Source organism: Paractinoplanes globisporus DSM 43857 (assembly GCF_000379645.1).
In the GTDB taxonomy this organism is placed as follows: Bacteria; Actinomycetota; Actinomycetes; order Mycobacteriales; family Micromonosporaceae; genus Actinoplanes; species Actinoplanes globisporus.
Genome location: NZ_KB903299.1, coordinates 170909 through 224643 on the forward strand (window position 1 = coordinate 170909; position 53735 = coordinate 224643).

Below are 53735 nucleotides of genomic sequence, written 5' to 3' on the forward strand. Positions count from 1 at the left end.
AGCCGGAGCGGCACCCGCGCTCGGTGCTGATGGCGCCGTCGCTCGTCGTGCGCGCCTCGACCGCGCGGCCCGCGCGCTAGGCGGCCGGCAGGCGCACCTCGAAACGGCATCCGCCACCGGTGTTGCGGACCCCGACCTGGCCGCCGTGCGCCTCGACCAGCCCGCGCACGATCGCCAGGCCGAGCCCGCCGCCGGCGCCGGACTCGGGAGTCCGGGCCCGCTCGCCGCGGAAGGCGATGTCGAAGACCCGGTCGAGGTCGTCGACGGGGATGCCGCCGCAGGTGTCGGAGACCGCGAGCCACACGCCGTCCCGCTCCCGCCCGGCGTCGATGTGCACGGTCCCGTCGGCCGGGGTGTAGCGCACCGAGTTGATCAGCAGGTTGGTCACGACCCGCGCGAGCTCGCGCTCACTCCCCCGCACCGCCGGCCAGCCGGACTCCGCCGCCACCAGCGTGATCTTCTTGCCGGCGGCGAGCGGCGCGACACCGGCGATCGCGTCGGAGACCACCTCGCGCAGCGGCACGGTGGTCGGGACCAGCCGCAGCGCGCCGGCGTTGATGCGGGACAGCTCGAACAGGTCGTCGACGAGGCGGGTCATCCGGCCGGTCTCGACGCGCAGCCGCCGGTGGTACTCGGCGACCGTCTCCGGGTCGGCGACCACACCGTCCTCGAGCGCCTCCGCCATCGCCCGCATCCCGGCCAGCGGGGTGCGCAGATCGTGCGACACCCAGGCGACCAGCTCCCGCCGGCCGGCCTCGAGCCGCCGCTCCCGGTCCCGGGCCTGTTGCGCCCAGACCGCCGAGGCGGCCAGCCGGCGGCCGAACACCACCCCCACACCCAGGCTGACCAGCGCGGCCGCGGCGACGGTGAGCAGCACGACCCGCATGTCGTGGGCGGAGAGGAACATCGCCCAGGCGACGGTCGACACGCCTGCGACCACGGCCAGCACGGTCACGGCCAGCAACACGACGATGTGGGTGAGGATCGAGCGGCCACGCAGCAGGCGCAACACGGTCGCGCCCGCGGCACCGACCACCGTGCCGGCGGCCAGCGCGTAGAGGGCGATCAGCAGCGGGTCCTTCACGGCACGCTCGGCTCGTAGCGGTAGCCGATGCCCCACACCGTGAGGATGCGGCGGGGCTCGGCCGGGTCCGGCTCGATCTTCTCCCGCAGCCGCCGGACATGAACGGTGACGGTGGACTGATCGCCGAACTGCCAGCCCCACACCTTGTCCAGCAGCTCGGCGCGGGACCAGGCCCGGCCGGGATGGCGCAGTAAGAACATCAGAAGGTCGAACTCGCGCGCGGTCAGCGACAGCGGTTGGCCGCTCCGCGCGGCGAGGCGGCGGGCGGTGTCGAGGGTCAGGTCGGCGTCGGTGATGGTGGCCGGCGGCGGCGGATCGGCGGTGGGGGCGGCGCGGCGCAGCACCGAGCGGATCCGCAGCACGAGCTCGCGCGGCGAGAACGGCTTGGTCACATAGTCGTCGGCGCCGACCTCGAGGCCGAGCACCCGGTCGGCCTCCTCGCCGAGCGCGGTCAGCATGATCACCGGCAGGTCGGGCAGCTGCCTGCGCAGCCGGCGGCACACCTCGAGCCCGTCGATACCGGGCATCATGAGGTCGAGCACGACCAGGTCGGGGCGCTGGGCGGCGATCGCGGCCAGCCCGTCGGCGCCGTCGGCCGCCAGCCGCACCTCGCAGCCGTCCTGTTCCAGGTAGCGCCGGACGACGTCGCTCACGGTCGGGTCGTCGTCGACCACCAGCACCCGATGTCCCATCCCGGTCACGCTACTCATCCCGCGGCCGCTTCGGCCTTGCGAACTTCTTACGGACCACCGCCGCCGCCGTGATCACCAGCAGGATCAGCAGGAGATTCCGCCCGTAGTGCAGCGGCAGCACCGACGGGTTGTCGGCCGGTTGCCCGTGCCCCAGCACTAGCGGCAGCGCCACCACGCCGATCGAGGCCGCGATCACCGCCGCGACCCGCGCCACCATGCCACACCGGGCGATCAGCAGGCCGGCCGCGAGCGCGACCGGCATCCACACCAGGTCGTGACCGACCAGGACGGCCAGGAGAAAAACAGCTATGCCAATCGGTTGCGCTGAGTGTCCGACCAAAAGACCAATGCTTGCGTACGCCATGAGCGCCGCGCCCGCCGCCACCAGTGCCGCTCGGGTCTTCATCGCGGCATCCGCACGGTGATCCGGCCGACCCATTTGGTCTGCAGCACGCCGGGCCGGTTCGGTGCGATCAGGCGCGCCGGGTACCCGTGGTCGAGGTGCAGCACCTCGCCGCCGATCCGCAGCGCGATCAGCGTGAGCGGGTCGCGTACGTGCTCCGGCGGCAGGGTCGAGGCCCGGTATCGGCCAGTCCGTTGCAACGATTCGACCAGCACGGTGGCCCGCTCGGGATCGCCGCCGGCCAGCGTCACCAGGTCGCGCAGCCGCACTCCGCCCCAGGTGGCGCCCGCGCTCCACCCCTCGACGCAGGCGATCGGCAGGCTCGCGGTGTACTGCGGCATCGCGTTCAGCGCGGCCAGGCCGAGGCTGGTCTCCCCCGCCGGCCCCGTGAGCACCAGCCGGTACCCCGCGTCGACGGCGATCCCCGCGGCCACCGCGGTCTTGTTCACCGGCAGTCCCTGGGGTCCGATGCCCGGCCGGCGCGGGGCGAGCAGGCCCAGGCCGGACAGGGGCCGTACCGTCTGCCCGACCGTCGTGAGCGTGATCAGCCCGGCGGCGGCCGCCACCCCGGTCAGCAGCGCCCGCCGGCCGGGCTCGGGCGGCCGGTCCTTCCGCCTGCGCAGCGCCTCCCGCACGACCGGCAGTTGAACACCCACGTGAACGAGGAGCGCGCCGACGGCGAGCCAGGCGACCCAGTAGTGCCCGGTGGTGAAGAAGAACGGCATCGGCGCGTACCAGTGCGCGATGTTCAGAACCCCGCTGACCACCTGGAACAACGCCGCCGCCACCAGCGCGGCGACACTGGCCCGCTCGGCCGCGTGCGCGATCGACCGGATCGGCGGCCAGGCGAACAGCCTCGGGAAGACCGACCAGAGCTTGACTCCGAGCAGGGGTACGCAGGCCAGCCCGGTCGCCACGTGCACGCCCTGGGTGACCCGGTAGAGCCAGACCGGCCGCGACGGCCACCAGAACCAGCCCGGCGGGTGCTGGATGAGGTGGCTGAGCAGCCCGGTGACGAAGCAGACGCCGAAGGCCACCCCGAGCGCCACACCGAGCACGCTGGTCAACCGCTCCGACCGCAGCCGCGACCGGAACGCCCCCTCGCGCAACGGCCCTCGCCGCAGCGCCGAGGGCGGCATCGGCAGCGGCGCGTTCACCCGCTCAAGCACCCGCCGAGCCACCGCCTGCGTGGCGTGGCCCTTCATCGCACGCTCGCCGCCGCCGTCGCCATCGCCGCCCACCGCGCGGCCGGCGTCGCTCGGCACCGTGCGCTCGGCGTCGCTCGGCATCGCGCGGTCGGCCTCGGCGGGCACCTTGCGCTCGGCGTTGCTTTTCAGTGCGCGGCGAGGGTTGCGAACCATCGGCCCGCCTCCGTCCAGGTGGCGAGCAGGCGCATCGACGTGGCGGCGGCGAGTGCGGAGAGGTCGTCGATCGGCACGCACGCCCACGGCAACTCGGTGCCGCCGCCCTGCACCACGGCGGCGCCGGACCAGGCCGCGGTGCCGGGTGCGGCCGCCTCGACGTGCACCCGGCCTTCGGGACGCACCAGCCGGCGGCACCGGCGCAGCAGCCGGGCCGGGTCGCCGCCGATGCCGATGTTGCCGTCCGCGAGCAGCACGTGCTGCCAGCGGCCGGTGCCGGGCAACGGGTCGAAGACGTCGCGGCGCAGTGCGGTCGCGCCTCGGCGGCGGGCCAGGCGCACGGCGGTCTCGCTGATGTCGATGCCGAGCGCCGGCAGGCCACGGCCGGCCAGCGCCACGGTCAGCCGTCCGGGGCCGCACCCGACGTCCAGGGTCGGCCCGGTGCACCGCGCGAGAAGGGTTCCGTCGCCGGGCAGGTCGTCCCGGCACCACGCCACCGGGTCGAACCGGTGCTCCGCGCCGGTCGCGTGCCGGACGGTGAACGGCGCGGGCCGGCGGAACACGGCGTCGAAGAGCACGGCCGCGCTCACCGGGCCCCCACGGCCGGCACCTCGGCAACGCTCGCGCGGGTCGCCGCCTGCACCTCGGTGACGCTCGCGCGGGCGACCACGGCCGGCGACTCGACGACGGTCGCGCGGGTCGCCGGCACCGGCACCTCGGCGGCGACCACGGCCGGGAATCGGCGGCCGGGCGGGCAGAGTGCGGCCACGGCGAGGGCGTCGGCGGCCGTGTCCACGTCGCGCAGCCGGGGCAGCTCGGCCACACGCAGGCCGCGCTGCCGCAGCGCCTCGTAGGTGCGCCGGCCGGTCGTACCCGTGGATGTGGGAACGTCGCGCAGCACCTCGGCGTGGGTGGCGTCGCGCAGCCCGAGTGCCCACCAGCCGCCATCGTCGGCCCGTCCGAGCACGGCGTCCGGTCCGCCCGGCTCGCCGAGCAAGCGGCGGGCGGCGTCCAGGTGCTCGACGGTCAGCTGCGGGGTGTCCATGCCGATCAGCAGCGTGGCCGTGCCGGGTGTTCTCGTGTCGGCGAAGGCGTTGGCCAGCCGCTCGGGCAGCGGGCCGCCGTGCTGCAGGGCGGTCGCCCAGCCCGGGGGCGCGGGGCAGGGCCGGTCGGTCACCAGGATCCCCGCATCTCCCACCGCGTCGATGGTGTCGGCCAGGGCCGCGGCGGCGACCCTGGCCGCCTGCTCGGGCGTGCACGGCGGGCAGAGGCGGGTCTTGACCCGGCCCGGGACGGGCACCTTGGCCAGCACGATGATGCGGGCGCTCATCGGGCCAGCACCCGGCTCATGTCGCGGACGGCCCGGGCGGTGCCGAGCACCGAGCCGGTCACCTTCGAACGGGTGCCGGCGGCCCGGGGCAGATAGTCCACGTCGATCTCGGCGACCCGCCAGCCGGCACGGCCGGCCGCGACCAGCAGCTCCAGTGGATACCCGAACCGGCGGTCGCGCAGGCCGAGCGCGAGCAGGTCGGCGCGGCGCACCGCGCGCATCGGGCCGATGTCGTGCACGTCCAGCCCGGTCGTGCGGCGTACCCGCCTAGCCAGGAGGGCGTTGCCGGCCCGGGCGTGCAGCGGCCACACCCCGCGCGCGACCGGCCGGCGGCGGCCGGCGGCGAGGTCGGCCTCGCCATCGCGCACGGGGCGGGCCACGGCGGGAAGCTGCGCCGGGTCGAACGACCCGTCGGCGTCCATCACACACACCACGCCGTCGTCCGGATCGGCGGCCAGAACTCCGGCGTGCACCGCGGCGCCGTACCCCGGCTCGGCCACGCTGATCACCTCGGCGCCGCAGGCGCGGGCGACCGCGGCCGAGGCGTCGGTCGAGCCGTTGTCGACGACGATCGCCCGATAGCCGGCCGGCATCCGGGCCAGCAGATCGGGCAGGGCCGGGGCCTCGTTCCGGCAGGGCAGCACCACGTCGGTCATGCGGCCGACGCTAGTCACGAGGGCCGCCACCAGGTCTTACGCGGCGGTGACGAACCATTACCACCGTCTTACGGACGTCCCGCGGAGGTCCCGCCGAGCGCGGAACCGCCCTAGCGTCGGCGCCGTGACCCGCGTACTCGTGACCGGCGGAGCCGGCTTCATCGGAACCCATGTCGTCACCGCGCTGAGCGCCTCCGGCTGCCAGGTGACCGTCCTCGACTCGGGCCATCCCGCGGCCCACCGCGCGCCGCTGCCGGCCGACGTCGCCGGCGCTCCCGTGCGCCGGGCCGATCTGCGCGATCCCCAGGAGGTCGACCGGGCGCTGTCCGGTGTGGACGTCGTCGTCCACCAGGCGGCGATGGTCGGGCTCGGCCTCGACCTGGACGACCTGCCCGACTACGTCGGCTGCAACGACCTCGGTACGGCCGTCCTGCTCGCCCGGATGGCCCGGGCCGGCGTGCATCGGCTGGTGCTGGCCAGCTCCATGGTGGTCTACGGCGAGGGTGGTTACGCCTGTGCCGAGCACGGCCCGGTCCGGCCGGGCCCGCGGGTCGTCGCCGACCTGGCCGCCGGCCGCTTCGAGCCGCCCTGTCCGCGCTGCGGTGAACCGCTTGTCCCGTCGCTGGTGGAGGAGGACGCCCGGCTCGACCCCCGCAGCGTCTACGCGGCCACGAAGGTCGCCCAGGAACATCTGACCGCCGCATGGGCACGAGAGACCGGAGGGACGGTCGCGGCGCTGCGCTACCACAACGTGTACGGCCCGGGGATGCCCCGCGAAACGCCGTACAGCGGGGTCGCGGCCATCTTCCGCTCGGCCGTCGAGGCGGGGCGCCCGCCGCGCGTCTTCGAGGACGGTGGCCAGCGCCGAGACTTCGTCCACGTGCGCGACGTGGCCGCCGCCAACCTCGCCGCGGTGGCCGCCACCGAGACGCTCGGCGGGTGGCGTGCCTACAACGTCGCCTCCGGCCGCCCGGCGACCGTGGGCGAGCTGGCGGCGCAACTCTCCCGCGCCACCGGCGGACCTGCTCCGGTGACCACCGGCCAGTTCCGCCTCGGCGACGTGCGGCACATCGTCGCCCGTCCCGACCGCGCGGCCACCGAGCTCGGCTTCCGCGCCGCGATCGGCCTTGCCGAGGGGGTCACCGAGTTCGCCTCCGCCCCACTCCGCGGATGACCATCCCCCGCCCCCAGTCGGCCGCGCGGACCGCGGGCACCCGCCGTCGCCTCGCCGCGTGGATCGGCGGCCGCGGCGCGCGGGACGGCTCTCGCTCCGATTTGGTTGTCGCGCTGGCGGGAGCGGGCCTTTTCCTTGCGGCCGTGGTGGGTGCGGGGGTGTTCGAGCTGGCCGGGCGGCCGGTTCACGCCGCGGCGGCGCCGCTGTTCGCGCACTGGCTGCCGCACGCCGGGCCGGGGACGCCGGTCGCCGTGGCGGTCGCGGTTCTCGTTTGTCGGTACGGTTTTGGCGTTGCGGCGCGGCTGCGGTGGCGGGCGCTGCTGGCCGCCTCTTACGGGACGGCGCTCGTGTGGACGCTGTCTCTGGCGCTTGTGGACGGGTGGCAGCGCGGGGTCGCGGGGCGCCTGGCCACGCCGCCGGAATACCTCAGTGAGGTGCCGGGGGTAACCAGCGTTCCGGCGATGCTGCGGGGGTTCACCGGGCGGATCCTCGACCACCAGCCGGACTCGTGGACCACTCACGTCGCGGGTCATCCGCCGGGTGCGCTGCTGGTCTTCGTCGGGCTGGATCGGCTCGGGCTGTCCGGTGGCGCCTGGGCCGGGCTGGTGTGCGTCGCGATCGGGTCACTCACGGCCGTGGCGGTGCCGGTTACCGTGCGGGTGCTCGGATCCGAGTCGGCGGCACGCGCCGCGGTGCCGTTTCTCGCGCTGTTCCCGGGCGCGATCTGGATCGGCGTATCGGCGGACGGCCTGTTCGCCGGGGTGACGGCGACCGGAGTGGCGCTTCTCGCCTGCGGCCTGGTGCGCCGGCGCGCGCCCGCTGCTTACGCGGGAGGCGTGGTGCTCGGCTGCGCCGCGTACCTCTCCTATGGTCTTGTCTTGATGGGTGCGATCGCCGGTGCTGTTCTGCTGGCCGCACCTGCGCGCCGGACGATCTGGTGGGCGGTCGCGGGTGCGGTCACGGTGGTGGCGGCGTTCGGCGGGGCCGGATTCGACTGGTTGACGGGCTATCACCTGGTCACACAGCGCTACTACGAGGGAATCGCCGCTCACCGTCCGTACGCATATTGGGTTTGGTCTGATCTTGCGATTGTGGTGGTGGCGGCGGGACCGGTCGCGCTTGCCGTCGTGCGGCGGGCGATGCTCGGCATTTCCCGGGGCGGTGTCTGGCTGCTGCCGCTGGCCGCCGTGGGCGCGATGGTGGCGGCCGACCTCTCCGGCTACAGCAAGGCCGAGGTGGAGCGGATCTGGCTGCCGTTCACGGTGTGGCTCATGGCGGGCGCCGCGCTGCTGCCGGAACACGCCCGGCGGCATTGGCTGATCGCTCAGGCGGTGGTGGCCCTCGCCGTCAACCATCTGCTGCTCACGGTCTGGTAGGCACGACCTGGACTCCGCGGGCGAACACCGCGCGGACGTTGTGCAGGGCGGTGAGATCGGCCAGGGGGTTGCCGTCGACGGCGAGGATGTCGGCGTCGAAGCCGGGCGCGAGGCGGCCCTTGCTCGCGGCCAGCCCGCAGGCCTCGGCGGCCGTGGAGGTGGCCAGGCGCAGCGCGGTCGCCGGTTCCATGCCGATCGACGCGGTCTGGACGAGGGCGTGGCGCAGGACGTCGTGGGGCTTGGGCGGGCCGATGCCCGCGTCGGTGCCGAGGATCAGGTAGGCGCCGGCCTCGTACAGGCTCCGGAGGTTGGCGATGATGCGCGGCATGCGCATCGCCACCGGGGGCGGAGGGGCAAGACCCGGCACGGGCACGACGCCGGCGGTGACGCCGACCGCCACCCGGCTGTCCACGATTCGCCTGGCCAGCTCGCCGGGCTCGTCGACGCCGTCGGCGCTCCAGAACGAGACATGCTCCATGCCGTCGACCCTGGCGTCCAGCGCGTCGCGGATCGCGCCGGTGCCGTGGGCGTGCGCGGTGACCGGCAGGCCGAGCCGATGCGCCTCCTCGACTACGACCCGCAGCTGAGCGGGCGTGAACTGGGCCTCCTCCTGACGGGTGCCGGGGGTCATCGTGCCGCCGCTGGCCATCACCTTGACGACGTCGACGCCGCGGTCGGCCCGCTCGCGCACGGCCGCCCGCAGCGCGTCGTCGGCCGGCTCGGCGCTGCCACCGAGGAAGTGGCAGTGCCCCGCCGGCGTGGTGATCGGCGGCCCGGCGGCGACGATCGTGGGCAGGTCGTCGCTGCCTCGCAGGCTCAGCGACAGATAGTCACGGTCGCCGAGGTCACGCACGGTCGTGATGCCGCCCCGGAGGGCGGCTTGGCCGGCCGCCGCCATGGCCGCGAGGGCCGCGGTGTCGTCGCGGGCGGCGAGCCGGCCGACCGGGTCGGTGCTGCCGTCGAAGACAAGGTGGACGTGGGTGTCGATGAGGCCGGGCAGGAGGGTGGCTCCGTCGAGGTCGACGACCTCGGCCCCGGCGGGCGGAGTGATCCCGGACCCGGCGGCGACAATGGTTTGACCATCTATCACCAGTACGGGGTCGGGCATCAGCGTCGCGGACACGCCGTCGAACAGCGCACCGGCCCGGATCGCCACGAGGTGCGGGCGCTCGGTCACTCGCGCGCCATCCATGCATGGACCTTATGCCCGTGTGGCCGCCGTTCCCGACGACCACACGGGTGAAATCCGCGCCCTCAACGGGCGGGTGTCCGGGCGCGAAGTTGTCTGGGCGCCGCGCGCTTGCCGGCCGGCATCCCGCGGACACCGGCCGGCCCGCGCTTGCCGGCTTGCTCGCGCCCTGCCCGGCCAACGGCTGGCACGGCGACGGCTCAGCGGCGCCGGTTGTGGTGCTTGCGACCGCCGCCGGCGGCCTTGCTGCCGGTCGCGGCGGGGCTGCCGGACGCGGCGGGACTGCCCGACGCGGCGGGACTGCCCGACGCGGCGGGACTGCCCGACGCGGCGGGGCTGCCCGACGCGGCGGGACTGCCCGACGCCGCCGGGTTGTCCGACGCGGCCGGGGCGGTGGTGGCGTTGCCCGCGGCCGTCGGGGTCATCGTGGCGATGAAGGCGCCGACGTTGTTGCCGTCGACGACGTTGCCGAGCGTGTTGAAGGCGTTCTTGGAGAGCTTCACGCAGACCGAGTTCGCGTCGACGCCGTTGTTGGCCGCGGCCTTGACGGCTACCCGGGGCACGGAGGCGGCGGGGTCGGTGGACACGGTGGCGCTGGGCTTGGCCTTGCTCTGGCCCGCGCTGGGCTTGCGCGTGTGGGTGCGATGTTTGCCGCCGCGCCCGCCGGTCGAGGCGGAAGCGGAAGCCGTCGCCGCCCCGGACGCCGGAGCGCTGGTGGCCGGATCGCCGGCCGCGGGCGCGCTGGTCGCCGGATCACCGGGCGCGGGTGCGCTGGCCGCCGGATCACCGGGCGCGGGTGCGCTGGCCGCCGGATCGGTGGTTGCCGGCGGGGTGGTCGCCGCCGCTGCGGTGATCGGGCCGCTCACGGTCACGTCGACCGCGCGGCCGGCGCTGGTCAGGTGCAGCGGGGTGCCGACGGCGAAGACATCGGACAGCGCCGAGTTCGCGTCGGCCGCCGCGGCGGCGTCCGCGACCACGATGCAGGTCACCGACGAGCTGCCGCCGCCCTGCGTGGCGGCCAGGCTGATGCCGGTGCCGGCCGCGAGCACGCCGACGGTCACCGACACCAGCACGGCCTTGCCGGGCAGTCGCCGGCCCGTGCCCGTTGCGCCGGGACGGCGGTACTTCCTTCTCATGGCCTCGAACCCCTCCCTCGGGGAAATCCTTTGCGCCCCGAATTACGGGCCGAGTTCGCACCTCAGTTCAATTTCCCTTTGAATTGACAAATACCTAAATGGTCGTACCACCGATGAGCATTTAGTTTCGACCATTGTCTTCTTTATCAAGATCCTTCCTGGGTACGCGCCACCGCCGCTGATCAGCCGAAACGGCCGCGCCCGGCGGGCGGTCGTGAGAACGTCGGACGACAGCCGTCTTTCGCCGGGAGAGCCCGGGAGAGCCCGGGAGGATTCGATGATCGCGGTACCGGCCGGCAGCACTCTCACGTTGCGCTGCCCGGGCGAACCAGACCTGGCCCTGATCGCGCTGGCCGAGGTACGGGCCGATTTCGTGGCCGAGCTTCCGCCGATCCCGGTGCTCGGCCTGGACGAACCGGGCACCCGGCGCACCGGCATCCTCGAGCTGGTCACCAGCGCCGGCGTGACGTGGATCGAGGCCGAGCTGCGCGGCGGCCGCCTCACCGTCGCCGGCGACCTGACCACCGACGTGGTGCAGCGCCGCGGTGCCGCGCGCAGGCCCGGCACGTACGCGGCGACCGGCACCGCCCAGGTCGACTCGGAGCCGGGCCGCCGCCTCGTGCGGGTGACCGGGCATGTCGAGGACGTCTCCACCGGGGGCCTGCTGCTGCGCGCCACCGCCGACAACGGCCCGCACCTGCCCGCCGGCATCGTGCGCACCCTGCTGCACGTCGGCATGCCCTGGGGCGACATGACCGCGGCCGTCACCACCGTCGAGCAGATCGCCGACCAGCTGCGCGGCACCTACGAGTGGCTCGACCCGGTCGACTCGGCCGCCCTGCGCGACTTCTGCGTTCCCCGCTGACGGCGGCCTCAGCAGGCCGCCGGCTTGCCTCGGCCGCGGAGGATGCGCAGTCCGTCGGCCGTACGGGAAAGGGTGTAGTCGATGGTCCAGCGGGTGCAGGTCTGGTTCGGGTTGCTCTTGGGGCCGTAGCCACGCTGCTGGTGGCTGCGGAAACTCACCCTGGCGGCGACGCTGTCGCCCCGATCGGAGACCGTTCCCAGGACGATGTCGTCGTCGCGGGTCGTGGCGATGTCGTGGCTGAACTGGGCGGCCTGGGCGGGATCGGCGGGATTCAGCTGGCCGGCGGGGTCGAAGACGGACAATGCGTCCTCCGCGCGCCCGTCGTTGATGCCGGAGAAGTACGTCTCGAACATGGTGGCGGCCTCGTCGGCGACCGGGCCGGGCTCCGAGATCGTGACCAGTCCGGTGAGGGCCGCCGTCGTGGGGTCGGTCGTCGCGGGGTCGGTCGCCGCAGGGTCGGTCGTCACAGGGTCGGTCGCCGCAGGGTCGGTCGTCACGGGGTCGGTCGCCGTGGGGACGGCCGCGGCCGTGGTCGCGGCGGTCAGCGGCCCGGTGGCCCGGCCCTGGTTCCCGTCTCCGCCGGACCGGAACGCGTAGGCCGCGACGCCGCCGCCGGCCAGCACCAGAGCCACGACGCCGGGGACAAGCAGACGGCGCACGGCGGACGGCACGGCGGACGGCAGGGCGGACGGCAGGGCGGACGGCAGGGCGGACGGCAGGGCGGTCGGGACCGAGGCCGCGGCCGGTGGGGCCATCGGCGGCGGAACGGTGAGCGGCGGCGGCGCAAAGGCCGGGCCCGCGCCGCCCGACGTCGCGGGACGAGTCGACATCCACCGAGGCTCATCGAGCGGAGCGGCCTCAGGTGGCGACGGATCGCGCCTCCTCTTGCAGGCCACGCAGACCTGCTCCGAAGGCTCGTTCATCGTGCCGCAAGGGGCGCACATCCAGCCGTTCATCGGTCCGGCGACTCCTGCGGGACGCCGTAGTCGATACCATCCAAAATCACCTCACACCCCCTTTCCCTGGCGTCAGCCTGACATCGGCGGCAGAGCCCGGCCACCGTTCAAATGGACAACCGATTCCGGCTGTTCTTGATCGATTGAATTGCTTCAGGCCCGAGTGCCACTGATACCGTCGAAGATCAGTAATGGCACGGTCGGATCGGACTCGGATGGTGGCTAAGCCCGCAACTCGTGACGTGGTCGTGCCGGTCGCGGCGGCCCGCCGCATCTGGCTGCACGCGCAGCGGCTTGACGTCGCCGAGCCGTTCGGCGGCGGCCCGGGCGCGGCCCTCGTCGCGATCGAGCACCTCGGCTACGTGCAGATCGACTCGATAAACGTGATCGAGCGGGCGCACCATCACATCCTGTGGACGCGGATCCCGGCGTACCGGCGATCGGATCTGCACCGGGCGCAGACCGTCGACAAGGCCGTCTTCGAGACCTGGACGCATGCGCTTTCCTACGTGCCGACCGGCGACTACAAGTACTTCACCCCCGCGATGCGCGACCGGCGCACCGGGCCCTGGCTGTCGTGGAACAAGGGCATCACGGCCGAGGACGTGCGCGCCGCGGTCAAGCGCATCCGCGACCACGGCCCGCTGAAGATCAGCGAGATCAAGGACGACGTGCTCGTGGCGAAGGACTGGGCCTGGGCGAGCCGTAAGCCCTCGAAACGCGCCCTGGACATCGCCTGCACCTGGGGCCTGGTCACGGTCAGCGAGCGCACCGGCATCATCAAGACGTACGAGCTGACCGAGCGCCATTTCGGGTGGGGCAAACCGCCGCGGGCGGCCACCGAGAAGCAGGTCACCGCGTACCGTCTCGATCGCGCCCTGCGCTCGCAGGGCCTGGTCAGCCTCGCCTCGGCCTGCCACAACGAGCCGAGGGCGAAGCCCGCCGTCCGCGAGCTCATCGAGGAGCGGGTACGCCGCGGCGAGCTCGTGCCGGTGACCATCGGCGACGCCACCCGGGCCGAGCACTGGGCCACCCCGGAGACGCTCGAGACGATTCCGGAGCCGGTCGGCGGCATCGTGCACCTGCTGTCCCCGTTCGACCCGCTGGTCATCCTGCGCAAGCGACTCGAGTTCTTCTTCGGCTACGCCCACGTCTTCGAGGCGTACGTACCGAAGGAAAAGCGCGTCTTCGGCTACTTCGCCCTGCCGGTGCTCGTGGACGACGAGATCGTCGCGGTCGTCGACCTGAAGGCCGACCGCGCCGCCGGCACCCTGCTGATCCGGCAATGGACCTGGGTCGGCACCGGCAACGACCGCACCCACCGGCACCGGATCGAGGACGCCCTCACCCGGTTCGAGCAGTTCCAGCTGAACGGAGCGTTCCATAGATGATCGTCGACCTCGCACTCGATGAGCTGGCCGAGTACCGCAGCACGCAGACCGCACCCGCCGACTTCGACGAGTTCTGGGCCGGGACCCTCGGCGAGGCGGCCTCGCACGACCTCGATGTGCGCCTGAACGAGGTGAAAACCGGTCTGGCCACGATCACGACCTACGACGTCACCTTCCGGGGCTTCGCCGGCCAGGACGTACGGGGATGGCTGCGGTTGCCGGTCGGCGCGGCCGGGCCGCTGCCCGCCGTCGTGCAGTACGTCGGGTACGGCGGCGGCCGCGGACATGCCCTGGAGAACCTGCTCTGGGCCTCGGCCGGCTTCGCCCACTTTCAGATGGACACGCGCGGACAAGGCTCCGGCTGGAGTCTCGGCGACACCCCGGACGACGCGGTGGCCTCCCCGCAGGTGCCGGGCGTCATGACGCGGGGCATCCTCGACCCGGCCGGCTACTACTACCGGCGGCTGTTCACCGACGCGGTCCGGGCCGTCGACGCCGCCCGCGCCCTCGACGTGGTCGACCCGGGCCGGGTCGCGGTGCTCGGCGGCAGTCAGGGCGGTGGCACCGCGCTCGCGGTCGCCGGCCTGCGCTCCGACCTGGCGGCGGCGGTCGCGTTCGTGCCGTTCCTGTGCGACTTCCCGCGCGCCCTGCGGGTCACCGAGTCGTTCCCGTACCGCGAGATCGTCGACTACCTGGCCGTGCACCGCTCCTCGGCCGATCGGGTGCGGCAGACGCTGGCGTACTTCGACGGCGTCAACTTCGCGGCCCGCGCGACGGCGCCCGCGCTCTTCTCGGCCGCGCTGCGCGACCTCGTCTGCCCGCCCTCGACCGTCTTCGGGGCCTTCCACGCGTACGGGGGACCGAAGGAGATCGAGGTCTGGGAGTTCAACGGCCACGAGGGCGGCGGGGTCCAGGACGAGGAACGGGCGCTCGGCTTTCTGCGCGGGCGGCTCGGCGTCGCGTGACGCCACACCTCATGCGGACCGGGTGCTGGTCTGCAGGCGGTACAGGCTGGTGGTGGCGGCGATGAACAGGGTGTCGCCGTCCGGGCCGCCGAAGCAGACGTTGGCGACCACCTCGGGGACCGGGATCTTGCCGAGGTGGCGGCCGTCGGGGGCGTACACCTGGACGGAGTCGGCGCTCGAGGTCCAGACGTTGCCGTGCTCGTCGACCCGGAAGCCGTCCGGCACGCCCGGGCTGACCTCGGCGAACAGCCGGCCGTTGGCGCATCCGCGGCCGTCGACGACGTCGTAGACCCGGATCCAGTGCTTGCCGTCCTCGTGGAGGGCGGCCGAGGTGTCCGCGACGTACAGCAGCGACTCGTCCGGGGAGAAGGCCAGCCCGTTCGGCTCCTCCATGTCGAGCACGACGGGGGTGAGGTCGCCGGTCGCGGGATCGAAGCGGAAGACGTAGCAGGCGCCGTACTCGAGCTCGCCGGGATAGCCTTCGGCCGGCTGCACGATCCCGTACGGCGGGTCGGTGAACCAGATCGCGCCGTCCGAGGCGACCACCACGTCGTTGGGCGAATTGAGGAGCGACGGGCCGTAGTGATCGACCAGCACCCGGCCGTCGCGCTCGATGGCCCGGCGGCCGTGTGAGCAGGTCACGATGCGGCCCTCCCGGTCGAACGTGCGCCCGTTGGTGAACTCCACGCCGGTGCGGTCGACGGTCACCCCGCCGGTGGCCGCGCTCCACCGCAGGATCCGGTTCCCGGGGATGTCCGACCAGATCACGGCGTCCTCCCCGGGCAGCCAGAGCGGGCCCTCGCTCCAGGTCGCACCCCCGCCCAGCCGTTCCACCGTCGCGCCGGGGCTCACCAAGTCAGCGATCTCCATGTTGTTGCCTCCCTCGAAGCTCAAGCGGCCCGCCACGCGTCGCGCAGGCGTACGCGGGCGCCGCTGCGCAGGACCGCGTTGCTGTAGATGCGCGACGCGAACCAGAGCAGCAGCGGGATGACCACGATCATGCCGGCCAGCGAGACGGCGGCCTGCCAGGCCGGGACGACGCCGAGCGCCAGCCGGACGGGCATCAGGGTCGGTGCGAAGACCGGTATCAGGGAGAGCAGGGCGACGAACCCGGAGTCGGGGTTGGACGGCAGGATCGAGATGCCGATGACGTAGCCCACGATCAGCAGCATCATCACCGGCGTGACGACCGCGGCGACCTCCTCCTGCCGGGAGACCAGCGAGGCGACCCCGGCGAAGGCGAGCGAGTACGCGGCGTACCCCAGCAGGAACCAGACGATCAGCCATGCGATGGTGCTGAACGCGGCGGTGATGTGCAGGTCGATCGCGTCGGTGGCGACGCCGGCGGCGACCCCGGACAGCGCGATCACCGCCACCTGTATCAGGCCGACCGCGCCGAGGCCGAGGACCTTGCCGACCATCAGCTGCCACGGGCGCACGGTGGCCAGGATGATCTCGACGACCCGGCTGGTCTTCTCCTCCACCACGCCCTGGGCGACGGCCTGCCCGTTGAGCAGCAGGGACATGTAGATCAGGACGCTGGTGAGGATGCCGAGGATCAGCTGCTGGCTGTTGCTGTTCTTCGGCGGCGTCAGCGGGGTGACGGTCACCGCGGCGGTGGCGATCGAGGCGGCGACCTTGGCCGGGTCGCCACCGAGCTCGGTGACCTGCTGGTCGAGCACGGTGCGCTGGGCCACGAGCTGCAGCACCGACTGGAGGCCGTCGTCGAGGTCGGTCTTGACGACGACCTGGATCGGCGAGGTGCCCGTGACCAGCAGGGCGTCGAGCTTGCCGTCCTCCACCTGCGCGCGCCCGGTGGCCTCGTCGACGGCGTGGGTGTGGAGGTCGACTTTGATCGCCGTGGCCGTCGACGTGACCGAGCCGGTCAGCGCCGCCGCGGCCGGGGTGATGCCGACCTCCTGGTAGGACGGGCCGCTGCCGACGAGCTTCGCGATCAGCGCGAGGCCGACGAGGATGAGGACGCTGACCACGGTCGCGACCCGGAAGGCCTTGGAGCGCAGGCGGGTGCCGATCTCACGGCCGGCGATCAGCCAGATCATGCTGGTTCTCCTTCGGCGGGGGCGCTGACGATGTGCCGGAACAGGTCGGTCAGGGAGGGGCGGCTGCGGGCGAACTCGTGCACCGGCCCGGTGGCGAGGGCGGCCCGCAGGACCGCCTGGTCGTCGGCGCCGTCGACCAGGGAGAGGCGGGTGCTCCCGTTCGACTGGCCGACCACGGTGACGCCGGGCAGGCCGGCCGCCCAGCCCGGCGGGGCGTCGGGCGCGGTGACGATCAGCTCCTCCGGTCCGCCGGCGCGCAGCTCGTCGACGGTCCCGGCGGCGACCATGCGGCCCTGCCGGACGATGCCGACCCGGTCGCAGAGGCGCTCGACCAGGTCGAGCTGGTGGCTGGAGAACATCACCGGCACGCCGGAACCGGCCTTGTTGCGCAGCACGCCGCTCATCACGTCGACGGCCACCGGGTCGAGGCCGGAGAACGGCTCGTCGAGGACCAGGATCTCGGGGTCGTGGACGAGGGCGGCGGCGAGCTGGACGCGCTGCTGGTTGCCGAGCGAAAGCTTGATCACGTCGTCGTCGCGGCGGCCTGCGACGGCCAGCCGCTCCAGCCAGACGTCGACCGAGGCGCGCGCGGCCGCCGCCGACATGCCGTGCAGGCGGGACAGGTAGACCAGCTGCTCGGCGACCTTCATCCGGGGGTAGAGCCCGCGCTCCTCGGGCATGTAGCCGATCTTCCGCCGGGTGTCGGGGCCGAGCGCGCGCCCGTCCCACCGGACGGCGCCGGCGTCGGCCGCGAGCACGCCGAGGACGATGCGCATCGCGGTGGTCTTGCCGGCTCCGTTGCTGCCGACGAGGCCGAAGATCTCGCCGGCGCGCACCTCGAAGGTGATGCCCTCCAGGGCGACGATCTCCCCGTAGCGCTTGCTGACTCCGTCTATCTCCAACTGGCGTGTCACAGAAAATGTGATATCACTTTGATAGGAGCCGGGCAACCCCGTGCCGGACGAGAGGGGACGACGATGGTCACCGAAACCACGCAGGAGCGCCGCGCCGACGGGGCTCCGGGCATACCGATCCTGCTCGGCGGAATCGTGGCGATCGTCCTGAGCGGCGTGCTGCTGAGCCGGGGCACCGACACCTCCGTCCTGATCGGCATCCTGCTCCTCGTCGTCACCGCCATCGTGCTCGTCGGGCTGACCCCGGTCGCGCCCGGCCAGGCCCGGGTCGTCCAGCTGCTCGGGCGGTACACCGGCAGCGTCCGCACGGCCGGCCTGCGCTGGGTCAACCCGTTCACGACCCGGCGCCGCGTCTCCACCCGGATCCGCAACCACCAGACCGAGGTCACCAAGGTCAACGACGCCGACGGCAACCCCATCGAGATCGCCGCCGTGGTCGTCTGGCAGGTCAGCGACACGGCGAAGGCGGTCTTCGAGGTCGACCAGTTCGAGCAGTTCGTCGCCATCCAGGCCGAGACGGCGGTGCGGCACATCGCCAACTCCTACCCGTACGACGCCCACGAGGCCGGCCAGACGTCGCTGCGCGACAGTGCCGACGAGATCACCCAGAAACTTGCCGAGGAGATCGGCGCCCGGGTTTCGCCGGCCGGTGTGACCATCGTCGAGGCCAGGCTTTCCCATCTGGCGTACGCGCCGGAGATCGCCCAGGCCATGCTGCGCCGCCAGCAGGCCAACGCCGTGGTCGCGGCCCGCCAGCGGATCGTCGAGGGCGCCGTCGGCATGGTCGACATGGCCCTCACCAAAATCTCCGAGCAGGCGATCGTCGAGCTCGACGAGGAGCGGAAGGCGGCCATGGTCTCCAACCTGCTCGTCGTGCTGTGCGCCGATCGCGACACTCAGCCCGTCGTCAACACCGGCACGCTGTACCACTGATCCGGCCGGCTATGGCAGAGCGCAAGAGCATCCTGCTGCGGCTGGACCCGGCCGTTCACGATGCGCTGGCCCGGTGGGCCGCCGCCGAGCTGCGCAGCACCAACGCGCAGATCGAGTACCTCCTCCGGCAGGCGCTGAAGGAGGAGGGCCGCCTTCCCGGCGACGCCAAGGGGATGCGCCGGCCCGGACGCCCCCGCCAGGACGAGACCCCGGAGTGACCCGGGTCACACGAGATTGAGCATCTCGGCCGGTCCCGCCGTCGTCTTGCTGGGTGTGGAGTCAGGTCTGGACGAGGGCGAGCTCGTGCGCCGCACGGCGGCCGGCGACCGGCGCGCGTTCGACGAGCTGTACCGGCGTACGTCGCCGTGGCTGCTCGCCCGCCTGCGCCGCCGCTGCGCCGACGACGACGTGGTGGCCGACGTGATGCAGGAGACCTACCTGGCCGTCTGGCGCGCCGCAGGCAGCTTCGCGTCGAGCACGTCGGGCGGCGCGGTCGGCTGGCTGTGGACCATCGCCGCCCACCGCCTCGTCGACGCCTTCCGCCGGCGGGCCCGGCAGAACGACGTGCCGGCCGTGCCGCTGACCGAGTCGGTCGCCCCCGCCGCCGAGGACGAGGTCATGTCCGGCCGGGTGGGCCAGGAACTCGAGCAGGCCCTGCTCGTGCTCCCGCCGGAGGCACGGCAGGTGCTGCGGGCGATGGTTCTCGACGGATTGTCGGTGCGGGAGACCTCGCTGCTGCTCGGCGTGCCGGAAAGCACCGTGAAGTCGCGGGCCCGGCGGGCCCGGATCGCATTGCGGGAGGCGCTGTCATGACCACCCATCCGAGCCCCGCGGTGATCGCCCGGTACGCCGACCCGGCGGCGGACCTCGACGAGGTCACGATGTGGTCGGTCGAGACGCATCTCGAGGACTGCGCGGACTGCCGGGCCCGGGTGGCCGGCGGTGCGCCCGGCGACAGCCGGGACCTGCTCGCCCGGATCGCGGCCGGCGTCGACCGCGGGATCGCGGCCGGACCGGCTCCGGCCCGCCGGCGCCGGCCGGTGACGCGCAACCGCCGGCTGGTCTGGCATCTCGTGCCGTGGCTGACGATGACGGTGACGGTTCTCGGGTGCGCGGTGCTGCTGCAGGGGCTGGAGCCACGCGTGCCGCTGGTGTCCCTGCTGGCCCCGGTGGCGCCGCTGCCCGGGGTGGCGATCGCGTGGAGCCGGCGGCACGATCCGGCCTGGGAGCTGATCGCCGGCACACCGGCGGCCGGGCTGGCGATGCTGTTGCGGCGCACGGCCGGGGTGCTGGTCGTGGTCGTGCCGGCGCTCGCGCTGGCCGGGTCCCGCACCGGGGTCTCCCTGGCCCTGACGCTGCTGCCCTGTCTGGCTTTCACGGCCGCGACCATCGCGCTGGGCGCCTTCGTCGGCGTGCGGCTCGCCGCCACCGTGCTCGGCACCGCGTGGGCGCTGGCGGTGGTGCTGCCGGCCGTCGTCACCACCCACCCGCCGGCGGTGCTTCAACCGGGCAGCTCCGGCGGGTGGGCGCTGCTCACGCTGGCGCTGGCCGGCCTCGCTGCGACGCGGGCCGGCAACTTCCGCCGGCTGTCCAGCCATAACTGAGGAGGATCTGTCATGCGTACGGTCAGCGCGGCCGAGACCGCACCCACCACCCATCCGTGGGCGGTCCACGCCGAACAGCTGCGGGTACGCGCCGGCCGGCACCTGGCCGTCGACGGGCTCGACCTCACCCTCGGCACCGGCGTGCACGGCCTTCTCGGGCCGAACGGCGCCGGCAAGACCACGCTGATGCGCGCGCTGGCGACGGTGGTGAAACCGGCCGGCGGCCGGCTGACCCTGCTCGGTGAGCGGGCCGGCGGGGGCGACCTGCGGCGGGTGCGCCGCGGGATCGGCTATCTCCCGCAGCAGTTCGGGTTCTATCCGCGGTTTACGGTGCGCGAGTTCGTCGAGTACATGGCCTGGCTGAAGGAGATGCCGAAGGCCGAGGTGGCGGAGGCGACGCAGCGCGCGATCGACCGGGTCGGCCTCACCGCCAAGGCCGGCGCGCGCATGCGGACGCTGTCCGGCGGCATGCTGCGCCGGGCCGGCATCGCCCAGGCGATCGTGAACGACCCGCCGGTGCTGCTGCTCGACGAGCCGACCGTCGGTCTCGACCCGGAGCAGCGCCTCGACTTCCGCGAGCTGCTGCGCGACCTCGGCGTCGACAGCTGCGTCCTGGTCTCCACCCACCTGGTCGAGGACGTGGTGGCCGCGTGCACCGACGTGGTCCTGATCAACGAGGGCCGGCTCGTGTACCAGGGCACCCCGGACGGTCTGGCCGCGCAGGGCGAGCCGGGCGACGCCGGCGACAGCCCGGCCGAGCGGGGCTATTCCGCGCTGCTGCGCCGGCACCGGGCGGAGGCCGGCCGATGAGGGCGCCGCGACCCCGCCGCCGGGCGGAGGCCGGCCGGTGAACCGCGTGCTCGGCATCGAGCTGCGCCGCTCGGCCGCGATCGGGTCGGCGCTGATCCTGCTGGTGACCGGCGTGGCGGTGCTGTTCTTCGCCAACCAGTCCGCGTTCACCACCGGCTGGATGCAGCTGGCCATGACCCAGCGGCTCTACCTGGCCGTGCTGTGGCCGCTGGCGCTGGCCGCCGGCGCCTGGCAGGCCCGCCGCGAGCACCGGTCGAACGTGGCCGAGCTGTTCGCGAGCACCCCACGCCCGCGGGCCCACCGGACGGTGCCCACGCTCGGCGCGATGGCCGTCGCGGTGGTCGCCGGATACCTGGCGATGGCCCTGGTCGGCGGCGCGTGGATCGCCGGTACGGCGCGCTACCTCCCGGCCGCCGTGTTCGTCGTCGCGGCCGTCGGCTGCCTGGCGCTGGTGGCGGCGGTCTGGCTCGGGCTGGCCCTCGGCCGCCTGCTGCCGTCGCCGGTGACCGCGCCGGCGCTCGGCATCGCCGGCCTCGGGCTGTTGCTGATCATTCCCGGTGCGACCCGTCCGCGCGGCTGGCTGGCCCTGGTCTTCTCGCCGATCTACGAGATGAACCTGCCCGGCGCCTACGCGACCGTGCCCGGCCGGGCCAGCGCCGCCCAGGCCGTGTGGCTGGCCGCTCTCGCCGTCGCCGCGGTGCTGCTGTTCGCGTCCGGCGGCTGGCGCCCGCGGGTGGCGGCAATTCTGCCGGTGGTGCTCGGGGCCTCGCTGGCGATCACGGCCATGCCCCGCCAGAACCGGCTCGTCATCGACGCGGTCGACCCGGTGGCGAGGGAGCTGGTGTGCGCCCGGGACGAGCCGCGGGTGTGCGTCAGCCGGGTCCATTCGGGGCTGCTCTCCGAGGTGACCCCGCCGGCCCGGGAGGGGCTGGCCGTGCTGGCGAAGCTGCCGCAGGGCCCGACCCGGGTGCACGAGGACACCACGACGTACCTGCCCACCGTCTACCCGCCCTGGCAGGAGGACGTCGTGCTGCTCACCGTCGAGGCCGGCTCGGACGCCCACCTCGGCGACCGGGACGCCGTGCTGGCACAGGTGGTTGCCGGGGCGTTCGCGAGCCCGCCCGACTGCGACCACTTCGCCGGGCCTGCGGAGCGACTCGCGGCCGCCTACCTGCTGATCGGGCGGGAGCCGGTGGCGGCCGGACCATACGACCCGGCGATCATCGCCGAGGCCGTGGAGCTCTGGCGTGCCCTGCGACAGCTGCCGGAGAGCGAGGTGACCGCCCGGCTGGTGGCCCTGCGCCGGGCCGCGCTGGCCTGCACGGTCGAGGACGGCATCATGTCCACGGGTACGCGATGAGGTGGCTCGCGCTGTACCTGCGCTCCCGGCGGGTCCCGATGGCGCTGGCCGCGAGCGGTGCCGGCGCCGCGCTGATGTGGTCGCTGTGGTCGGTGTTCTCCGATAGTCCGGACGTGGCTCCGCAGATGGTCGTCCTGACGGTTCTGCTGCTGGTCGCCGCGCTGACCGCCACCCTCGGGGGCCCCGACGACTCGCTCGAGCGCACTGCCGCGATCCCGTGGGCGCGGCGGCGGGCCGTACACCTGCTGGGAGCTTTTGTGGTTGTCCTGATTCTGATCCTGGCCACGCGGCCGACGGGGGCGCGCTTCGGCCCGGTCCTGCTGGTGGCGCGCGACGCGGCCGGGCTGCTGGGCGTGACCGCTCTCGGCGCGGCGACGATCGGGGTCGCGCGCGCGTGGTTCCTGCCGCTGGGCTGGACGCTGGCGGCGACCCTGTTTCCCCGGCCGGAACCGGTCGTCGCGCGGATCCTGACCTGGCAGGCGCAGCCACTCGGTGCCGCCGCGGCGGTGACGGCCGGCGTGCTGGCGCTGACCGGGCTCGTCGCGTACGCGCTGGCCGGGCCCGATCGATCGGATAGTTTTCTGGCGGGGGTTTGTCGAATCCGCGGGATCCGTTCGACGTAAAGGCGGAGGTGAGGTCTTCATGGCCCAATACGCGGTACTGATCTATGCCGGTGACTCCGCCCACGCGCCCGACGCGTCGGCCGAGGAACTCGAAACGCACACCGATCACGCGGACGACCTGGCCGAACGCGGCTCGATGGTGGCGGCGTACGCGCTGACCCCGCGGGACATGGCCACGTCGGTGCGCGGCGACACGATCACCGACGGCCCGTTCCTGGATTCCAAGGAGGTCGTGGCCGGCTTCTACGTGATCGAGGCGCCCGACCTCGACGCGGCCCTGGCGATCGCGCGGACCAACCCCGTCGTGCACCAGGGCGGCGGGGTCGAGGTCCGGCCGGTGCACAGCGGCGGACCCGTCGAGCGCCGGTGACCGTCGAGGCGGCGATCGTCGCCACGCACCGTCGCGAGTGGGCCCGCGTGCTCGCCGCGACGGTGCGTGTCACCCGGGACCTGGATCTCGCCGAGGAGTGCGTGCAGGAGGCGTACGCCGCGGCGCTGGAGATCTGGGCCCGCGACGGCATCCCCGGCAACCCGGCCGCCTGGCTCTCCACCGCCGCCCGGCGGCGCGCGATCGACGCGATCCGGCGGGACCGGGCGCTGCGCTCGCGGCTGCCGCTCCTGGTGATCTCCCCGGAGGAGCCGTCGGACGAGGACTCCCGGCCCGACGGCCGGCTCGACCTGATCTTCATGTGCTGCCATCCGGCGCTGGGCCGGGCGGCGCAGGTGGCGCTCACGCTCCGGCTCGTGTGCGGGGTCCCGGTCGCGGACATCGCGCGGGCGTTCCTGGTGTCGGAGCCGACCATGGCCGCGCGGATCACCCGGGCGAAGAAGAAGATCGCCACCGCGCGGATCCCGTACCGGATGCCCGGCCCGGCCGAGCTGCCCGAGCGGCTGCCGGGCGTGCTGGCCGTGATCTATCTGCTGTTCACCACCGGGCACACCGCTCCCTCGGGCGGTTCGCTGGTGCGCGCCGACCTGGTCGACCGGGCGATGCAGCTGGCCCGGATGCTGCGTGAGCTCATGCCCGGCGAGACCGAGATCGGCGGGTTGCACGCGCTGCTGCTGGTGAGCACGGCGCGGCAGGAGACCCGGGTCGACGAGGACGGCCGGCTCCTGCGGCTGAAGGACCAGGACCGGTCGCGGTGGGACCGTGCGGCGCTGGCCGAGGCCCACGACATCATCGTCGCCGCGCTGCCGGCCGGACCGCCGGGGCGGCTTCTCCTGCAGGCGGCGATCGCGTCCCTGTACGCGGAGGCGCCGTCGTACGAGGAGACGGACTGGCCGCAGATCCTGACGCTCTACGACCGGCTGCTGCCGGTGTGGCCCTCCCCGGTCGTCCGGCTGAACCGGACCGTGCCGCTGGCGATGGTGGCCGGCCCGGCGGCGGCGCTGGCCGAGGTCGAGGAGCTGGAGCGGGACGACCGCCTGGCCGGCTACCAGTACCTGCCGGCGATCAAGGCCGACCTGCTGAGCCGGCTCGGCCGGGCCGGCGAGGCGGCCGCCGCCTATCGGCAGGCCTTCACGCTGGCCTCGAACGAGGCCGAGCGCGCCTTCCTCGCCGGCCAGCTGGCCGACCTCACCCCGGTCGAGGGCCCGTCACAGCGTGCGTAGGGCCTCCGTCGGTGAGAGGCGGGCGGCGCGCAGCGCGGGATACAGCCCCGCGACTCCCCCGATCAGCGCCGCCGCGGCCAGTCCGGCTCCCAGCGCGTACGCCGGGACCAGTGTCTGCCACCCACGCGCGGCCGCCATCGCGTAGGTGACCGCCGTGCCCAGGACGACCCCGGTCACGCCGCCGGCCGCGCCCAGCAGGAGGGACTCGACCAGGAACTGGGCGCCGACGTGCCCGCGGGTGGCGCCCAGGGCCCGCCGCAGCCCGATTTCGCCGCGCCTCTCCAGGACCGAGATGACCAGTACGTTCGCGATGCCGATGCCGCCGACGAGCAGGGCCACGCCGCCCAGGCCCAGCAGCAGCACCGTGGTGCCACCGGTCACGGCCAGCCTCGCGGTCAAGGCCTCGGACGGGCGGCTCACCGCGACCTCCTCCGGGTGTTCCGGGTCGGCCGCGCGGGCCAGCATGCTCGCCACCTCCGCGGTGCGCTCGGTCTGGGCGCGTACGAAAATGCGGGTGGGGTTGCCTTGATAGCCGAAATCCTGGGTGGCCATCGGCGCGCCGATGAGGGCGGCTGTGTCCAGCTCGGGCGCCAGATCCACCGGCGCCAGCACGCCGACCACGGTGTACCAGCGATCGCCGACATAGACGCGCGGACGGTCGCCGACGTCGCCGATGCCCAGGATCGTGGCGGCGTAGTGGCCGAGGACGACGGCCGGATAGCGGATCAGCGCCGCGTCCAGGAACCGGCCGTGCGCCAGCGTGCCGTCGAGCGTCGCCAGCAGCGCCGGGTCGGTGACGCGCACGGACAGGCCCCCGGTGCGCCCGCTCGGAATCCGGTCGCTTCGATAGACCTGGACCGGCAGGGTCGCGGTCGCCGCGGCGGAAACCACTCCTTGTGTACGCGCCACCGCCGGCCCCGCCGTCTGCGGCAACTCGGCCTCCGTGCCGCGCAGAGTCTTGCCGTTGGCCACGGTCAGGAGGTTGGTGCCGACCCGGTCGATCTGGGCGAGCACGTCGGCCTGGCTGGACCGGGTCACGCCGAGCACCGCGACCATGGCCGCGATCCCGATGGCGACGCCGAGCACGGAGAGCGCGGCGCGGCCGGGCCGGGACCGCAGGCCCACGGTGCTGACCGGCAGCAGGTCGGCCAGGCGCAGGCGGGACCTCATGCCGCCTCCCCGACGACCAGGCCGTCACGGAGCTCGACGCGGCGGCGCATGGCCCCGGCCACCCGCTCGTCGTGCGTGATCACGACGATGGTGACCCCGTCCGCGTTGAGCTCGTGCAGGAGCGCGACCACGCCCTGCCCAGAGACCGAGTCCAGGTTGCCGGTCGGCTCGTCGGCCAGCACCACGGCGGGCCGGCCGACCAGGGCGCGGGCGATCGCGACCCGCTGCCGCTCGCCGCCGGACAGGTGCGCGGCGAGGAAGCCGGCGCGATGGGCAAGGCCGACCCGCTCCAGCGCCTCCCCCGCGGCCCGCCGGCGCTCGGCGCCCGGCACGCCCCGGTAGAGCAGGCCGGTCGCCACGTTCTCCGTCGCGCTGAGCCGGTCCAGCAGCATGAACTGCTGGAAGACCACGCCGAGCCGGTGCGCGCGGACGCCGGACAGCTGCCGGTCCCGCAGCTTTTCGACGGCGTGGCCGGTGATGCGCACCGAGCCCGCGGACGGGCGGTCCAGGCCGGCGGCGAGATTGAGCAGCGTGGTCTTGCCGGAGCCGGACGGCCCGACGACGGCGACCAGCTCGCCCTCCTCGACCGCCAGGTTGATGCCGCGCAGGGACTCCACCGGCGGGGTGCCGGGATAGACCTTGCGCACGTCGACGAGTTCCAGGACGGCACTCATGCGGCCGGCACCTCCACGGACTGGCCCTCGGTGAGGCCGCTGACGATCTCCACCTGGCCGGTGTTCTGGTCGAACTTGCCCGGCTGGACCGGGACCAGGCCGCCGCCGGCCAGCCGCACCTGGTAACCGCCGCCCGGGCGGGCGAGGAGGGCGGCGATCGGGGCGAGCAGCACGTTGGCATGGGTGCCGGTGGTGACGTCGACCGTCACCGGGGCCTGGTCCAGGGTGAAACCGTGGGGCAGGCTGAGCGTGATGGTGACCGGGATGGTCGCCGCGTCCGGGCCCGACTGCTGGTCGGGCGAGTCGGCGGCGGGCGCGGTCGCCACCTGGCCGATCGTGGCGACCCGCCCCGGGACCGGGTCGGAATCGGGCAGCGCGACCTCGACCCGGTCGCCGGCATGCAGGCTGCCGGCCTGGGAGGTGTCGACCTGGGCCACGACTGCCCGGTTCGGCGACGTCCCGGTGAGCACGGTCGCTCCGGGCGCGACCGCTCCGCCGATGCGGGTCTGTGCCGCGGTGACCCGCAGCGGCGAGGGCAGGAACACGACCTGGCCCTGGGTGAGCCGGCCGGTCCGCTGGTACGACGGACGCCCCCAGGAGGCCTCCCAGCGCCGGATCGCCGCGGCGGTGGCGGCGCTGAAGTGCCGGTCCACGGTGATCCGGTGGTGCGGGTCGAGACCTAGGGCGACCAGGTTGGTCTCGAGCTGGCGCACGTCGGGGCCGTCGGTCATCCCGTACCCGAAATCTCGATAGACCGGGACGGCACCCAGCAGAAGACGGACGGGGATGTCGGAGACGCGGTAGAGGACGCCGCCGCGGCCGATCACCGTGCCGGCGGCCGGGGCCGCGGTGAGCACGCCGGGCTCGCCCAGGTGGTCGACCGCGTACGAGCCGGTGTACTGGAGGGTGCCGCTGAGCTGCGCGCTCTGGGTGAGCGTGCCGCGGGACACGGTGGCGGTTCCGGTGGCGACCTCGGCCGACGGCGGATCGGAGGCTCGCGGCTTGTCGCGGGCGGCATAGGCGACCCCGGCGACCAGCGGCGCGGTCACCGCGATCGCGAGCACGGTCACCGCACCGCGCCGCCGACTCACTTCTTGCCCCCGCTCTTCTCGTTGCTGCCGCCGGTGATCTTGACGTCCCCGCTCCAGACGCTCCGGCACGCCTGGTCGATCTGGTCGTTCATCTGCTTGGACATGCCGCGCTCGACCGAGGTGCCGGCCACGTCGAACTCGCCGGCCTGGTTGGGGTCGGGGAAGTCGGGGACACCGTGCGCCCGGACGCATTTCGCGTACTCGGCGAGCTTGCGCAGGTCGTCGGCCGTGAGCTGCTGCTTGGGGCGGAACGCGTTCGGCGGGTACCGGTCCTCGATCGGCTGGCACGCTTCGATGATCGACTTGTGGGTACTGAGATCGGACTTCCAGTTGTAGTTGCCCGCGGGCGGGAACTGGAGGTAGCCGTCCTGGGTGAGCTGGGCGTCGGGCATCCGGGTCAGACCGTGGGTACGCAGGCACTGGACCCACTCCTGGCCGAGGGCGAGCAGCTGCTGGCGGCCGGCGGCGGCGGAGGCCGACGGGTTGGGCGAGCCGGCACCGCCGCCACCGCTGCACCCGGCGACGACGAGTGCGGTGAGAAGCACTGTGGACGCAATCTTTTTCATGCACTGACCGTCGCGGTCGCGGCGGCCGAACTCGTCAGACCGCGGTCGGTTGTTCGGGCGCGACCGGCACCTGCGATGTAGTACCTGAGTCTGACGCCATCGGCGCCCCTGCTTCCTACGATGGGCGCATGTCCCGGATCGCGCCGCGCCACCTGCTGACCGACGCCGCTCTGGCGCTGGCGATGCTGGTGGTGACCCTGACGCCGGGGCTGCTGTCGGCCGCGCTGAACCCGCACAAACCGGGCGATCCGACCCCCTTCCTGACCGCGGCCGGCGTCACCGCGGCCTCCGGCTGGTGGCTGTTCTCCGGTCTCGTGCTCGCCGGGCTGGTGCTCCGGCGGCAGTGGCCGGTCCCCGCGCTGTCGCTGGTCGCCGCGGGCACGGTCGGTCACCTGGCGATCCAGACCAAATTCCAGCTGCTCGACCTGGCCCTGCCGCTGGCGCTCTACACGGTGGCGGCGACCGCGCGGCGCCGGCGGGCCGCTCTCGTCGTGCTGGCGCTGACCATGACCCTGACCTACCTCGGGATGCTCGCCGGCCGGGTGAGTATCCAGGATCAGCAGAACGCTGCGATGGCCGCGAAACAGGCGCAGCTCAAGGCCCTGGCGGGGAAGGATCCCGGCGCCAAGATCGTGTCGCCGACCTCGGCGATCTCGGTCGACATCCTCGTCGACACCAGCCAGTCGGTGCTCGAGATGTGGCTGCTGTCGGTCGCGGCGTTCGCGATCGGCGACGGCATCCGCAGCCGCCGCGCGCACCTGGCCGCCGTCGAGCAGCGCAACGCCGACCTGGCCCGGGAGGAACGGCAGCGGGCGGCCCTGGCGGTCGCCGCCGAGCGCACCCGCATCACCCGCGAGCTGCACGACGTGGTCGCGCACGGCATGTCGGTGATGGTGGTGCAGGCCCAGGGCGCGCAGGCGGCACTGGAACGACACCCCGACCGAGCCGCCGACGCGCTGCGGCACGTGATCGACGTCGGCCGCTCGTCTCTGGCCGAGATGCGCCGCCTGCTGGCCGCCGGCCGCGCCGACGCCGACGACGCCGCCCGGCTGACTCCGCTGCCCGGCATCGGCGCCGTGCCGTCCCTGGTCGACGACCTGCGCCTGGCCGGCATGCCGATCGACCTGATGATCGAGGGCGTCCCCGACGCGGTTCCGGCCGCGGTCGACCTTTCCTCCTACCGCATAGTCCAGGAGGCCCTGACCAACACCCTGAAGCACGCGGGCCCGGGCGCGAGAGCGCGCGTCCTGCTCGATTTCCACCCCGATCGCGTACGCGTCGAGGTCGCCGACGACGGCCGGGGCGCGGCCGCCGGCGAGGACGGCCACGGCAACGGCCTGCGCGGCATCGCCGAACGCGTGGCGATGCTCGGCGGCGACCTGGAAACCGGCCGCGGCGACGACGGCTCCGGCTTCCGCCTGACGGCCACCCTGCCCCTCTCGGCCGACCTGGTGAAACCGTGACCGTGCGGGTGGTGCTGGTCGACGACCAGACCCTGGTCCGCACCGGCTTCAAGCTGGTCCTCGACGAGACCGGCGACATCGAGGTCGTGGGCGAGGCCGCCGACGGCGCCCAGGCGCTGGACGTGGTCGCCCGCACCCGCCCCGACGTGGTCCTGATGGACGTGCGCATGCCCGGCCTGAACGGCATCGAGGCGACCCGGCGCATCCGCTCGGGCCCGCATCCCGCCAAAGTCATCATCCTGACCACCTTCGACCTGGACGAGTACGTCCTGGCCGGCCTGCGTGCCGGCGCCAGCGGCTTCCTGCTCAAGGACGCCCTGGCCGCCGACCTGGTCTCCGCCGTACGAGTGGTGGTGGCCGGCGAGGCCGTGGCGGCCCCCAGCGTGACCCGCCGCCTGTTCGCGCACTACCTGGGCCGCACACCCGCGCCGCCCTCGGCGGACGAACGGCTGGCCGCGCTGACCGGCCGCGAACGCCAAATACTGACGCTGATCACCCGGGGCTTGTCCAACGCCGAGATCGCCGTGGCCCTGACCCTGGCCGAAAGCACGGTGAAGACCCACTTGAGCCGGATACTCGCCAAGCTGGACCTGCGAGACCGCGTCCAGGCCGTGATCCTGGGCTACGAGTGCGGCCTGGCCACCACCGACCACTGACCCACCGAGCGGCCGACACGAAACGTGAGTGTCCCGCGCGTTGTCTGCGGCAACGTAGTGCGCCGGACGGCACGACTACGTGGCTGATTCGGCACCGTTCGAAGACCATTCGTCGGCCAAGAGTCCCATTAGCAGCTCGTCGGCGAAAGCGCCGGTCACCCATGCGGAACGACGTATCACACCCTCGCGCTTGAATCCATTCTTTGTCGCTGACGCAATCATCGCGGCGTTGTCGCTGAGGGTTTCGATCTGCAACCTTTGCAGTCCGAGAACCACGAAGCCGTAGTGACACAGCACCCGGACCACGTCAGCACCCAACCCGCGGCCGCGGAACGCCGGCCTCAACGAAATGCCCAGGTGAGCCTTCCTGTTGTGAAGATCGATCCCCCAGAGCAGCGCCTCACCCGCAAGATTTTCGGGATCAAGCTCGATTACGGAGAAACAAGCGGCATCGTCCGTAGGCTCGGCGATACGGTAGGGCGACGCCGACGAGTCCGGCGATAATGGCCGCCACGCGCGCGAGTCGGCCCTTGAACGGGTCACGACATCGTCGTAAAGCTCAGCCTGCAGAATCTCGATGTCAGTCGTGTACCGGGCCCGCAGCCCAACCTTGCTTCCACGCAGCATGCCAGATTCCTACCTCAGGCCTCACTGTTGCTCAACCGAGTTGCCGTGCGTGTCGCGACCTCGGCCCTACCGGGTCTGGCCGCGCACCACGAGCGCCCAGCAGAGGAAGCCGAAGGCCGTGGTGCTGGCGATCGTGCGGACCAGGTTACAGGCGGACCAGCGCGCCTCGTTGAAATGCTCGCGAGCCGCTGCGAGGTCGGCGATCCGGTCGGGGTCGCCGGCGGCCTTGAGCGCGTCGTTGAGCGGCACGTTGATCGCCATGGTGATGATGACGACCGCCAGATACAGGACGAACGCGGCGATGATCCACGGCTTGCCGGGGTTGAGGAACGCCGCGGCTGCCGTCAACACCAGCGCCCCTAAGAAGCTGGTCATGAACCAGGGATTGATGATCGCCCGGTCCATGGCCTGGAACGCCCCGATGAACGTGCGGTCGTCGGTGTGCGCCAAGCCTCGCATGATCGTGTGCTGGTAGAGCCCGAACACTCCGGCCGCCAGCCCGGTGGTCATGGTTGCCGCTATCAGCGTTGCCACCCGCAGTACCACTATGTGCCTCACAGTCCTGGTCGGAACAACCTCGTACGACCAGTCAACCGGTGCGACTCCCGTCAGGCCATCGTCGAGGATCTACGCCGCATGCGCGAGGATCTCACCGCGAGCGAGCGGTCCAGCTCGCCGAGGCGGGCGAACCCGCGGGCACCATTTGCTCTGCTTACCCATACGCGCAGATGATCACCGGCCCATACCCCGAACCGCCATGCGCGGACGGGCGGGACGGCGCGTATTGGTAAGCAGAGCAAAGGACGCGGCAACGAAATATCCTCGGCGGGCAGGCGGCGCGTCCGTTCATCGGTACGCGGGGCGGCGAAATACGGCTGCCGCCGTTCGAACGCTGGGCTACGGTGCTGCGATGCAGGCGGATCAGGCTCGGCGGGCGACACAGGCCGCCATCTCGAGCGCCTCATCGCTCGGGCTGACCGCCGAAGACGCCGCGGTCCTGCATAACTCGGACAAGCTCACCCTGCGTCTGCGGCCCTGCGACGTGCTGGCCCGGGTGGCGCCGGCGGCGCGCCAGTGCGCCCAGTTCGAAGTGGACGTTGCTCAGCGGCTGGCCGCGGTCGGCAGCCCGGTGGCCGCGCTGGAAACGCCCGAGGTCTTCGTGCGGGGCGACTACGTCGTCACCCTGTGGGCCTACTACGAACCGGTGACTACGCAAGCGATCCCCGACGCCGACTACGCGGGCGCGCTCGAACGTCTGCACGCGGGAATGCGCCGGGTCGAGCTGCCCACCCCGCACTTCACCGACCGGGTTGCCGAGGCCCAGACGCTCGTGGCCGACCACGCCCGAACGCCGCGGCTGGCCGACGCGGACCGGGTCTTCCTCGCCGCCACGCTGGACCGCACCCGCCGAGCGGTCAGCCAGAGCGGCCGGCCCGAGCAGCTCCTGCACGGCGAACCTCATCCGGGCAACCTGCTCTCGACCCGGACCGGCCCACTTTTCGTCGACTTCGAGACGTGCTGCCGGGGGCCGATCGAATTCGACCTGGCCCACGCACCCGACCAGGTCGCCGATCACTACCCGGGCGTCGATCACCGGCTGCTCCGCGATTGCCGGACCCTCATGCTGGCGATGATCACAATGTGGCGCTGGGATCGCGACGACCAATTCCCCGACGGCCACCGGCTCGGCATCGAGTGGCTGAGCGACCTACGGAAGACAACCTGACCATCAGGATTTCGGCGTGCGCTTTGTCGCTTTCGGTTTGAGCGTCTTCGCGTAGTCGAAACTGAGCCGGAAGTACGGTGCGAGTTCGTCAGTCTTCACGAGGAGCGCGGCCGGCACCGTGACGTACTCCTTCTGCACGATCCCATGCGCGTGGTACAGCGTCGTCCCGTATTTCGCGAGGAATTCTTCCCGCACATTTGCGGGCAGACGCAGTCCGACGCCGTTCTCGCCGAGATACGAGTACATGTTGCCGTTCATTGAGGTATAAGGCGTCTTCGCGCCCTTCAGCTGGGCCTCGTCGATCGTCGCGACAAGATCCGCGTATCGCTCCTTCGCCTCTTCGAAGTCCATGCGCCAACTCAAGCACGACTTGCGAGCCCGGCGCTCAGGCGAGCGGATAGTCGACGTAGGCGAATTGGCTGCCGTCCGGGGACCAGCTGTTGACGTTGATGGTGCCCTGGCCGCCGGGCAGCTCGGCGACCGTTCGCGGCGCGTCCCAGGCGTCGCCGTCGACCAGGCACAGCTGGACGATCCGGTCGGCTGGGTGGCCCTGCGTGCCGGGCGGGTAGCTCAGATAGACCGCCCGGGACCCGACCGGGGCGAAATGCGGGAACCAGTTGACCCGCTCGTCGCCGGTGAGCTGCTCCGGCGGACCACCGCCGGGACGGATCCGGGCGATCTGCGCCTGGCCCGTGAACACCTCGGTGTTGAAGTAGATCCAGTCGCCGGCCGGCGTGTACTCGGGCCCGTCGTCGCGCCCGCCGGGCGCCGTGAGCCGGGTCGAGGGCCCGCCGTCGCGGCCGATCGTGAAGAGGGCCGCGGACTCCCACCGCCCCGGCTCGATCCCGACGTAGGCCAAGGTCGCGCCGTCCGGGCTGACGCCGTGCAGGAAGTGCAGGCGGTCCTCGTGGGTCACCTTGCGCACCGCGCCCCCGCCCAGCGACGCCTCGTAGATGTGCCCGTCGTCGGCGGAGAGGTAGATGGTGTCGCCGCCGGGCGCGAGCACGTGGTCGTTGTTCAGCTCCGGGACGTTGAGCGGGATCCGCGACGGCGGGGCCGAGCCGTCGGCCGGCAGGCTCCACAGCAGTCCGTCGCCGTTGAGGATCAGCGCGCCCTCCGCGGCCCAGTTCGGCGCCTCGAACAACACCGTCGAGCTGGTGTGCACCAGCGTCGAGGCGCCGGTGCTCACGTCGTACGTCCAAATCCGGCCGACCTGGCCGGCGCCGAGACGGCGAGCGTTACCCATCACGCGGCCGGCCCCGTCGAAATTCGCTCCCGCACCATGCGAGCGATCCTATTCAGCGGAGCCGGTCGAGCAATTCCTCGTCGGGCACGAGCGGGGCGAGGCCGGGATCGTCGGGCAGCTCGATGCTCGTGCGCAGGCGGATGTCGCGGGACGAGGCGCCCACCTCGAGGACGAACTCGCCGCCCTCGAGACGCCAGGCCCCACCGCGGTCGGTGGCGACATCCCAGTACGCGAAGTCGCGGCTGCCGAGCTCGAAGGTGACCCGCGCGCTCGAACCCGGCTCGAGGGCGACCTTCTCGAAGCCGCGCAGCTCGCGCACCGGCCGCCGGACCGCGGCGTCGGGGTCGCCGACGTAGAGCTGGACGACCTCGCTCCCGGCCCGGGCGCCCGTGTTCGTCACGGTGCACGAGACGCGTACGGCATCGGTGGTCTGCACGACGAGGTCCGAGTACTCGAACGTCGTGTACGAGAGCCCGTGGCCGAACGGGTACCGCACCGCGCGGCGAAGGGCGTCGTACCAGCGGTACCCGATGAACACCCCTTCCCCGTAGACCACGGTCCCGCGCTCCCCCGACCACGTCACGTAGCTGGGAGTGTCCTCGAGCGCCAGCGGGAACGTCTCGGCGACCTTGCCCGAGGGGTTGACCCGGCCCAGCAGGACGTCGACGACGGCGCCGGCGCCCGCCTGCCCGGGCAGCCAGGCCTCGACGATCGCGTCCACCCGGTCGTGCCACGGATCCATGGTCACGGCCGCGCCGTTGGAGAGCACCACGACCAGCGCGGCGCCGGTCCGTTCGCGCAGCGAGGCCAGCCGGTCGATGAGCGCGACCTGATCGGCGGGCAGCGCGAGGGTCGTACGGTCGTCCGCCTCCTGCTCGAAGGCGAGGGGAAGCCCGGCGAAGACGACGATCGTCTCGGCGTTCTCCGCGACCGCCACCGCCTCGTCGATGAGCCGGACGGCGCGGGCCGAGAGCGGCCCGGCGGCGACCCGCTCGGCCGCCGCGGCCAGGCGCAGAGCCTCCGCGAGCGCGGCGGAACGGCGGGCCGGCCCGCGACCGTCGTCGACGAACGTGGCGTCGTGCGCGGCGAGGTAGGCGGCGATGTCGTCCTGGTAGGCGTTCAGCGGAGTGTGGACGTAGCCCGGTGCGTAGACGGCATCGCCGAGGAAGTCGAGAGGGTTGTCGACGCGGGTCGGATCGACCCCGGACGAGCCACCACCCTGGATCCGGGCATTGGCCGCGAACGCGCCGATGACCGCGACCCGGCCGTCGTCGCGAAGCGGCAGCACGCCGCCCTCGTTACGCAGCAGCGTCACGCAACCGGCGGCCGCCTCGCGGGCCAGCGCGTGGTGCTCGTCGGCGCGCAGGAGCGCCAGCTGCTCCGGGGAGAGCCGATCGCCGGGAGCCACGCCGAGGTCCATGACCGGCCCGTTGACGAGCCCGGCGCCGGGGAAAGCCCGCTCGACCAGCCGCAGAACCCGCCGCGCCGCCGCGTCCACGACACTCTCGTCGAGCTCGCCCGAGCGTACGGCGGCCACGATCTCGGCGTCCGTCTTGCCGGCGGTGCCGGGCATCTCGAGGTCGAGCCCGGCCGCCAGCGCCCGCACCCGGTGGTGGACCGCGTTCCAGTCGGAGACGACCAGCCCGTCGTAGCCCCACTCGTCCCGCAGCACCTCGGTGAGCAGCCACCGGTTCTCCGAGGCGTGCACACCGCGCAGCCGGTTGTACGAGCACATGACGGTCCACGGGTCGGCGGTCGTCACGACCCGCTCGAACGCGGCGAGGTAGATCTCGCGCAGCGTCCGGTCGTCGGCCTCGACCGAGATCCGGGTCCGCTCGATCTCCTGGTTGTTCGCGGCGAAGTGCTTGAGCGACGCGCCCACCCCGGTCGACTGCACCCCTTGCACGTACGCGACGCCGAGCTCGCCGGAGAGCAGCGGATCCTCGGAGAAGTACTCGAAGTTCCGCCCGCACAGCGGCGAGCGCTTCATGTTCACGCCCGGCCCGAGCACGACCTGGACGCCCTCGGCCCGCGCCTCCTCGCCGATCGCGGCCGCCACCCGCCGGACGAGGTCGCGGTCCCAGGAGGCGCCCATCGCCGACGCGGTCGGGAAGCCGGTGGCCGGCACCCACACCATGTCGACGCCGGTCTCCTTGCGCAGCCCGTGCGGGCCGTCGCCGACCTCGATCGCGGGGAGCCCCAGGCGCTCGACCGCCTCGGTGTACCAGTCGTCGTGCCCGGAGAGCAGGGACGCCTTCTCCTCCAGGGTGAGGGCGGCGACGTCGATCATCGAGGTTCCTTTCACGTCATCAGGAAGTCTTGGGGGTGGTCGTCGCGTACGCGGGCCAGCAGGCCGGGCCCGACCACGACGCCGCCCTCGGCCAGCGCGTCGAGCACGACGCCGCTCAGCGGGGACGCGTCGGCGACGACGACGCGGGCCGCCGGCGCGACGCGGGCGAGCGTGGCGGTGAGGGCCGCGCGCATAGCCGGGTGCTCCGACGTGGCCACCGACCCGTTCAGCAGCACCGGCAGTTCGCCGGAGGCCAGGTCCACGCCGACGCGCCGCGCGCACCATTGCGCGTATTTCACGAATGCTTCGGCCTGCGCGGCCACGATGTCCCGGGCGACCGCGTCGCCGGCGCCGGCCACGGCGAGCACGACCCGGGAGGCACGCCACAGGTCGGTCGCGGGCCGCGCGCCGAACCGACGGGTGAAGTCGTGACGCAGATGCCAGCCGTCCGCGACGCCGAACAGCTCGCACAGTGCCTCGGTGAGGGCGGTCTCCGGGCCGACGCCCATCCAGGCCTGGCAGACCGCCTTGAGCGCCTCGCTGCCGAGCCCGCCGCCGCCGAGGTGGTCGAAGACGAAGAAGCCGGAATGCTCCTCGCGCCCGTCCTTGGCCCGGGCGGCGACGGCCGGACCGGTGCCGACGGTGATCGACACGGCGACGCCCGAGCCGTCGAGCAGGCGCAGGGACGCGTACGCGTCGTTCTTGACGCTCCAGCGACCCAGGTCGCCGAGCCGCTCGCGCACGTGGCTGTCCCAGAACTCGGCGTCCTCGGGATAGTCGACACCGGCGATCCGGAAGGCGGCCGACGCGACGTCCTCGGCTGCCGTGCCGGCGTCGGTGAGGGCGGCCTTTACCGCGCCGAAAACCGCGTCGAGCGCGGAAGGGACGCTCGACGCGCCGTAGATGTCGCCGTTGCCGCCCCGGCCGCGGCCCAGGACGGCGCCCCCGGCGTCGGTGACGAGGGCGACCGTCTTGGAGTTTCCGGCGTCGACCGCCAGGTAGGCGCTCCTCACTTGAGCAGACGCTCCGGCAGGTAGGCGCGGTGCGCGTACGCCATCTCGTCGTAAAGCTCCTCGGCCACGGCGAGCGTGGGCACCATCGGGTTGGCGGCCAGAGCGCGGATCCCGTCGGCCCGGTCGCCCTTCCAGGCGGCGTCGGCGGCGAGGTACTGGAACTCGGCCAGTTGCTGCACGAGACCGCGTACGGAATGGGGAAGTGGCTTTTGGGGTAGCGGGCGAACGCCCTGACCGTCGACGGTGCACCACACCTCCACGACGACATCCTCGTCGAAGCCGGGCAGCGCGCCCCCGATGTTCGGCAGGTTGACCGGCAGGCGGGAGCTGCGGTCGTTGTAGTACGCGCTCATCACGTCGATCGCCAGCTCGAGCTCGTGGATCCCGCCCCGGGACCGAGCCGGGTCGAGCGAAGGAACGTCGGCGAGCATCTGCTCCTCGTAATGCTGCCAGTACCCCGGCAGCGCGGCGAGCAGGTCCTCGGCCCGCGTGGTGGGCTTGGCCTGCGACTCCCGAAGCACCTCCTCGCGGAAGTAGTAGTACTGGAAGTAGTCGGCGGGAACCGACCGCATGACGGTCGCCAGCCGCAGCATCCGCTTCGCGTGCGGGTCGAGCGTGGGGTCGTCCTTGCGCGCCGCCCACGCCGCGTCGAGCAGCGGCATGAGGTCCTGACCCTCGTACGTGTGCTCGTAGGACCAGCAGTTGTGGTTGACGCCCGCCATGACGACGTTCGCCTTGGCCGGGTCGAGGCCGGCCGCCTTGAGCACGGTGTTCGGGAACGTGATGGGACCCTCGCACATCGACCAGATCGTGCGGTCGGTGAACCGGGTGACCGCCTGGGAGACGATGTTCACCGGGTTCGTGTAGTTGAAGATGACCGCGTTCGGCGCGACGGCGTCGAGGTCGCGAATGATGTCCTCGTAGATGTGGATCGAGCGCAGCGCCATGAAGAAGCCGCCCGGTCCCTGCGTCTCCTGGCCGATGACGCCGTGCTTGAGGGGGATGCGCTCGTCGAGCGCGCGGGCCGCGAAGTCGCCCGGGCGGAAGCTCGCGAGGACCGCGTCGGCGTCGGTCAGCGCGGCGCGGCGGTCGGTGGTCGACGAGATCCGGATGTCGAGGCCCTCCGCCTTCGCGATCTTGCGGGCGATGGTCTCGACCGCGTGCAGGCGGTCCGGGTTGACGTCCTGGATGACGATCTCCGAGCCGTCGAACTCCTTGCCGTGGGCCAGGATCGACGCCATGGTCCCCGCGCCGCGGGACGATCCGCCGCCGATGTAGACCAGCTTGATGGCTGCCATGTGGTTCTCAGTTCCCTTCGAAAGCCGCGCGATCGGCGATGAGCGTGGGGTTCTTGCATTCGACGACGATGGTCGCGGGCCAGTCCGGCTCGTAGGCCTCGGCTGCGGCGATCCGCCGGTACGCCGCGTGTTTGTGCGCGCCGCACACGATCATGATCACCTCGCGGGACGAGGCGGCGATCGTGTCGACGCCGACGGTCACTCCGTGGGTGGGCACCATGTCGAGGCGGGTGAACTCGGGGAAGGTGCCCATGTTGTCGCGCCGGGTCGGCTCGCCGAGCGGCGTGACGTGGGTGCGCGCGTCGCGGGGCGTGCCGGGCTGGTTGAACGCGATGTGCCCGTCCCCGGCCCCGGTCGCCAGCAGGAACAGGTCGATACCGCCGGCCGCCGCGATGATCTCGTCGTAGCCGCCCGGATCGGCCGGGTCGGGCACCCAGATCTCGATGGGCGCCCCCAGGGGCGCGACGATCTCACGCTGCGCGAAGCCCAGGCACGAATAGGACAGTTCCGGCGCGACCCGGTTGTGGCCGTCGGGCGCGAGATAGTCGTCCATCATGACGATGACCAGCCGCGACAGGTCCACCCCGCGCGCGGCGTGCCGGGCCAGGGCCCGGTAGACCGGCATCGCGGTGCGGCCGCTCGGGCAGCCGAGCAGGAAGGGCCGGCCCTCATTCGCGGCCATCCGGTCGAGGATCGTGGCGGCGACCTCGTCGCCCACGGCGTCGGCGTCGGGCAGCACGATGGGTTGCAGAGACACGTGTGTTACTCCTTGATCGCGCCGGCCAGCATTCCGGAGATGAATTTCCGCTGGAAGGCGACGTAGAGGACGAGCACGGGCGCGGCGACGATGAGCCCGCCGGCGGCCATCAGGTTGATCTGGGTGACGTACCGGCCCTGGAACACGCCGAGCGCGACGGTCGCCGTCTGGTTCTCCCCGTGCAGGAACACCAGGGACAGGAAGTAGTCGTTCCAGGTCCACATGAAGCTGAGCAGGATCAGCGTGTAGATCGCGGGCCGGGCCATGGGCGCGGCCATCGACCGCAGCATGCGCAGCGCGCCGGCGCCGTCGAGCTCGGCCGACTCGAACGCCGAGCGCGGCAGGGCCCGGAACGCGGCGCGCATCCAGAAGATGCCGAACGGCACGCCCATGCCCAGGTGGACGAGGATGATGCCGGGCAGCGTGTTGGTCAGGCCGAACGTCCGGAACTGGTAGTACAGCGGGACGATGATCGCCTCGAGGGAGATCATCATGCCGAGCAGCACGATCGGGAACAGCACCTTGTCCCCCACCACGCCCAGCACGCCGAACGCGTACCCGCCGAGCAGCGCGAGCAGCACCTGGCCCGCGACCACGCAGACGGCGATGATCATGGAGACCGTCATCGCCCGGGCGAAGCCGGCGTCGTGCCAGGCGGTGGAGAAGTTCCCCCACGCGAAGTCACCGACGCCGACCGGCTTGCCGGAACGGTCCGGGCTCAGCGCCGCGACGACGAACGTGCCGACCGGGAAGAGCACGACCACGGCCAGGATCGTGAGCACGACGTAGTTGACGGTGCGTTCCACCTTCGAGATCACGGTCAGTCCCTCTCCGAGACGCGGGTGATGACGACGGCGATGACCAGGCACAGGGCCGCCATCACGACGCCGATCGCCGCCGCCAGCCCGACCTGCGGGTTCTGGAACGCGGCCTTGTACAGGGCGACCGCCGGGGTCAGCGTCGACGTGCCCGGACCGCCGTGCGTCGTGATCCAGACGAGGTCGAACGTGCGCAGCGCCGCGGTGATGGTCAGCGTCAGCGCGACGGCCAGCTGCCCCCGAAGGCCTGGAAGGGTCACCGCGAAGAACTCCCGCACCGGACCGGCGCCGTCGATCCGGGCCGCCTCGTACAGCTCGGGCGCGATCGCCGACGTACCGGAGATGAACAGCACCATGCAGAAGCCGAAGGTGACCCACGTGCCGATCAGGCCGAGCGCCGGCAGCGCCCAGGTGAAGTCGCCGAGCCAGGTCTTCGCGAGCGAGTCGAGCCCGACGGCGCGCAACGCCGTGTTGAGCGGGCCGTCCGGCGCGTAGATCCGCTTGAAGACCAGGGCGATGACGACCGACGTCATGACCTGCGGCAGGAAGAAGATCCAACGGTAGACGGCCATGCCCGGCTGCTTCGCCCGGGTGAGCAGCGCCGCCGACAGCAGGCCGAGGACGATCGGCAAAAGAGCAAAGAAACCGATCAGCACGAGTACGTGCCCGAGCGTCGAGCGAAGGACCGGGTCGGTGACGAACGACCGGTAGTTGTCCAGCCCCACGAAGGTCGAGGCGCTGACTCCGTCCCACTTGTAGAACGAGTACTGCACCGACTGGGCCAGCGGGACGAGCACGACGAGCCCGTACACGGCGAGCGGCAGGGCGGCGAAGCCGAGGCCGATCCACCGTGTCCGGCGCCGCAGGGGGCGGCGCCGGACATCCGCGTCGCGTGTCTCGGCCGGCGTGGCCGGTCGCGCGGTGACGACCACGGTCAGCCCTGCCCCGCGAGGAACGTGTCCCGGTCCTTGTCGACGGCCGCCGTGAACTTGTCGGGCGTCATCTTGCCGGCGTACACGAGCTGGAGGTTCTGGCCGAGGGTGTCGAGCATCGTCGGGCTGGACCAGTCGAAGTACGGCACGTAGCCGTCGTTCTTGTCGAGGGTGGCCGCGCCCGCCGACTCACCGGTCAGGCTCAGCGACGAGGCCGGCACCTTGACGTCCGGCGACATGGCCGGGACGAGGCCCTTGTCCGCGGCCATCTGACCGGCCTCGGGCGACATCAGGTAGTCGAGGAACGCCGCGGCGACGTCCGGGTGCTTGCTCTTCGCCGAGATCACCATGGCGCCCGGGGCCGCGCCCACGCCGACGGTGCCGCTACTGCTCTTCTGCGGGAGCTGGATGTAGCCGAAGTGACCCTGCTGCTGCGCGTTGAGCCCGAGCGAGCCGGTGTACTCCCAGCGGAACACGCCCTTGCCGCCGACGAAGTTGGCGACCGCCGTCTGGTAGTCGATGCCGTTGAACTTCGGCGGGAAGAAGCCCTCGTCGGCCCACTTCTTGGTCAGCGTGATGGCGTCGGTCATCGCGACGTCGGTGGCCTTCACCGTCGAGTCGCCGTAGATGTAGTCGTTGAGCTTCTTCTTGTCGGCCAGCAGGGCCTGCAGCCCGAGGAGCACCGTCGTCGAGCCGTCGAGGCTGCCGTACTCGAACGGCACCTCGCCCGCCGCCTTGGCCTTGGCGGCGTCGGCCTCGAGCTCGTCGAGGGACGTCGGCGGGTTGATCCCGAGCTTCTTGAGCTTGTCGGCGTTGTAGTAGAGGCCGATCAGCGACGTACGCGCCATCGGCGTCGAGAACCACGAGCCCGAGCCCATCGTCTTGAAGTCGGTGGTGAAGGTGTTCTGCCGGGTGATCGTGGTCGGGACCTTCTTGTCCCAGCCGTACGCCTTGGCGTACGCGTCGAGGTTGAGCACCAGGTTGCCCTTGGCCAGGGTGCCCAGCGACTGCCAGCCGTTGTTGGCGGTCGCGATGTCGGGGCCGCTGTCGTCCTGGAGCTGCAGGTTGAGGGTGGAGTTGAGCTGACCCCAGTCCTCGGTCGTCCGCGCGATCTTGACGTTCGGGTACTTGGTCTGGAAGCCGGTGATCACCGACTTGATCCACTCGCCCTCGGCCGCGCCCCAGAAGTCGGTCAGCTTCAGGGTCACGTTGCCGGCCTTGGCGACGTCGGTCGAGACGGTGCTCGGGGCGTCGGTCTTGTCGGTCGAGCCGCTTCCGGGCGAGCAGGCCGCCAGGCTCAACGCTACGGCCGCCGCAACTCCCGCTTTATGAAATCTCATCTTCACTCCGATTGTGTCGCCGGTGTTACGGACACTAGATGGTCCTATACCAGTTAGTCCAGTACCGAACCACAAATTGCTACTGGTCCACCCAGCGGTGAAACTGGTACGCTGCCCGCGTGACGACTGGGACCGCCTCGACACAGGCCTACGAGCAGCTGACCCGCGATCTCACCGTCGGCCGCTACGCACCCGGCGCCCGGCTGCCCGGCGAGCGAGACCTGGCCGCCCAGCTCGGCGTCAGCCGGGCGACGCTGCGCCTGGCGCTCGGCCGCCTCGAGTCCGAGGGGGTTTTGCAGCGGTCGGCGCAGCGCGGCTGGTTCGTCCCGACGCAGGTGCTGAGCGAGCCGCCGAGCACCCTGCAGTCGTTCACCGAGATGGCCCGGGCCCGCGGCCTGCGCCCCACCGCCCGCGTCATGCGTCAGGAGGTGCGGCCCGCGAGCATGGACGAGGCGGCCAAGCTGCGCATCGCGCCCGCCGCGCCGGTCATCGAGATCGACCGCCTGCGCGGCATGGACGGCACACCGGTCTGCTTCGACGTCGTCGTCCTCCCCTCGGCCCGGGCCGCCGCTCTCCTCGGCGCCGACCTCACCGACGCGTCGCTCTACGACGTGCTCCGGCAGACCTGCGGCATCGAGGTCCACCGCAGCGCGTACACGTTGATGGCCGAAAGCGCGGACGCGGAACTGGCCCGGCTCCTGGGCATCACCGCCGGCGCACCGGTTCTGGTGGGCGACGAGGTCGCGTACACGTCGGACGGCACGCCCGTCCTCATCGGACACAACAAATACCGCGGCGACGCCTACCGCTTCGAGGCCGACCTCTTCCGCCGCGCCTGACCGGGTGCGAGGATCCCTCGATGCGGCTCGATCTCACGGCACTGCGCAAGAGCTTCCGCGGCACCGTCGTGTCCTCGTTCGACCCCGGCTACGAGGCGGCCCGGGTGCTGTTCAACACCCGGATCCGTACGCGGCCGGCGGTGCTGTGCCGCTGTGCGGACAGCCAGGACGTGGTGACCGCGATGCGCTTCGCCCGCGAGGCGGGGCTGCCGGTGGCGGTGCGCGGGGGCGGCCATCACGCGAGTGGACTGTCGCTTGTCGACGGCGGCGTGGTGATCGACCTCGGCGGGCTGCGGACGGTGGCCCTCGACCGCGAGGCCGCCGTGGTCACCGCGGGCGCGGGCGCCGGGTGGCGTGAGATCGACCGGGTCACGTACGCCGCGGGCCTGGCCGCGCCCGGCGGGGAGTGCCCGACGGTCAGCAACGCGGGATTCAGTCTCGGCGGCGGGTACGGCCTGCTCAGCCGGGCGTTCGGGCTCGGCTGCGACCACATCGCGGAGGCCGAGTTCGTCGACGCCGGCGGCCGGGTGCTGCGGGTCACCGAGGACGAGCACCCCGATCTGCTGTGGGCGCTGCGTGGCGCCGGCGGGGCGGGCCTCGGCGTGGTGACCAACCTGCGCTACCGGCTCGACAAGGTGCTGGCGACCATGGTCGGCGGCTTCATCAGCTGGCCGATCGACCAGGCTTCGTCGGTCCTCCGGTTCTACCGTGACCTGTACGCCGACCGCGACGACGAGCGGCTGGCGCTGTGCCTGCTGCTCAGTGCCGATCCCTCCCCCGAGATCTCGATGTACGGGCTGTACATCGGGCCGGTCGGCGAGGCGGCGACGGCCCTCGCGCCGGTCCGCTCGTTCGGCAAGCCGTCGATGGACACGTTCGGCGAGATGTCCTACCTCGACATGATGCATGCCCTGGGCGAGGAGATCCCGTACGGCCTGCAGTCCCGCTGGCGCGGCGGCTACTTCCAGGACCGGGGGCTCGACGACGCCGCGATCGACATCATGCTCGAACGGTTCGCGCGCGTGCCCTCCGCGTACTCGATGATTCGCTTTGATCTTCTGGCCGGTGGCGCCGTCGCGCGGGTGCGGCCCGATGCGACGGCGTTCGTCCATCGGTCGGCGCTGCACTACGTGTCGGTGATCTCGCTGTGGCAGGAGGACGCGGAAACCGCCGCCAACATGGCCTGGGCCGATGATCTGGCCGATGCGCTGCGGCCGCACCTGACCGGCGAGGTGTACCAGAACTACGCCGACAGTTCGCTGGAGGACTGGCCGAGCGCCTACTACGGCGCCAACTATCCACGCCTGCAACAGATCAAGCAGCGGTACGACCCGGACGATTTCTTCCACCACGCCCAGAGCATCAGGCTCCCGTAGTCAGGCGGAGGACGCCCTCCCGGAAAGCCTCCCCGGCCTCGTCCAGGGACATCCGGGCGGCGGCCACCTCCTGCGCGGCGGCGTGTCCGAGAGCGACGATCGCCGCGATCTGCCAGCTGAGCGGCCGGCCGTCGTCGAACTGGCCGTCGGCTCGGCCGCGCTCGAGAATCCGGACCAGGAGCCCGGTGATGGGCTGATGGCGGCCCGGTTCGTCGGCGGCGGGGGGCCGGCTCACGGCCTCGGTCAGCAGGATCGGGTAGCGGGCCAGCACCTGCCAGGAGGCGTCGACCCAGCGGCCGAGGGCGTCCGGCGGCGCCAGGCCGCCGATGTCGAGCCGATCGAAGACGGCAATCGTCTCGCCGGTGACGTGCTCGAGAATCGCGGAGACGAGCGTGTCCCGCGACGGGTAGTGCGCGTACACGGTCTGGCGGGCCACACCCGCGGCCGCGGCGATCTCGGCCATGTTTGCCTGTGGGCGCCGGGCGAGCAGGTCGATCGCCGCGGTCAGGACGGCGGCCCGGCTGCGCTCCCCGTCGGCGCGCGGGCGCCGTTGCCGGCCCGGTAAGTCAGACATGGTTGTCAAGGCTAGCCGAGGTCGTTATCTTTGACACGAGTGTCAGAGCTAGAGGGGGAAGCCATGACCGGTCTGCCGGGCACCGATCTCGCCGCCTATCTGCGGCGCTACCCGTGGGAGGTCACCTTCGGCGAGGAGGATCCGGCCGTGGTCTTCGACCGCTACCACGCCCCGGGCTTCGTCCTGCACAACGACGGCACCCCGCTGGACCGCGAGCGGCTGATCGCTCATGTCGCGTCGGGGCGCAAGCGTGCCGCCGAGGTGCGGGTCGCCGTCCGGGACGTGGCCACCACCGGCGACGTGGTCGCGGCGCGCTACGTGCTGACCGCGGTCATGCGCAAGGGCGAGGTGATCGACACCGAGATCTTCATGTTCGGGCGGCTGGCCCCGGACGGGCGACTACGCGAGGTGACGCAACTGACCCGGCGCTGAGCGACGGCGCGGCGCATGTCAGGCGGCTGCCTCCCACTTGTCCAGCTCGGACAGGCGGGCCTGCAGCGACGCCCGGATGGCCGCGACCGCGTCGGCGCCCACCGCCAGGCGCAGCGGCGGCTCCGCCATGGTCACCGCCGCGAGGATCGCGTCGGCCACCCGCGCGGCGTCGCCGAACGCCGACGGCGGGAGCTGCGAGAAGTCGCGGAGGAACTTCCCGACCGTCGGGGCGTACGCCTCCGCGGGCGCGACCACGTGCAGCGCGGTGGCGAACTCGGTGGCGAACAGGCCGGGCTCGACGATCGTGACCCGGACCCCGGCCGGGGCCAGTTCCTGGGCCAGCGCCTCGCTGAGCAGCTCGACCGCCCCCTTCGACGCCGAGTAGAGACCGGACGACGCCCACGCGAACTGACCGTTCAGGGACGAGACCTGCACGATGCGCCCTTTCGACGCGCGCAGGGCGGGCAGGGCGGCTCGCAGGACGGCCAGGTTGGCCAGGACGTTGGTGTCGAACAGCGCGCGGGCCTGGGCGTCGCTGATCTGCTCGACCGGCCCGAACAGGCCGTAGCCGGCGTTGTTGACCAGCACGTCCAGTCCGCCCGCGGCGGCGATCGCGGTGCTCAGCGTCTCCTGCGCGCCGGGCGCGGTGATGTCCAGCTTGATCGGCGTGACCCGGGCGCCGGCCGGCGACTCCGCGGCCAGCTCGGCCAGCAGTTCCCCGCGGCGGCCCACGGCGATCACGTGTGCGCCTCGGGTCAGCGCGCGCTCCGCGACAAGCTTGCCGAACCCGGAGGTGGCGCCGGTGATCAGCCAGTTCTCTGACATGGGATGACTCCTTGCAACTCGTGGTGTCACTCCATCAATCCACGCGGCGGGAGCGCCCAAGGGGCCGAGAATGGCCCTCCGAGGGCTACCCAGGCGAACGGTTCGGCGGTTTGCCGAAGGGCACCATGGAGCGATGGCGCACAACGACGAGCTGAGCGAGTTCCTGCGCGCGCGGCGGGCCGCGATGACCCCGGAGTCCGTGGGCCTGCGGTCGCCGGCCGGGCGGCGGGTTCCCGGGCTGCGCCGCGAGGAACTCGCCTCGCTGGCCGGCGTCAGCGTCGACTACTACACGCGGCTCGAGCAGGGCCGGCCGATCACCCCGTCGGAGGCGGTGCTCGACGCGATCGCCTCGGCCCTGCGACTCGACCCGGCCGAGCGTGCGTACCTGCATGCCGTCGCCCGGCACTCGCCGCCCTCCCGGCGGCACACCACAACCAAGCCCCAGTCCGTACGGCCCGGCCTGCTCGCCCTGATCGAGCAGCTGGGCGACACGCCGGCCTTCGTGCTGGGACGGCGCACGGATGTGCTCGCGGCCAACCACCTGGCCCGGCTCGTGCTGGCGGATTTCCGGGCCATGCCGGCCCGCGATCGCAACGCCGCCCGCTGGCTGGTCCTCGACGAGGGGGCGAGATCGCTGTTCGGCGACGACTGGGAACAGGTCGCCTCCGACATCGTCGGGACGCTGCGGATGGACGCCGCCCGCCATCCCGACGACCCGAAGACGACCGCGCTGGTCGGTGAATTGTCCGTGAAGAGTAAGGACTTCTCCCGGTGGTGGGCCGACCAGAAGGTGGTCGAGTTCAGCTCCGGGAGCAAGACGCTGCACCATCCGCTCGTCGGCGAACTGGTGCTGGAGACCGAGGCGATGACCTTCCCCGGCGACCCGGACCAGCTGCTGATTGTCTTCCTCGCCGCGCCGTCGTCGCCGTCGCGGCACGCACTGGACCTGCTGGCCACCTGGACCCGGCGAGGCTGAGCCGGGAAGAACCCGGTCCGGTTTCGCGACCGGAGTCGTCCGAACGTCGGAGTGGCCGGTTCGCTTTTGGCTTGCCGCTGCGGTACGGTCGTGGGGTTGCAGTTTTGATTTTCCTAAGACGTTTTTGACGCCTGCTGGGTTTATCTGGTGCCCCGGCAGGCTTTTTTATTTCGTCGTATCTCCGGGGCGATCAACGCGGCGACGCGGGGTTCGTAAGGTGCGAACCTCATCGATCGGCAGGGAGAAATCATGGCCACGGGTACCGTCAAGTGGTTCAACGGTGACAAGGGATTCGGCTTCATCACGCAGGACGACGGCGGCAAGGACGTGTTCGCGCACTTCTCCGCGATCGTCACCTCGGGATATCGCACCCTCGAGGAGAACCAGCGGGTGGAGTTCGATGTCACCCAGGGTGCGAAGGGGCTTCAGGCGGAGAACATCCGCCCGCTCTGACAGTACGGCCCGGCCCTTCCCCAGAGAATCGCCGGGCTAGGCGGCGGCCGATCGTCCATGGTTGCAGATCCGCGACATCCGTGTGATCTCCCGGGACGGTCGGCCGTCTCCGGCTCACCCCCTGCGGACGCAGGCGTACAGTGACAACTGCCGCTCCAGACCCCGGTGGCTGCAGTCCGCCGCGGCGGGCCAACCCAAGAGAGCGGACAATGATCATCTCAAAGGATGCGATTCTCGCTGTTCTCCGACAACGCGGCCAGCACGCCCGGGCCGAGTTCGTCGACCGTGAACTGCCCGATCGCATCGACTCCACCCAGCACGGCGGTCTGCTGGCCACCCTCCACCTCGATCTGGCCGAGCTGGCCGAGCACACCTCCCCGTGAGAGTCGGCCTCCTGGGGCCGGTGGCATGGCGGACTCCGCCGCGTGACTACGGGCCCTGGGAGCAGGTGACGGGTCTGCTCGCGGAAGGACTCGTGGCGGCCGGGGTGGATGTGACGCTTTTCGCCACCCTGGATTCGGTCACCGCGGCCGAGCTCGACGGGGTGTGCCCGCGCGGGTATGCGGACGACCCGTCGACGGACGGCCGGATCGCCGAGGCGATGCACGTCTCGCACGCCCTGGCCCGGTCGGGCGACTTCGACATCGTCCACAACCACCTCGACTGGCTGCCGATCGCCTTCGCCGACCACTGCCACGCGCCGCTGGTCACGACCGTGCACGGCTTCTCGAGCCCGAAGATCCTGCCCGCCTATCGAGCGAGCCGTTCGTCGTTCGTGTCGATCTCGGACGCCGACCGCAGCCCGGACCTCGACTATGTCGCGACGGTGCACCACGGTGTGGACGTCGACGGGCTGCCGTTCGACCCGGCCGGAGGCCCGGGGCTGGTCAGCTTCGGCCGGATCCACCCGGACAAGGGCACCCACACGGCGATCGAGATCGCCCGGCGGGCCGGGCGGACCCTCACGATCTGTGGCATCGTGCAGGACGAGCGGTACTTCACCGAGCGGGTCGCGCCGCACATCGACGGCGACCGCGTCGTGTTCCTCGGTGCGGTCGGACCGCAACGCCGCGGCGAGATCCTCGGCCGGGCGGCGGCCCTGCTGCATCCGATCGACTTCGACGAGCCGTTCGGTCTGTCGGTCGTGGAATCGATGATCTGCGGCACGCCGGTCATCGCCTACGAGCGCGGCTCCATGCCGGAGGTCGTCGACGAGGGCGTCACGGGCTACCTCGTGCGCGACGTCGATCAAGCCGTCGCGGCGGTGGGCGCGCTCGGGGCGATCGACCGGGCCGGTTGCCGGGCGCACGCCGGCCAGCGCTTCGGCGCGGGCCGGATGGTCGCCGACTACGTGGCCGTCTACGAGCGGCTCATCGGGAGGCACGGGGACTGAGCCCCGCTCCCCGCACGAATGCGCTCTCCGCACGGCCGGGCCATCGAGGCGCCGGCCCGTTCGCCTGCCACACACGCCGGCAGGTCGACGCCGTAACCGCGTGAGGTCTGCCGACGCTTCACCCCGCGGCCGGCCGATGACCGGAAGGCACGGCACATGACGATCAGATTCGGATTCCTCAGCACTCACCCGCCCACCCGATGCGGGCTGGCGACCTTCAACTCCGCGCTCGCCGCCCATCTCGGCGAGGCCGGCGCCGCGGGCGGTGTCGTCCGCGTCACCGCGAGCGGCGACGATCCGACGCCGGAGCCGGGCGTGGTGCACACCTGGTCGGCCACGACGCCGGTCGGCTGGCGCGACAGCGCCGAGGTGCTGAACACCTACGACGTGGCCATCGTCCAGCACGAGTACGGCATCTACCCCGGCCGCGACGGCGGAGAGGTTCTGTCCCTGCTGCACCGTCTGACCGTGCCGAGCCTCGTCGTCCTGCACACCGTGCTCACCCACCCCTCCCCCTCGCAGAAGTCGCTGCTGGAACAGATCGTCGCCGCGGCCGGCGCGGTCGTCACCATCACCGCGGCCGCGCGCGACCGGCTCCTGCTCGGCTATGTCGTCGACGCCGCGAAGGTCTCCGTGATCCCGCACGGCGCCTCCGGCTTCACCGGGGCGCCGATCCGGCCGAACCCCCAGCCGCACCTGCTCACCTGGGGTCTGCTCGGGCCCGGCAAGGGCATCGAATGGGCGCTGCGTGCCCTCGCGCCCCTGCAGAAGCTCAAGCTCCCACCCGTCTACACCGTCGCCGGCCGGACACACCCCAAGGTGATCGAGCAACACGGCGAGGCGTACCGGGCGAGTCTGCACCGGCTCGGCGCGACCCTCGGCGTCGCGCACCGGGTGACCTACCGGTCGGAATACCTCGACGACCTCGCGCTCGGGGAGCTCATCCGCTCCGCCGACGTCGTGGTGCTGCCGTACGACTCCACCGAGCAGGTCACCTCCGGCGTCCTGGTCGAGGCGGTGGCGGCCCGGATCCCGGTCGTCGCGACCACCTTCCCGCACGCCGTGGAGCTGCTCACCGACGGACCCGGCCTGCTCGTGCCGCACCGGAACCCGGCCGCCCTCGCGACCGCCGTCCGGCGCATCCTGACCACCCGCGGCCTCGCCGCCACCCTGCGCGAACGCGGCGGTGCCGCGAAGCCCACGCCGCGGTGGCCCGCCGTCGCCGAGCGGTACCGCGCGCTCGCCGAGACACTGGTCGCCGAGGCCCGGCCGGTCGCCGGGGCCTGGAAGTGACCACCACCAGGACGACCATCGCCGCATCGGCCCCCGTCCGGGCCGTTCCGGCCCACACCTTCACCCACCTCGTACGGCTCACCGACGACACCGGGCTGCTCGAACACGCCCGGCATGCCACACCCCGCCGCGAGCACGGCTACTGCACCGACGACGTCGCTCGCGGCCTCGTCGTCACCAGCCGCGAGACCGACCCGTCGCCGGAGGTTCTGCGGCTCGCGGAGACCTATCTGGCCTTCCTCACCCACGCGCAGGACGGCCAGGGCGCCTTCCACAACCGGCTCGGATTCAATCGGAGCTGGACCGACCAGCCCGGTCTCGGCGACTGGTGGGGACGAGCTCTCTGGGGCCTGGGGACGGCCGCCGCCCGGAGCCCGGCGTCCTGGATCCGCGAGGAGGCCGACCTGGCCTTCGTCCGCGGGGCGTCCTGCCGGTCCGCCGATCCGCGGGCGATGGCGTTCGCCGCGCTCGGCGCGGCCGAACTGCTCCGTGCCGATCCCGGTCACGAGCCGGCCGCCGGTCTGCTGTCCGACGCCTTCGCGGCCATCGGCGATCCCGGATCCGACCCGCGCTGGCCGTGGCCGCACGACCGGCTGACCTACGCCAACGCCGTCCTCGCCGAGGCCGTCATCGTCGCCGGCGACCTCCTCGGCCAACCGGCGATCCGCACCGCCGGTCTGCGGATGCTCCGGTGGCTGCTGGACATTCAGATCAGCGACGGCCACCTGTCGGTCCTGCCGTCGGCGGGCTGGCAACGGGGCGGGCCCCGGCTGCGGCACGATCAGCAGCCGATCGAGGTGGCCACCCTGGCCGACGCCTGCGCCACGGCCGCCACCGTCACCGGTGACCACCATTGGCGGCGGGGAGTGCAGCTTTGCGTCGCCTGGTTCCTCGGCGACAACGACGTCGACGCCGTCATGTGGGACCCGGGGACGGGCGGCGGCTACGACGGGCTGACGCTGCAGGGACCCAACCTGAACCAGGGGGCGGAGTCCACCCTCGCCCTCATCTCGACCCTCCAGCGCCGTGGGTCAGTAGTGCTCGATGATCTGGACGGCCGGTAGGAGCGGAACACGCGGCGGGTCGGCGTCGCCCGGGTCGGCCGTCCCGAGCCGCAGCACAAGGTAGGGAAAGCCGGCGCCGGCGATCATCGCTCGCAGGGCCTGCCGGGTGGCGCCGATCTCGATCGGGGCGCTGTGCGGCAGGACCGAGACGCCGTACGCGGTGGCGGTGAGCCAGCCGGCGGAGAGCGCTTCGCCGGCCCGGAGCCAGTCGAGCGGTTCATCGGCCCGGCCGTGCAGCACGACGAACGTGGCGGCCCGATCCCGCCGGGCGGTGATCGGGAAGTCGCCCGGGTTGCCGGACCGGGCCGGCTCGGCCGGGCCCGTCCAGTAAGTGAGCTCGGCCTGCCAGGCGGTGTCCGCGGCCGGGCCGCGTTCGACCTCGGCGGCGGCAGTGGCCAGCTCGAGGAGTTGCCCGGGAAGCATGCGGTGCAGCCGGGTGTCCTCTGCCTCGACCGCGGTGGTGATCGCCGCCAGGGCCGCCGGGCCGACCGGTGTCTCGGCGACCCGGCGCCGCTCGGTGTGCCGCGACGGGATCATGCGCAGGAGCGTGGCCGAAGCGGGATCGGCCGGCGCCCTCCGGTGGACGTGCAGCCGGGCCAGCAGATCACGGTCGGCGCCCTGGAGCATCCGGGTCACGGCGATCTGCCAGCCTTGCGCGGCCATCGCCACGCGGGCGTGGTGCAGGGCGACCCCGCAGCTCAGCGTGGCCAGCCGCGCGTCGGGGTCGGAGCTGCCGAGAACCCGGCTGCGAACCAGATGCAGGTCGAGCGTGCTGCCCGTGAGGCGCCACCGCCACGGCTGGGTGTTGCGGATCGACGGGGCGTATCCGGCCGTCGCGGCCGCGTCGGCCAGCGCCCTAGCGGCGGTCTGCGTGTCGGTGGGGTGGGTCAGGGCGTCGATGTCCATGATGCGTCCTTGCCGTCTAGGTCGTGCTGGCCGGATCGGGCCGGCGCGGTCCGGGCGGGGCCGATGGTGTTTGTCGTAGGTCCATCTCCGGGGCGGTGCTCGCGCCGGTCGCCACGCTGTCCTGGTCGTCGTCGGTGCTCTCGGTGCCCGGCGGCTCCCGGTCCGGGGTGGGTTCCCCGCCCGGATGACTGACCAGGTAGCGGACGGCGGTGTTGACCACCGCCAGCAGCGGTACGGCGACCAGGCCCCCGACGATGCCGGCGGCGAGGACGCCGACGGCGATGGCGAGGATGACCGCCAGGGGGTGCAGCGCCACCGCACGTCCCATGATCAACGGCTGGAGGACGTGGCCCTCCAGCTGCTGAACGGCGATGACGACACCGAGGACGATGAGCGCCTTCACCGGGCCGACGGTGACGAGGGCGACGAGGACGGCGACCGCGCCGCTGAGGGTGGCGCCGACGACCGGGATGAAGGCGCCGAGGAACACCAGCGCCGCCAGCGGCAGCGCGAGCGGGACGCGCAGGATCGCCAGGCCGATGCCGATCCCGACGGCGTCGACGAAGGCGACCAGGACGGTGGCGCGCACGTAGGAGACCAGGGTGTGCCAGGAGTAGTACCCGGCCCGGGCGGCCGGGATGCGGGCCTTGCGCGGGAGCAGCCGGCAGAGGAAGGTCCAGATCTGACCGCCGTCGCGCAGGTAGAAGAAGAGCGTGAACAGCACCAGGAAGAAGCCGGCCAGGACCTCGCCGAGGGTGGTGGCGGTGCTCAGCGCGCCGGAGGTGAGCGCGCCCTGGTTGTCGGTGATCGATTTCTGCAGACGCTCCAGGACGTCGCTGAGCTGGGCCTGCGAGACGTGCAGCGGGCCCTGCGCCAGCCAGCTCTGCATCTCCTTGAGACCGTCGGAGACCTGAGCGCTCAGATTGTCGAGTTGCGAGATGAAGGTCTGCACGATCAGCGTGAGGCCGCCGAACACCACGATCAGGCCGGTGACCAGCACAAGCCCGGCGGCGAGCGAGCGGTTCATCCCCCGTTTCCGCAGGCCGGCGGCGACCGGCTCGAACATCGCGGCCAGCAGCAGGGCGACGACGACCGGGATGACCACCACCCGTAGCAGGCTGACGACCCGGATGAGCAGGTAGGCGGCCGCGATGAACAGGATGATCCGCCACGCCCAGGCGCCGGCCGTACGCACGCCGCGCGGAAGCCCGTCGTCGACGGAGGGCGAATGCTCGACGAGCATCACCGTCGAGTCCGCGTCGCCCAGTTCCGGGCCGGCGGTGAACGGCGGGGGCGTGCGGTCGTTGCGGGCGGCGGCGAGCCGTGCTCGCGCGCGCCGGCGTGCGGTGTCGACCCAGACCATGGGCATCGCGCGGCTCCTCTGAGTGCGGCTGGTGAAGACCGGCCGCGAGGTCCGGGCGGCCGCCGTGAGCCGCCCTCGAAG

General features: G+C 72.3%; 59 protein-coding genes (1 of these 59 cut by a window edge). 27 read left to right on the forward strand and 32 right to left on the reverse strand.

Going from position 1 to position 53735, the window contains the following annotated elements; translation table 11 throughout:
- Window positions 1–80, forward strand: partial view of a LacI family DNA-binding transcriptional regulator gene (locus A3CQ_RS0113940; RefSeq protein ID WP_020511554.1) — the end only. The gene continues 940 nt to the left of window position 1, outside the view; only the last 80 of its 1020 coding nucleotides appear in the window; its start codon lies off the left edge, out of view; it ends in the stop codon at window positions 78–80.
- On the opposite strand, the gene A3CQ_RS0113945 is transcribed toward A3CQ_RS0113940, so the two are convergent.
- From A3CQ_RS0113945 to A3CQ_RS0113975, 7 genes are read right to left on the reverse strand one after another with little or no spacing between them, the layout of a single operon-like run.
- On the reverse strand, window positions 77–1084 hold the full coding sequence (locus tag A3CQ_RS0113945) for a sensor histidine kinase (RefSeq protein ID WP_020511555.1): 1008 nt from the start codon (window positions 1082–1084) through the stop codon (window positions 77–79). The two genes, A3CQ_RS0113940 and A3CQ_RS0113945, sit on opposite strands and share 4 nt — an antisense overlap.
- On the reverse strand, window positions 1081–1776 hold the full coding sequence (locus A3CQ_RS0113950) for a response regulator transcription factor (protein WP_020511556.1): 696 nt from the start codon (window positions 1774–1776) through the stop codon (window positions 1081–1083). Before A3CQ_RS0113950 ends, A3CQ_RS0113945 begins: the two co-directional genes overlap by 4 nt.
- A gap of 10 nt (window positions 1777–1786) precedes the next feature.
- Window positions 1787–2182, reverse strand: coding sequence for a hypothetical protein (locus A3CQ_RS60735; RefSeq protein ID WP_157295827.1), 396 nt, complete (start codon window positions 2180–2182; stop codon window positions 1787–1789).
- Entirely contained in the window at window positions 2179–3540 is a 1362-nt protein-coding gene (locus A3CQ_RS0113960; RefSeq protein ID WP_020511558.1) for a molybdopterin-dependent oxidoreductase, read from the reverse strand. The genes A3CQ_RS60735 and A3CQ_RS0113960 overlap by 4 nt, the downstream gene beginning before the upstream one ends.
- Window positions 3513–4130: a methyltransferase domain-containing protein gene (locus A3CQ_RS0113965; protein WP_020511559.1), complete on the reverse strand. Its 618-nt coding sequence runs from the start codon at window positions 4128–4130 to the stop codon at window positions 3513–3515. The genes A3CQ_RS0113960 and A3CQ_RS0113965 overlap by 28 nt, the downstream gene beginning before the upstream one ends.
- Window positions 4127–4870, reverse strand: a complete 744-nt coding sequence (locus tag A3CQ_RS0113970; RefSeq protein ID WP_020511560.1) for a TIGR04282 family arsenosugar biosynthesis glycosyltransferase — start codon at window positions 4868–4870, stop codon at window positions 4127–4129. Before A3CQ_RS0113970 ends, A3CQ_RS0113965 begins: the two co-directional genes overlap by 4 nt.
- Entirely contained in the window at window positions 4867–5526 is a 660-nt protein-coding gene (locus tag A3CQ_RS0113975) for a glycosyltransferase family 2 protein (RefSeq protein WP_020511561.1), read from the reverse strand. The genes A3CQ_RS0113970 and A3CQ_RS0113975 overlap by 4 nt, the downstream gene beginning before the upstream one ends.
- Before the next feature lie 124 nt (window positions 5527–5650).
- Between A3CQ_RS0113975 and A3CQ_RS0113980 the strand changes: the two genes are divergently transcribed.
- Complete coding sequence (locus A3CQ_RS0113980) at window positions 5651–6700, forward strand: NAD-dependent epimerase/dehydratase family protein (protein ID WP_040432368.1); 1050 nt, start codon at window positions 5651–5653, stop codon at window positions 6698–6700.
- Entirely contained in the window at window positions 6697–8076 is a 1380-nt protein-coding gene (locus A3CQ_RS0113985; protein ID WP_020511563.1) for a hypothetical protein, read from the forward strand. The genes A3CQ_RS0113980 and A3CQ_RS0113985 overlap by 4 nt, the downstream gene beginning before the upstream one ends.
- On the opposite strand, the gene A3CQ_RS0113990 is transcribed toward A3CQ_RS0113985, so the two are convergent.
- On the reverse strand, window positions 8063–9268 hold the full coding sequence (locus A3CQ_RS0113990) for an amidohydrolase family protein (protein ID WP_063713562.1): 1206 nt from the start codon (window positions 9266–9268) through the stop codon (window positions 8063–8065). The two genes, A3CQ_RS0113985 and A3CQ_RS0113990, sit on opposite strands and share 14 nt — an antisense overlap.
- A gap of 197 nt (window positions 9269–9465) precedes the next feature.
- Window positions 9466–10401: a hypothetical protein gene (locus A3CQ_RS0113995; protein ID WP_026205681.1), complete on the reverse strand. Its 936-nt coding sequence runs from the start codon at window positions 10399–10401 to the stop codon at window positions 9466–9468.
- A gap of 277 nt (window positions 10402–10678) precedes the next feature.
- Here A3CQ_RS0113995 and A3CQ_RS0114000 point away from each other — a divergent pair, with 277 nt between their 5' ends.
- Window positions 10679–11266 carry a hypothetical protein gene (locus A3CQ_RS0114000; RefSeq protein ID WP_020511565.1) on the forward strand — a complete coding sequence of 196 codons (588 nt, stop codon included), beginning with the start codon at window positions 10679–10681 and terminating at the stop codon, window positions 11264–11266.
- A gap of 8 nt (window positions 11267–11274) precedes the next feature.
- Here A3CQ_RS0114000 and A3CQ_RS0114005 read toward each other — a convergent pair whose 3' ends face one another.
- Window positions 11275–12096, reverse strand: coding sequence for a hypothetical protein (locus tag A3CQ_RS0114005; protein WP_026205682.1), 822 nt, complete (start codon window positions 12094–12096; stop codon window positions 11275–11277).
- 368 nt (window positions 12097–12464) lie between these two features.
- Here A3CQ_RS0114005 and A3CQ_RS0114010 point away from each other — a divergent pair, with 368 nt between their 5' ends.
- Window positions 12465–13613: a winged helix-turn-helix domain-containing protein gene (locus tag A3CQ_RS0114010; RefSeq protein WP_020511566.1), complete on the forward strand. Its 1149-nt coding sequence runs from the start codon at window positions 12465–12467 to the stop codon at window positions 13611–13613.
- Entirely contained in the window at window positions 13610–14578 is a 969-nt protein-coding gene (locus A3CQ_RS0114015) for an acetylxylan esterase (protein ID WP_020511567.1), read from the forward strand. The genes A3CQ_RS0114010 and A3CQ_RS0114015 overlap by 4 nt, the downstream gene beginning before the upstream one ends.
- 9 nt (window positions 14579–14587) lie before the next feature.
- Here the strand turns inward: A3CQ_RS0114015 and A3CQ_RS0114020 are convergent, their stop codons facing one another.
- From A3CQ_RS0114020 to A3CQ_RS0114030, 3 genes are read right to left on the reverse strand one after another with little or no spacing between them, the layout of a single operon-like run.
- Window positions 14588–15448, reverse strand: coding sequence for an SMP-30/gluconolactonase/LRE family protein (locus A3CQ_RS0114020; protein ID WP_040432397.1), 861 nt, complete (start codon window positions 15446–15448; stop codon window positions 14588–14590).
- A gap of 20 nt (window positions 15449–15468) precedes the next feature.
- A complete protein-coding gene (locus A3CQ_RS0114025) occupies window positions 15469–16638 on the reverse strand; it encodes an ABC transporter permease (protein ID WP_020511569.1) in 1170 nt (389 codons plus the stop codon).
- Window positions 16635–17552 (reverse strand): ABC transporter ATP-binding protein, encoded by a 918-nt coding sequence (locus A3CQ_RS0114030; protein WP_169516274.1) that lies wholly within the window; start codon window positions 17550–17552, stop codon window positions 16635–16637. Before A3CQ_RS0114030 ends, A3CQ_RS0114025 begins: the two co-directional genes overlap by 4 nt.
- Before the next feature lie 63 nt (window positions 17553–17615).
- Between A3CQ_RS0114030 and A3CQ_RS0114035 the strand changes: the two genes are divergently transcribed.
- From A3CQ_RS0114035 to A3CQ_RS52760, 9 genes are read left to right on the forward strand one after another with little or no spacing between them, the layout of a single operon-like run.
- The gene (locus A3CQ_RS0114035; protein ID WP_020511571.1) at window positions 17616–18485 is read left to right on the forward strand and encodes an SPFH domain-containing protein; all 870 of its coding nucleotides are present in this window, start codon (window positions 17616–17618) and stop codon (window positions 18483–18485) included.
- An 11-nt stretch (window positions 18486–18496) separates the two neighbouring features.
- Window positions 18497–18703, forward strand: a complete 207-nt coding sequence (locus A3CQ_RS0114040; protein WP_020511572.1) for a type II toxin-antitoxin system antitoxin — start codon at window positions 18497–18499, stop codon at window positions 18701–18703.
- A 55-nt stretch (window positions 18704–18758) separates the two neighbouring features.
- Window positions 18759–19298, forward strand: coding sequence for an RNA polymerase sigma factor (locus A3CQ_RS0114045; RefSeq protein ID WP_040432398.1), 540 nt, complete (start codon window positions 18759–18761; stop codon window positions 19296–19298).
- Window positions 19295–20089, forward strand: coding sequence for a cupin domain-containing protein (locus A3CQ_RS0114050; RefSeq protein ID WP_020511574.1), 795 nt, complete (start codon window positions 19295–19297; stop codon window positions 20087–20089). The genes A3CQ_RS0114045 and A3CQ_RS0114050 overlap by 4 nt, the downstream gene beginning before the upstream one ends.
- A gap of 12 nt (window positions 20090–20101) precedes the next feature.
- Window positions 20102–20899, forward strand: coding sequence for an ATP-binding cassette domain-containing protein (locus A3CQ_RS0114055; RefSeq protein WP_020511575.1), 798 nt, complete (start codon window positions 20102–20104; stop codon window positions 20897–20899).
- Between the two features lie 37 nt (window positions 20900–20936).
- Complete coding sequence (locus tag A3CQ_RS0114060) at window positions 20937–22259, forward strand: ABC transporter permease (protein ID WP_026205685.1); 1323 nt, start codon at window positions 20937–20939, stop codon at window positions 22257–22259.
- On the forward strand, window positions 22256–22882 hold the full coding sequence (locus tag A3CQ_RS52755; RefSeq protein WP_020511577.1) for a hypothetical protein: 627 nt from the start codon (window positions 22256–22258) through the stop codon (window positions 22880–22882). The genes A3CQ_RS0114060 and A3CQ_RS52755 overlap by 4 nt, the downstream gene beginning before the upstream one ends.
- Before the next feature lie 19 nt (window positions 22883–22901).
- A complete protein-coding gene (locus tag A3CQ_RS0114070; protein ID WP_020511578.1) occupies window positions 22902–23252 on the forward strand; it encodes a YciI family protein in 351 nt (116 codons plus the stop codon).
- 47 nt (window positions 23253–23299) lie between these two features.
- Window positions 23300–24493 carry an RNA polymerase sigma factor gene (locus A3CQ_RS52760; protein WP_211216586.1) on the forward strand — a complete coding sequence of 398 codons (1194 nt, stop codon included), beginning with the start codon at window positions 23300–23302 and terminating at the stop codon, window positions 24491–24493.
- Here A3CQ_RS52760 and A3CQ_RS0114080 read toward each other — a convergent pair.
- From A3CQ_RS0114080 to A3CQ_RS60740, 4 genes are read right to left on the reverse strand one after another with little or no spacing between them, the layout of a single operon-like run.
- Window positions 24479–25663, reverse strand: a complete 1185-nt coding sequence (locus A3CQ_RS0114080; RefSeq protein WP_020511580.1) for an ABC transporter permease — start codon at window positions 25661–25663, stop codon at window positions 24479–24481. The genes A3CQ_RS52760 and A3CQ_RS0114080 overlap by 15 nt on opposite strands.
- The gene (locus tag A3CQ_RS0114085) at window positions 25660–26337 is read right to left on the reverse strand and encodes an ABC transporter ATP-binding protein (RefSeq protein ID WP_020511581.1); all 678 of its coding nucleotides are present in this window, start codon (window positions 26335–26337) and stop codon (window positions 25660–25662) included. Before A3CQ_RS0114085 ends, A3CQ_RS0114080 begins: the two co-directional genes overlap by 4 nt.
- Window positions 26334–27428 carry a biotin/lipoyl attachment domain-containing protein gene (locus tag A3CQ_RS52765; protein WP_157295829.1) on the reverse strand — a complete coding sequence of 365 codons (1095 nt, stop codon included), beginning with the start codon at window positions 27426–27428 and terminating at the stop codon, window positions 26334–26336. Before A3CQ_RS52765 ends, A3CQ_RS0114085 begins: the two co-directional genes overlap by 4 nt.
- Entirely contained in the window at window positions 27425–27994 is a 570-nt protein-coding gene (locus A3CQ_RS60740; RefSeq protein ID WP_157295831.1) for a hypothetical protein, read from the reverse strand. Before A3CQ_RS60740 ends, A3CQ_RS52765 begins: the two co-directional genes overlap by 4 nt.
- A 128-nt stretch (window positions 27995–28122) precedes the next feature.
- Between A3CQ_RS60740 and A3CQ_RS0114100 the strand changes: the two genes are divergently transcribed.
- Both A3CQ_RS0114100 and A3CQ_RS0114105 read left to right on the forward strand, forming a co-directional pair.
- Window positions 28123–29457 (forward strand): sensor histidine kinase, encoded by a 1335-nt coding sequence (locus A3CQ_RS0114100; protein WP_020511584.1) that lies wholly within the window; start codon window positions 28123–28125, stop codon window positions 29455–29457.
- Entirely contained in the window at window positions 29454–30113 is a 660-nt protein-coding gene (locus A3CQ_RS0114105; RefSeq protein WP_020511585.1) for a response regulator, read from the forward strand. Before A3CQ_RS0114100 ends, A3CQ_RS0114105 begins: the two co-directional genes overlap by 4 nt.
- Window positions 30114–30188: 75 nt before the next feature.
- Here A3CQ_RS0114105 and A3CQ_RS0114110 read toward each other — a convergent pair whose 3' ends face one another.
- Both A3CQ_RS0114110 and A3CQ_RS0114115 read right to left on the reverse strand, forming a co-directional pair.
- Complete coding sequence (locus tag A3CQ_RS0114110) at window positions 30189–30740, reverse strand: GNAT family N-acetyltransferase (RefSeq protein WP_020511586.1); 552 nt, start codon at window positions 30738–30740, stop codon at window positions 30189–30191.
- A 66-nt stretch (window positions 30741–30806) separates the two neighbouring features.
- Window positions 30807–31250 carry an anthrone oxygenase family protein gene (locus A3CQ_RS0114115; RefSeq protein WP_020511587.1) on the reverse strand — a complete coding sequence of 148 codons (444 nt, stop codon included), beginning with the start codon at window positions 31248–31250 and terminating at the stop codon, window positions 30807–30809.
- 400 nt (window positions 31251–31650) lie between these two features.
- On the opposite strand from A3CQ_RS0114115, the gene A3CQ_RS0114120 reads away from it, so the two are divergent.
- The gene (locus tag A3CQ_RS0114120) at window positions 31651–32466 is read left to right on the forward strand and encodes a phosphotransferase family protein (protein WP_020511588.1); all 816 of its coding nucleotides are present in this window, start codon (window positions 31651–31653) and stop codon (window positions 32464–32466) included.
- 3 nt (window positions 32467–32469) lie between these two features.
- Here the strand turns inward: A3CQ_RS0114120 and A3CQ_RS0114125 are convergent, their stop codons facing one another.
- Genes A3CQ_RS0114125 through A3CQ_RS0114165 form a run of 9 tightly spaced genes read right to left on the reverse strand, consistent with a single transcriptional unit; the run spans window position 32470 to window position 42160 of the window.
- A complete protein-coding gene (locus A3CQ_RS0114125) occupies window positions 32470–32817 on the reverse strand; it encodes a hypothetical protein (RefSeq protein WP_020511589.1) in 348 nt (115 codons plus the stop codon).
- A gap of 34 nt (window positions 32818–32851) precedes the next feature.
- Window positions 32852–33712 (reverse strand): TolB family protein, encoded by an 861-nt coding sequence (locus A3CQ_RS0114130; protein WP_020511590.1) that lies wholly within the window; start codon window positions 33710–33712, stop codon window positions 32852–32854.
- A gap of 52 nt (window positions 33713–33764) precedes the next feature.
- The gene (locus A3CQ_RS0114135) at window positions 33765–36002 is read right to left on the reverse strand and encodes a beta-glucosidase family protein (protein WP_020511591.1); all 2238 of its coding nucleotides are present in this window, start codon (window positions 36000–36002) and stop codon (window positions 33765–33767) included.
- Window positions 36003–36013: 11 nt separating this feature from the next.
- A complete protein-coding gene (locus tag A3CQ_RS62745) occupies window positions 36014–37015 on the reverse strand; it encodes a BadF/BadG/BcrA/BcrD ATPase family protein (RefSeq protein ID WP_020511592.1) in 1002 nt (333 codons plus the stop codon).
- The gene (locus tag A3CQ_RS0114145; RefSeq protein WP_020511593.1) at window positions 37012–38313 is read right to left on the reverse strand and encodes a family 4 glycosyl hydrolase; all 1302 of its coding nucleotides are present in this window, start codon (window positions 38311–38313) and stop codon (window positions 37012–37014) included. The genes A3CQ_RS62745 and A3CQ_RS0114145 overlap by 4 nt, the downstream gene beginning before the upstream one ends.
- A gap of 7 nt (window positions 38314–38320) precedes the next feature.
- A complete protein-coding gene (locus A3CQ_RS0114150; RefSeq protein ID WP_020511594.1) occupies window positions 38321–39070 on the reverse strand; it encodes a 6-phosphogluconolactonase in 750 nt (249 codons plus the stop codon).
- A 5-nt stretch (window positions 39071–39075) separates the two neighbouring features.
- Window positions 39076–39888: a carbohydrate ABC transporter permease gene (locus A3CQ_RS0114155; RefSeq protein ID WP_020511595.1), complete on the reverse strand. Its 813-nt coding sequence runs from the start codon at window positions 39886–39888 to the stop codon at window positions 39076–39078.
- Window positions 39889–39890: 2 nt separating this feature from the next.
- A complete protein-coding gene (locus tag A3CQ_RS0114160; protein ID WP_020511596.1) occupies window positions 39891–40820 on the reverse strand; it encodes a carbohydrate ABC transporter permease in 930 nt (309 codons plus the stop codon).
- Window positions 40821–40822: 2 nt separating this feature from the next.
- Window positions 40823–42160, reverse strand: coding sequence for an ABC transporter substrate-binding protein (locus A3CQ_RS0114165; RefSeq protein WP_157295833.1), 1338 nt, complete (start codon window positions 42158–42160; stop codon window positions 40823–40825).
- A gap of 119 nt (window positions 42161–42279) precedes the next feature.
- Between A3CQ_RS0114165 and A3CQ_RS0114170 the strand changes: the two genes are divergently transcribed.
- Both A3CQ_RS0114170 and A3CQ_RS0114175 read left to right on the forward strand, forming a co-directional pair.
- Window positions 42280–42999 carry a GntR family transcriptional regulator gene (locus tag A3CQ_RS0114170; RefSeq protein ID WP_020511598.1) on the forward strand — a complete coding sequence of 240 codons (720 nt, stop codon included), beginning with the start codon at window positions 42280–42282 and terminating at the stop codon, window positions 42997–42999.
- 20 nt (window positions 43000–43019) lie between these two features.
- Window positions 43020–44375 (forward strand): FAD-binding oxidoreductase, encoded by a 1356-nt coding sequence (locus tag A3CQ_RS0114175; protein ID WP_020511599.1) that lies wholly within the window; start codon window positions 43020–43022, stop codon window positions 44373–44375.
- Here A3CQ_RS0114175 and A3CQ_RS0114180 read toward each other — a convergent pair.
- Window positions 44362–44949, reverse strand: a complete 588-nt coding sequence (locus A3CQ_RS0114180; protein WP_020511600.1) for a TetR/AcrR family transcriptional regulator — start codon at window positions 44947–44949, stop codon at window positions 44362–44364. The two genes, A3CQ_RS0114175 and A3CQ_RS0114180, sit on opposite strands and share 14 nt — an antisense overlap.
- A gap of 63 nt (window positions 44950–45012) precedes the next feature.
- Here A3CQ_RS0114180 and A3CQ_RS0114185 point away from each other — a divergent pair, with 63 nt between their 5' ends.
- On the forward strand, window positions 45013–45381 hold the full coding sequence (locus A3CQ_RS0114185) for a nuclear transport factor 2 family protein (RefSeq protein WP_020511601.1): 369 nt from the start codon (window positions 45013–45015) through the stop codon (window positions 45379–45381).
- A gap of 18 nt (window positions 45382–45399) precedes the next feature.
- Here A3CQ_RS0114185 and A3CQ_RS0114190 read toward each other — a convergent pair whose 3' ends face one another.
- Window positions 45400–46206 (reverse strand): SDR family oxidoreductase, encoded by an 807-nt coding sequence (locus A3CQ_RS0114190; RefSeq protein WP_020511602.1) that lies wholly within the window; start codon window positions 46204–46206, stop codon window positions 45400–45402.
- 133 nt (window positions 46207–46339) lie between these two features.
- Between A3CQ_RS0114190 and A3CQ_RS0114195 the strand changes: the two genes are divergently transcribed.
- The 6 genes from A3CQ_RS0114195 (at window position 46340) to A3CQ_RS0114220 (ending at window position 51385) form a co-directional block, all read left to right on the forward strand.
- Window positions 46340–47182: a helix-turn-helix transcriptional regulator gene (locus A3CQ_RS0114195; RefSeq protein ID WP_020511603.1), complete on the forward strand. Its 843-nt coding sequence runs from the start codon at window positions 46340–46342 to the stop codon at window positions 47180–47182.
- Between the two features lie 249 nt (window positions 47183–47431).
- The gene (locus A3CQ_RS0114200) at window positions 47432–47635 is read left to right on the forward strand and encodes a cold-shock protein (RefSeq protein WP_020511604.1); all 204 of its coding nucleotides are present in this window, start codon (window positions 47432–47434) and stop codon (window positions 47633–47635) included.
- A gap of 209 nt (window positions 47636–47844) precedes the next feature.
- Window positions 47845–48018: a hypothetical protein gene (locus tag A3CQ_RS61665; RefSeq protein WP_169516275.1), complete on the forward strand. Its 174-nt coding sequence runs from the start codon at window positions 47845–47847 to the stop codon at window positions 48016–48018.
- Window positions 48015–49028: a glycosyltransferase family 4 protein gene (locus A3CQ_RS0114210; RefSeq protein ID WP_026205688.1), complete on the forward strand. Its 1014-nt coding sequence runs from the start codon at window positions 48015–48017 to the stop codon at window positions 49026–49028. The genes A3CQ_RS61665 and A3CQ_RS0114210 overlap by 4 nt, the downstream gene beginning before the upstream one ends.
- A 156-nt stretch (window positions 49029–49184) precedes the next feature.
- On the forward strand, window positions 49185–50321 hold the full coding sequence (locus tag A3CQ_RS0114215; protein WP_020511607.1) for a glycosyltransferase: 1137 nt from the start codon (window positions 49185–49187) through the stop codon (window positions 50319–50321).
- Complete coding sequence (locus A3CQ_RS0114220; protein WP_020511608.1) at window positions 50318–51385, forward strand: hypothetical protein; 1068 nt, start codon at window positions 50318–50320, stop codon at window positions 51383–51385. The genes A3CQ_RS0114215 and A3CQ_RS0114220 overlap by 4 nt, the downstream gene beginning before the upstream one ends.
- On the opposite strand, the gene A3CQ_RS0114225 is transcribed toward A3CQ_RS0114220, so the two are convergent.
- Window positions 51353–52291, reverse strand: coding sequence for a nitroreductase family protein (locus A3CQ_RS0114225; protein WP_020511609.1), 939 nt, complete (start codon window positions 52289–52291; stop codon window positions 51353–51355). The genes A3CQ_RS0114220 and A3CQ_RS0114225 overlap by 33 nt on opposite strands.
- 16 nt (window positions 52292–52307) lie before the next feature.
- Window positions 52308–53660, reverse strand: coding sequence for an AI-2E family transporter (locus A3CQ_RS52770; protein WP_245577223.1), 1353 nt, complete (start codon window positions 53658–53660; stop codon window positions 52308–52310).
- Window positions 53661–53735 lie beyond the last annotated feature (75 nt).

Bases quoted from the DNA above. Each gene is read 5' to 3' on its own strand.
- A3CQ_RS0114200 (WP_020511604.1), top strand. From the start codon at position 47,432: ATGGCCACGGGTACCGTCAAGTGGTTCAACGGTGACAAGGGATTCGGC.
- A3CQ_RS0114085 (WP_020511581.1), bottom strand. From the start codon at position 26,337: ATGAGTGCCGTCCTGGAACTCGTCGACGTGCGCAAGGTCTATCCCGGC.
- A3CQ_RS0114185 (WP_020511601.1), top strand. From the start codon at position 45,013: ATGACCGGTCTGCCGGGCACCGATCTCGCCGCCTATCTGCGGCGCTAC.
- A3CQ_RS52770 (WP_245577223.1), bottom strand. From the start codon at position 53,660: ATGCCCATGGTCTGGGTCGACACCGCACGCCGGCGCGCGCGAGCACGG.
- A3CQ_RS0113970 (WP_020511560.1), bottom strand. From the start codon at position 4,870: ATGAGCGCCCGCATCATCGTGCTGGCCAAGGTGCCCGTCCCGGGCCGG.
- A3CQ_RS0113995 (WP_026205681.1), bottom strand. From the start codon at position 10,401: ATGAGAAGGAAGTACCGCCGTCCCGGCGCAACGGGCACGGGCCGGCGA.
- A3CQ_RS0114135 (WP_020511591.1), bottom strand. From the start codon at position 36,002: ATGATCGACGTCGCCGCCCTCACCCTGGAGGAGAAGGCGTCCCTGCTC.
- A3CQ_RS0114225 (WP_020511609.1), bottom strand. From the start codon at position 52,291: ATGGACATCGACGCCCTGACCCACCCCACCGACACGCAGACCGCCGCT.
- A3CQ_RS0114035 (WP_020511571.1), top strand. From the start codon at position 17,616: ATGGTCACCGAAACCACGCAGGAGCGCCGCGCCGACGGGGCTCCGGGC.
- A3CQ_RS0113950 (WP_020511556.1), bottom strand. From the start codon at position 1,776: ATGGGACATCGGGTGCTGGTGGTCGACGACGACCCGACCGTGAGCGAC.
- A3CQ_RS0114025 (WP_020511569.1), bottom strand. From the start codon at position 16,638: ATGATCTGGCTGATCGCCGGCCGTGAGATCGGCACCCGCCTGCGCTCC.
- A3CQ_RS61665 (WP_169516275.1), top strand. From the start codon at position 47,845: ATGATCATCTCAAAGGATGCGATTCTCGCTGTTCTCCGACAACGCGGC.
- A3CQ_RS0114180 (WP_020511600.1), bottom strand. From the start codon at position 44,949: ATGTCTGACTTACCGGGCCGGCAACGGCGCCCGCGCGCCGACGGGGAG.
- A3CQ_RS0114015 (WP_020511567.1), top strand. From the start codon at position 13,610: ATGATCGTCGACCTCGCACTCGATGAGCTGGCCGAGTACCGCAGCACG.
- A3CQ_RS0114080 (WP_020511580.1), bottom strand. From the start codon at position 25,663: ATGAGGTCCCGCCTGCGCCTGGCCGACCTGCTGCCGGTCAGCACCGTG.
- A3CQ_RS0114020 (WP_040432397.1), bottom strand. From the start codon at position 15,448: ATGGAGATCGCTGACTTGGTGAGCCCCGGCGCGACGGTGGAACGGCTG.
- A3CQ_RS0114215 (WP_020511607.1), top strand. From the start codon at position 49,185: ATGACGATCAGATTCGGATTCCTCAGCACTCACCCGCCCACCCGATGC.
- A3CQ_RS0114190 (WP_020511602.1), bottom strand. From the start codon at position 46,206: ATGTCAGAGAACTGGCTGATCACCGGCGCCACCTCCGGGTTCGGCAAG.
- A3CQ_RS0114165 (WP_157295833.1), bottom strand. From the start codon at position 42,160: ATGAGATTTCATAAAGCGGGAGTTGCGGCGGCCGTAGCGTTGAGCCTG.
- A3CQ_RS0114005 (WP_026205682.1), bottom strand. From the start codon at position 12,096: ATGTCGACTCGTCCCGCGACGTCGGGCGGCGCGGGCCCGGCCTTTGCG.
- A3CQ_RS0114195 (WP_020511603.1), top strand. From the start codon at position 46,340: ATGGCGCACAACGACGAGCTGAGCGAGTTCCTGCGCGCGCGGCGGGCC.
- A3CQ_RS0114120 (WP_020511588.1), top strand. From the start codon at position 31,651: ATGCAGGCGGATCAGGCTCGGCGGGCGACACAGGCCGCCATCTCGAGC.
- A3CQ_RS0114130 (WP_020511590.1), bottom strand. From the start codon at position 33,712: ATGGGTAACGCTCGCCGTCTCGGCGCCGGCCAGGTCGGCCGGATTTGG.
- A3CQ_RS0114000 (WP_020511565.1), top strand. From the start codon at position 10,679: ATGATCGCGGTACCGGCCGGCAGCACTCTCACGTTGCGCTGCCCGGGC.
- A3CQ_RS0114125 (WP_020511589.1), bottom strand. From the start codon at position 32,817: ATGGACTTCGAAGAGGCGAAGGAGCGATACGCGGATCTTGTCGCGACG.
- A3CQ_RS0114055 (WP_020511575.1), top strand. From the start codon at position 20,102: ATGCGTACGGTCAGCGCGGCCGAGACCGCACCCACCACCCATCCGTGG.
- A3CQ_RS52755 (WP_020511577.1), top strand. From the start codon at position 22,256: ATGAGGTGGCTCGCGCTGTACCTGCGCTCCCGGCGGGTCCCGATGGCG.
- A3CQ_RS0114100 (WP_020511584.1), top strand. From the start codon at position 28,123: ATGTCCCGGATCGCGCCGCGCCACCTGCTGACCGACGCCGCTCTGGCG.
- A3CQ_RS0113960 (WP_020511558.1), bottom strand. From the start codon at position 3,540: ATGGTTCGCAACCCTCGCCGCGCACTGAAAAGCAACGCCGAGCGCAAG.
- A3CQ_RS0114110 (WP_020511586.1), bottom strand. From the start codon at position 30,740: ATGCTGCGTGGAAGCAAGGTTGGGCTGCGGGCCCGGTACACGACTGAC.
- A3CQ_RS60740 (WP_157295831.1), bottom strand. From the start codon at position 27,994: ATGAAAAAGATTGCGTCCACAGTGCTTCTCACCGCACTCGTCGTCGCC.
- A3CQ_RS0114040 (WP_020511572.1), top strand. From the start codon at position 18,497: ATGGCAGAGCGCAAGAGCATCCTGCTGCGGCTGGACCCGGCCGTTCAC.
- A3CQ_RS0114145 (WP_020511593.1), bottom strand. From the start codon at position 38,313: ATGGCAGCCATCAAGCTGGTCTACATCGGCGGCGGATCGTCCCGCGGC.
- A3CQ_RS0114115 (WP_020511587.1), bottom strand. From the start codon at position 31,250: ATGACCACCGGGCTGGCGGCCGGAGTGTTCGGGCTCTACCAGCACACG.
- A3CQ_RS0114050 (WP_020511574.1), top strand. From the start codon at position 19,295: ATGACCACCCATCCGAGCCCCGCGGTGATCGCCCGGTACGCCGACCCG.
- A3CQ_RS0113990 (WP_063713562.1), bottom strand. From the start codon at position 9,268: ATGGATGGCGCGCGAGTGACCGAGCGCCCGCACCTCGTGGCGATCCGG.
- A3CQ_RS60735 (WP_157295827.1), bottom strand. From the start codon at position 2,182: ATGAAGACCCGAGCGGCACTGGTGGCGGCGGGCGCGGCGCTCATGGCG.
- A3CQ_RS0114070 (WP_020511578.1), top strand. From the start codon at position 22,902: ATGGCCCAATACGCGGTACTGATCTATGCCGGTGACTCCGCCCACGCG.
- A3CQ_RS0113985 (WP_020511563.1), top strand. From the start codon at position 6,697: ATGACCATCCCCCGCCCCCAGTCGGCCGCGCGGACCGCGGGCACCCGC.
- A3CQ_RS0114175 (WP_020511599.1), top strand. From the start codon at position 43,020: ATGCGGCTCGATCTCACGGCACTGCGCAAGAGCTTCCGCGGCACCGTC.
- A3CQ_RS0113975 (WP_020511561.1), bottom strand. From the start codon at position 5,526: ATGACCGACGTGGTGCTGCCCTGCCGGAACGAGGCCCCGGCCCTGCCC.